Here is a 55,098-nt window from a genome sequence, read left to right on the forward strand (position 1 = left end):
CGTATTGCTGCCGCCAAGACTGACGTGGCGAGCGGTCCCGGTCGCTGTGTCTCACGTCGGCGTTGCCAAAGAGTCATCGGCAGCTCTCTCTTCGCGCCCTCGACAGGTGATTTCAGCGCGCCTCGAGCCTCTGTTCTCCCGGTTTATAACCAATGGGCCACTCATCCAGCTTCGACCACCGCCGAGTTGAAGCAAGCAAACACTGGGAGAAAGGGCGTGGTGGTGATCATCAGTCGAACCAAGTGGACAAAGATCAAGGCTTCGATCCTCGCCGCCCAGTGATGCTCAGGTATCCTTGCGCAACCGGACGCCTGCGCCGCCCCCGTTCTCTGCGATGAACTCGACCCCGGCGGCTTCGAGGGCGACGCGGATCTTGGCCACGTTGTCGGGATTCATGTCATAACGCCCGGTCTCGAAATTCGAGATCGTGTTGCGATGAACGCCGGAGGCTTTTGCAAGATCGGCAAGAGACCAATTTAACGCTCCCCGCGCCATTCGCACTTGTGCGGATTTCACAACTATCTATCCTTGTGCTATTGTCACATGTGGCAATATCACAATTGGAGATCGAGACAATGACGAACATTCCCGACCATGTCCGCCGAAATCACGAAAGAACCTCCGAGAGACTGGATGAGGCGCGCGCAATGCTGCGCGCCGTCGAGCAGATGGCGGAGGCTGCAAGGCTGCCCCACTCGCCCGAGACTGAAAGTATGTTTGTTCTGATTGCGGCCACGCAAGACAAGTTGTTCGAGGCTGACGAAGCTCACGTTATCGAATGGGTGGGGCACGGCGGCAAGACAAGCGAGATGATGCTCGAGGGAACCGCTGCCGAACGCGATGAGGCCGCGGACGTCCAGCACTGAGCAACTATCCGGACTCATGCAAGACAGCTGCACCATAGCCAGCATGTTTGAAGGGCTGGACGCCCTCCACCACGCCGCAGCCAGGCGGGAGGATTGCCTGTTTGCCAAGCGCGCCGAACCCGAGTGACGCCTTCAACGATCGACAAGGACCGGGCGGGATCCGCCCGGTCTTTTCTGCAATTGTGAAACCCGGTGACAAATTCGGTGACAAGGGCAAAAGAAAGCGCAAGGCTTAGCTTTGCGCTATCCACAGCCTCTTGTTTTCATTTTATTAAGTGGTGAGCCGTGCAGGATTCGAACCTGCGACCCACTGATTAAAAGTCAGTTGCTCTACCAACTGAGCTAACGGCCCACTCAAGCGCGGTGTCTAGAAAGAGGTGCGCGGGGGGTCAACCCCGAAAACGCGGCCCGTGCGCGGTCGGTGCTGGAAATCCGCTCGCCGCACGCGTATATGCGCGCGCATGGACGATGCGCGCGATACCGGGCTGCCCTTCATGAAGATGCACGGGCTGGGAAACGACTTCGTCGTGCTCGACGCGCGCGCGCGCGCCATCGCCCTGTCGCCCGCGCTGGTCGCCGCGATCGCCGACCGGCGGCGCGGCATCGGCTTCGATCAGCTCGCGGTGATCGAGGCGGGCGAGGCCGGCGCCGACGCGCATCTCACCTTCTACAATGCCGACGGCTCGTCCTCCGCCGCCTGCGGCAACGCCACCCGCTGCATCGCGCGTCACCTGATGGACGAGACCGGCAAGACGGCGCTGACCCTGACCACCGCGCGCGGCAACCTGAGCGCGGTGGACGCAGGCGACGGCCTCACCTCGGTCAACATGGGGCAGCCGCAGTTTGACTGGCAGAGCATCCCGCTCGCCGAGGCAATGGAGACGCTGGAGCTGCCCATCGAGGGCGGACCTACGGCAACCGGCATGGGCAACCCGCACTGCACCTTTTTCGTCGAGGATGCAGAGGCCGTGCCGCTGGACCGGTTCGGCCCGCGCTATGAGCATCATCCCCTCTACCCCGAGCGCACCAATGTGCAGGTGGCGAGCCTCGTCGCCCCCGACCATATCCGCGTGCGGGTCTGGGAGCGGGGCGTGGGGCTTACGCTGGCCTCCGGCTCGTCGTCCTGCGCCGTTGCGGTGGCGGCGGCGCGGCGCGGCCTGACGGGGCGCAAGGTGCGCATCACACTGGACGGCGGCAGCCTCAAGATCGACTGGCGCGAGGATGGCGTCTGGATGACCGGCGAGACGATGCATGTCGCCTCCGGCGTGCTGACACCCGCATTCCTCGCGGGGCGGTCATGAGCGCGCCGCGCTTTGCCACCCTTGGCTGCCGCCTCAACGCCTACGAGACCGAGGCGATGAAAGACCTCGCCGGGCAGGTGGGGCTGGAAAATGCCGTCGTCGTCAATACCTGCGCCGTGACGTCCGAGGCCGTGCGCAAGGCGCGGCAGGAAATCCGCCGCCTGCGCCGCGAGAACCCGGGCGCGCGTCTCATCGTGACCGGCTGTGCCGCACAGACCGAGCCCGAGACCTTCGCGGCGATGGAAGAGGTCGATGCCGTCATCGGCAATACCGAGAAAATGCAGCCCGATACCTGGGGCCGCCTCGCCGCCGATTTCATCGGGGATAGCGAGCGTGTGCAGGTCAACGACATCATGTCGGTGACCGAGACCGCGGGCCACCTGATCGACGGTTTCGGCACCCGTTCCCGCGCCTATGTGCAGGTGCAGAACGGCTGCGATCACCGCTGCACCTTCTGCATTATCCCCTATGGCCGGGGCAATTCGCGCTCTGTGCCCGCGGGCGTCGTCGTCGATCAGATCAAGCGGCTGGTTGGCGCTGGCTATAACGAGGTGGTGCTGACCGGCGTGGACCTGACAAGCTGGGGCGCGGACCTGCCGGGGCAGCCCAAGCTCGGCGATCTGGTGATGCGCATCCTGAAGCTGGTGCCCGACCTGCCACGCCTGCGCATCTCCTCGATTGATTCCATAGAGGTGGACGACAACCTCATGCAGGCCATCGCCGCCGAGCCGCGCCTGATGCCGCATCTGCACCTGAGCCTGCAACATGGCGACGATCTGATCCTCAAGCGGATGAAGCGGCGGCACCTGCGCGACGACGCGATCCGCTTTGCCGAAGAGGCGCGCCGCCTGCGCCCCGACATGACCTTCGGCGCCGATATCATCGCCGGTTTCCCGACCGAGACCGAGGCGGCCTTCGAGAATTCCCTGCGGCTGGTCGAGGAGTGTCACCTCACCTGGCTGCACGTGTTCCCCTATTCGCCCCGCCCCGGCACCCCCGCCGCGCGGATGCCGCAGGTGGACGGGCGGGCGATCAAGGACCGTGCGGCGCGGCTGCGCGCGGCAGGCGCCGCGCGGGTCGCAGCGCATCTGGCGGCACAGCAGGGGTGTCGCCACGCGGTGCTGATGGAAAACCCCCGCATGGGCCGGACCGAGCAATTCACCGAGGTTGCCTTTGACAGCGACCGCCCCGAGGGCGCGATCGTCGCCGCCACCGTGACCGGCCATACCGGCACGCAGCTCACCGCCACCTGAAAGCCACGTCGCGATGCACCCCAACCCCGCCTTTCGCAAGGCCGACACGGCCCTGAACATCGGCTTTGCCCGCGATCAGGGCTTCGGCCTCCTGGCCGTGACCACCGACGATGCGCCGCTCGTCAGCCACATCCCGTTTCTGCTTTCGGAGGACGGCACGCGGGCCGAGTTCCATCTCGTGCGCTCGAACCCGATCGCGCGGCTTATCGCGACACCCCATCGTGCCCGGCTCGCGGTGCAGGGGCCACACTCCTATGTCTCGCCCGATTGGTATGGCGTGGACGATCAGGTGCCCACGTGGAACTATGTCGCCGTGCATCTTGTGGGCGACATCACCTTGCAGCCGCAGGAGCGGATGCGCGACCTGCTCGACCGGCAATCGGCACAGTTCGAGGCGCGGCTCGCGCCCAAGCCGGAATGGCGGGCGGACAAGATGACACCAGAGGTGCTTGACCGGATGATGCGCCAGATCGTGCCCTGCGAGATGCGAATCGACGAGATCGCAGGCACCTGGAAGCTGGGCCAGAACAAGCCCGGTGACGTGCGCCTGCGCGCCGCCGACCCGCTGGAGGCGGCGGGGCTGGGACAGGAGGTGGCAACGCTCGCCCGGCTGATGCGCGCGCCCCCGTCGTAAGGCGGCCACCCGGTTCAACGCGACGCGTCAGCCGATGCCCGAAGAGTCCTGCGCCCCGCCCTGGAGGCGCCCTTCCAGCGACGCCGCCAGCAGCGTACGCGCATACTCGGTACGCGGCTCGGTAAAGAGCGCCTCGGCTGTGCCCGCCTCGACCACGTCGCCCTCCTTCATCACCAGCACCCGGTGGCTCATCGCGCGCACCACCGCGAGATCGTGACTGATGAACAGGTAGGCCAGCCCGTATTTCACCTGAAGATCGCGCAGCAGGTCCACGATCTGCACCTGCACCGTCATGTCGAGCGCACTGGTCGGTTCGTCCAACACCACCAGTTTCGGCCGCAGGATCATGGCCCGCGCGATCGCGATCCTTTGGCGCTGCCCGCCAGAAAACTCGTGCGGGTAGCGGTCCATCGCCACCGGGTCGAGCCCCACCTCGGCCATTACCTCGGCCACCAGATCCCGCTGTGGCCGTCCGCCGGGGTTGCCGTGCACGCCCAGCCCCTCGGCGATGATCTGCGCGCAGCTCATCCGAGGGCTGAGGCTGCCGAACGGGTCCTGGAACACGATCTGCATCTCGGCCCGGCGTTTGCGCAATTGCTTCGTGGACCAGCGATGCACGTCCTCGCCGGCAAAGCGGATGCCGCCTTCGGAGGCAATGAGTCGCATGATCGCCAGCGCGAGCGTGGTCTTGCCCGACCCCGATTCGCCCACGATCCCCAGCGTCTCGCCCGCGCGCACGCTCAGCGTCGCGTCGTTGACGGCCTTCACATGGCCCACCGTCCGTTTGAGAAAGCCCTTCTGGATCGGGAACCAGACGCGCAAGGCATCGGTTTCGGCCACCACCTGCGCCCCCTCGGGCACCGGCGCGGGCACGCCCACCGCCTGCGCGCCCAACAGCTTGCGGGTATAGGGATGCTGCGGCGCGTCGAACACCTCGGTGAGCGTCCCCGCCTCGACGATCTCGCCATCCTTCATCACGCAGACCCGGTCGGCGATGCGCCGCACGATACCGAGGTCATGGGTGATGAACAAAAGACCCATCCCCTCGTCGCGCTTGAGATTCGCCAGAAGCTCGAGAATCTGCGCCTGGATAGTCACGTCGAGCGCCGTGGTGGGTTCATCCGCGATCAGGATATCGGGCTTGTTGGCAAGCGCCATTGCGATCATCACGCGCTGCCGCTGCCCGCCCGACAATTGATGCGGATAGGCCCCCAGACGGCTCGCCGCCTCGCGGATACCGACCCGCTCCAGCAGATCCACGATGCGCTCCCGCGCCGCCTCGCCGGTCAGCCCCTGGTGCAGCTCCAGGCTCTCGCGCAACTGTTTCTCCAGCGTGTGCAGGGGGTTGAGGCTGGTCATCGGCTCCTGGAAGATGAAGCTGATATCGTTGCCGCGCACCTGCCGCAGGCGCCGCTCATCCGCGCCGATCATCTCCTGGTCATCATAGGTAACGCTGCCCGTCACCTCCGCCGATGAGCCCAAGAGCGACACCGTGGACAGCGCGGTGACCGACTTGCCCGAGCCGCTCTCGCCCACGATCGCAACCGTCTCGCCCCGGTCCACCGAGAACGACACACCCCGCACGGCGGGCACCACCTGCCCGTCCTGCCGGAACCCGACGCTCAGATCGCGAACCTCCAGCACGCTCATTGAAAGGTCTTTCTCGGATCGAACGCGTCGCGCACGCCCTCGAAGATGAAAACGAGCAGCGACAGCATTATTGCAAAGGCAAAGAACGCGGTGAACGCAAGCCACGGCGCCTGCAGGTTCTGCTTGGCCTGAAGCGTCAATTCACCAAGCGAGGGCGAGGACGAGGGCAGCCCGAAGCCGAGGAAATCAAGCCCTGCCAAGAGCGAGATCGTCCCGGTGATGACGAAGGGCAGCATCGTCAGTGTCGCCACCATCGCGTTGGGCAGCATGTGGCGGAACATGATGGTGATGTTGCCCACCCCCAGCGCCTTGGCCGCGCGCACGTATTCGAGGTTGCGCGCGCGCAGGAACTCGGCGCGCACCACGCCCACCAGCGCCATCCAGCCGAACAGCACGGTGATGACCACCAATAGCCAGAAACTTCGCGGCAGGATCGCGAACAGGATGATGATGACGTATAGCTGCGGCGTGGAGGCCCATATCTCGATGATGCGCTGAAAGAACAGATCGGTCTTGCCCCCGAAAAAGCCCTGCACCGCACCGGCGAAGATGCCGATGATCGAGGACAGGAACGTCACGATCAGCGTGAACATCACCGACAGCCTGAAGCCATAGAGCACCCGCGCCAGCACGTCGCGCTTGGTGTCGTCGGTGCCCAGCCAGTTCTGCTCGTTGGGCGGCAGCGGCGCCGCGCCGTCGCGATCCACGATCGTATCGTAGCTATAGGGGATGGGCGGCCAGATCGACCAGCCCTTCACGATCTCCTCGCCCGCGACAACGCCGTCCTGCGCGTCCGCCATCACCGCCTCCGGGTCGTCGAAACAAGCGTCGAGCCCTCCGCTCGCGATCAGGCATTGCACCTCCGGGTCACGATAGATCGCCTCGGTCCGAAAATCGCCGCCGAATGCCGTCTCGGGATAGAAACGAAAGATCGGCATGTAATACTCGCCGCGATACTGCACGAGGATCGGTTTGTCATTGGCCACGAACTCGGCACAGAGCGTGATCGCGAAGATCACCGAAAAGATCAACAGCGACCAGAACGCACGCCGGTTGCGCCGAAAATTCCGCCAGCGGCGCTGATTGAGGGGCGAAAGGCGGATCACCGTGCCCCTCCTTCATCTTGCCGGAAATATTCCGGGGGAGTCGCGCCGCAGGCGCGGTGGGGGCAGCGCCCCCATGATGCGCCACCCATCCTCAGCCCTCCCGCTTCTCGAAGTCGATGCGCGGGTCGACCAGCACATACATCAGGTCGCTCAGCAGGCCCACCAGAAGCCCGATGAGACCAAACAGGAAAAGCGTGCCGAACATCACCGGGTAGTCGCGCCCCACTGCCGCCTCGAACCCGAGCCGCCCCAGCCCGTCGAGGCTGAAAATCGTCTCGATCAGCACTGACCCGCCAAAGAAAACGCCAATGAACACGGCCGGGAACCCCGCGATCACGATCAGCATGGCGTTGCGGAACACGTGGCCATAGAGTACGCGTTTCTCGCTCAGCCCCTTGGCCCGTGCGGTCATGACGTAGTGTTTCTTGATCTCGTCGAGAAAGCTGTTCTTGGTCAGCAGCGTCAGCGTGGCAAAGGCCGAAATGGTCGAGGCAAGAACCGGTAGGAAGATGTGCCACAGGTAATCGACGATCTTGCCGAAGATACTCAGCTGTTCGAAATTGTCCGAGGTCAGGCCCCTGAGCGGGAAGAGTTGGAAATAGCTGCCCCCGGCAAACAACACCAGCAGCATGATCGCGAACAGGAAGGCCGGGATCGCGTAGGCCACGATGATGACACCCGAGGTCCAGGTGTCGAACCGCGACCCGTCGCGCACCGCCTTGGCCACGCCCAGCGGGATCGACACGATATAGGCGATCAGGGTGGACCATAGCCCCAGAGAGATCGACACCGGCATCTTCTCCAGCACGAGGTCGAGCACCTCCACCTTGCGAAAATAGCTCTCGCCGAAATCGAAACGCATGTAGTTCCACATCATGTTGAAGAACCGCTCCAGCGGCGGCTTGTCGAGGCCGAACTGCTCCTCGAGCTCCGCGATCAACTCGGGCGGCAGGCCGCGCGCGCCCAGATACTGGTCGTTGCCCCCGCCCGACAGGTCCTGCCCGGTATCGCTCCCTGACCCGGCGAAGCTCTCGAAAACGTCGCCCTGCCCCTGCATCTGCGCGATCATCTGCTCGACCGGGCCGCCGGGGACGAACTGCACCAGCGCGAAATTGATCACCATGATGCCGAAAAGCGTCGGCACGATCAGCAACAGCCGCCGCAGGATATAGGCCCCCATCTCAGACGGCCCCCATGGCAACAACCGGCATCAAAGCGCGCCCGCGGCCCGCAGCGCCGCGGCCTTTTCCTCGTCATACCACCAGAAATCGAGCACCCCGGTGGCGTAATCCGGCAACGGGTCGGGATGGGCATACTGATCCCAGTAGGCGACCCAGTTCTTGTCGAGATACCATGTCGGGATCATGAAGAACTCGTAGCGCAAGGCCCGGTCGAGCGCCATCAGCGCCACGTCCTGCTCTTCCTTTGAGGTCGACTCGAGCGCCTCGTCGATCAGCGCATCCACCAGCGGGCTGGCCAGCCCTGCCGGGTTGAACAGGCTGAATTCCGCCTCGCGCGAGCCATAACGCTGATGCAGGCCGGTACCTGCCTCAAGGAAGGGGATATAGCTGTCAAAGACGATGTCATAGTCGCGGTCGCGCTCGCGGGCGGTGTATTGCGCGGCGTCGATCTTGTCGAAGCGCGCACCGACCCCCATGAGTTGCAGGTTCGAAACGAAGCTTTCGACCACCGCCGACATGGTGGCCGAACCCGAGGCGGAAATCGGGATCTCGATGCTGAGCAGCTCGCCCTTGGCATTGCGCCGCTTGCCATCGTCGCCCACCGGCCAACCCGCCTCGTCCAGGAGCCGCATCGCGCGGCGCAGGTTGCGCCGGTCGTTGAGCCGGTCGGGATCGGAGGAATGCGCCCGCACCGCCGGTTCCGTCAGCATCTCGCCGGGCACCAGATCGCCCAGCGACTCCAGCAATTGCCGTTCGGCCCCCTCCGGCACGCCCTCGGCCTGCAAATGCGTATCCTGCACAAAGGAATGCCGCTGCTTGAACAGGCCATATTGCAGCGACTGGTTGGTCCATTCGAAATTGAAGCCCAGCGCGATGGCGCGGCGCACGCGCTTGTCCTTGAGCACCTCTCGCCCGAGGTTGAACACGAACCCCGCAGGCGTCGGCGGCAGCCCGTCGGGCAATTCGGCCTTGACGACATGGCCCTTCCTGACGGCCGGAAAATCGTAACCGGTGGCCCATGTCTTGGAATTTCCCTCGGGGCGGAAAGTGTAGATGCCCGCCTTGAACGCCTCGAAGGCGGCGTTGTCGTCGGCGAAATACTCGATACGGATACGGTCGAAATTGTGACGGCCCTTGTTGATCGGCAGGTGCCAGCCCCAGTAATCGGGATTGCGCGCATAGACGATGTTGCGGTTTACCTCATAGCTCTCGACCTGGTAGGGGCCCGAGCCCGGCGCGGCCTCGAGCCGCGGCTCGTCCAGGCGCGCGCCCGTCTCATCGTACCAGGCGCGCGGAAAGACCGGCGTGCCGCCCACCTGGTCGATCAGCGAGCGGCGCGAAATGTCCTCGGCGAACTCGAATCGCACCGTGTGATCGTCGAGCGCCTCGGCCCCCGGCACCCGCCGCCGCACCGCTTCGGCGTAAGAGCGCAGACCCTGGTCGAGGAACAGGTTGTGCGAGAACACCACGTCATGCGCCGTGACCGGCGTGCCATCGGCAAAGCGCGCCTCGGGACGCATGTGAAAGATCACCCATGTCTTGCCGCGGTCGTATTCGAGGCTCTCGGCCAGCAGGCCATAGCCCTCGTTGTAACGATCCCCCGGCAGCGGTTCGCCGGTGGCCTCCGAACCGCCCAGCAGGCTTTCGTAGACCATCCACGACAGCCGCCCGGCGCGACCCTTGCGTGAATACGGGTTCATCGAATCGAACGTGCCAGGGGCGTAGAGCGAAATCTCGCCTCCCTTGGGCGCGTCGGGGTTCACATAGTCGAAATGCGGGTAATCGGCTGGATATTTCAGATTGCCGAAGAAGGAATAGCCATGCGCGCGGATGATCTCTTCCTCGGTCGCGTGCGCCCGCCCTGGGCCGGTCAAATGCAGGGCACTCCCGGCCATCAACGCCCCGAGCCCCTTCAGGGCAAGGCGGCGACTGATCGGCGCGCCTGCGCGCGGCGGCATGATGTTCATGGTGTCCTCCTGTCGGTCCGCGCCGTTTTCCGCGCGTTTCAACGGCAAGCTAGGGGCCAGCCGCGCCGTGTTCAAGCGCAGAAGGGGCGCGCACATGCAAAGGGCCGCCGCCCTGCCGGGCAGCGACCCCCATTCCAAGCGCCTTGCCTCAGTTCGAGGCGCTCTGCAGATATCCGATCACGTTGGCGCGGTCCTGTTCGTCCTTGAGGCCCGGATAGCCCATCCGGTTACCCGGTGCGAACTCGCGCGGGTTCTCCAGCCATGCGCTCAGCTTTTCCACGGTCCAGTCGCCCTCGAGCCCCTTGAGCGTGTCGGAATAGCTAAACCCTTCGACGTTGGCGATATCTCGGTTCACGACATCGAAGAGATGCGGGCCGACCTTGTTCTTGCCGTCCTCGACCGCGTGACAGGCGGCGCAGCGGCGAAAGACCTTCTCACCTGCGGCAACATCCGCGGAGGCGACCATCGCGGCAAAGCCGCTTTCGCCACCGGTTTCCTCGGCGCCGGCTTCTTCGGCAGCGGCTTCTTCCGCAGGTGCCTCCTCAGCAGCGGCCTCCTCGGCGGGCGCTTCTTCCGCAGGTGCCTCCTCGGCGGCGGTCTCCTCGACAGGCGCTTCTTCCGCAGGTGCCTCTTCGGCAGCGGCCTCCTCGGCGGGCGCTTCTTCCGCAGGGGCCTCCTCGGCGGCGGCCTCTTCCGAGGCTTCGATCGCAATATCGTCGCTACCATCGACCCCGTCGAGATACGCGATCACGTTGGCGCGATCTTCGGGCTTGCCCAGACCGGCAAAGCCCATGCTCGTCCCGGGCGCGTAGCCCGCCGGATTCTCAAGAAAGGCAAACAGGTTCTCCGCGGTCCAGACATCCGCCGCCTCGCTCAGTGCGCCCGAATAGCCGAACCCGCCAACGCTCCCCACATCGCGACTGACCACATCATAGAGATGCGGGCCGACACCGTTGGCGCCATCCTCGACCTGGTGGCAGGCCTTGCACTTGTTGAAAACGCGCTCGCCCTTGCCGGCATCGGCCTCCGCGAACAGCGCCGCGAGATCGGGGCCCTCGTCCGCTGGCTCTTCGCTGGCACCCTCGTCGCCGGTATCGATGACGTAGCCCTGCGCGTGATCCTCGCCGTGGCCGCCCCCCATCGAATAAATGCTCTCGGCTGCCCAGCCTCCCAGCAAGAAGACCAGAAGGGAGCCGCAAATCGCACCCGTGGCCTTTGTAAGTGTCATCGTGTCGAACATTGGCTCGCTTCCGTTAGATCTGTCGCTTGCGCGGGTATCTATCCGCTTCCCCTACCGCTTCGCAAGGTATAGTTTCCGCGACCAAACGCCCGACAGGGGCTTCAGGAGGGACAGGTTTTCACGATGACCGACCGCATTTCCTTTCAGGGGGAGCCTGGTGCGTATTCGCATCAGGCCTGCCATGAGACCTATCCCGACATGGAGGTGCTGCCCTGCCGCACCTTCGAGGACACGATCGCGGCGGTGCGCGAGGGCACAGCACGCCTGGCGATGGTCCCGGTGGAAAATTCCACATTCGGGCGCGTGGCCGATATCCATCACCTGTTGCCCGAGTCGGGGCTGCATATCGTCGGCGAGGCCTTCGTGCGGGTGCACATCAACCTGCTCGCGCTGCCCGGCGTGCGGCTCGACCAGATCGAGAGCGCGATGAGCCATACCGTGCTTCTCGGCCAGTGCCGAGGCTTTCTCGAACGCCACGGCATCCGCCGCGTCACCGGCGCCGACACCGCCGGATCGGCCCGGCAGGTCGCCGAGGAGGGCCGCCCGGAACTGGCAGCGCTGGCCAGCGAACTGGCGGGCCGGATTTACGGGCTCGACGTGATCGCCCAGCACATCGAGGATCAGGACACCAACACCACGCGCTTTCTGGTGATGGCGCGCGAACCCGATTTCTCGCCACGCGGCGAGGACGGGATGATGACGACCTTCGTCTTTCAGGTGCGCAACCTTCCCGCCGCGCTCTACAAGGCGCTTGGCGGATTCGCCACCAATGGCGTAAACATGACCAAGCTGGAAAGCTACATGATCAACGGGTCGTTCACGGCGACACAGTTCTACGCCGATATCGAGGGGCACCCGGACGATCCCGCCGTGGCCCGCGCGCTGGATGAGCTGGATTATTTCACCTCCGACATCACCATCCTCGGCGTTTATCCCGCCGATCCGCGGCGGTACGAAGACAGGTAACCCGCAGGTCAGACCCCGTCTGTTCGCACCAAGTCCCCTTCGGTCATGTCACCGGACAGCGAGCTTCAGACAATCCGCATTGGGATGAATGGGGCGATTGACGCGCGGATGTTTGCATCCGGGCTCTGGCTGAGAGCACGCTGCGACCATTTCCACAGCTTTATCCAGTTGTCGTCAAAGGCCCGACGCTTCAACTCCTCATAAGCAACGGAGCAATGCATGATCTCATTGGTTGAAATCCGTTCGGCAAGAGCACGCCGTTCGCAAGCAAGGTATGTCTGTTTGAGCTCGTCGACGGAGATTGGCTGCCCGGCTTGCACATGAACATCACATGCCATGGATGCGAGCACCGCAACTGACGCAGCACAGGTTCGAAATACTTCGGCAGACATGGCGCTTCTCCCTTGATCAAAGCAAGAGAAAGGTACCCAGCACCACGCCGCGCCACATGATGCGCTTGTCCCGAACGGTGCAGTTTCGGAAGAGGTTTTTTCGTTGAACCCGGGACATGTGTCCCGACAGCCCCGGTCAGCGATTGATCTCGCTGGGTCCTAACCCGGCACGGATCGCCCGGACGATCGCCTTGGCGCGCGACGAAACACCGAGCTTCGACAGGATGCCCGACACATGGTTGCGCACAGTTTTTTCGCTAATATCGAGCGTCGCACCGATCTCCCGGTTATCGAGCCCCTCGGCAATCGCGCGGAGGACTTGCTGCTCGCGCAGACTCAGGATCGCTGCCAATTCGTCGCTTTCGCGCAAGCCGGGCAGGAAAGACTCAAGCGCATCGACCAATTCGGCCCATGCCTTTTCTTTCGGAAGCATGAAGTGATTGCGGCTCTCCAAGGCCATAAACCTCGCTCCCGGTATTTCCCGGGCGAGAATCCGACCTTCCTCCAAAGGCACCACGGCATCATCCCTGACATGAGCAACCAGCGTCGGGCTCTGGATCTTTCGCGCATCGTCAAGCACGTCTATGTCGAACATGATCTTGGTCAGGGCGACAGCATTTCTTGCCGATGACGACTGTCGTTGTAACTTGCACCACGTCCGCAAATGCTCAAGTGTGCCATCCGGCTGGAACTGAGTAGCAAAGGAGCGCATGAACGCGCTATCTTCATCCGCCCATCCCAACTCCAGCATTTCCAGCATGACCTTGGCCTTTGCGGGTTCCAATGGCACATCATCGCGACGGTTTCGGCCGCGTGCATAAGTGCCGTACAAGACCAGACGCTCAACCCGATCCGATCGGGATGCGGCATACCGGATTGCAATGGCGCCACCTTGACAAATGCCGATCAACGAAACGCGATCGACCTCTGCCGCATCCAGCACAGCATCTACATCGCGAACCCAGCTGTCGAGCGAGAGATCCCCGATATCCCGGTCCGACAATCCACACCCACGCGGATCGTAACGGATCAGACGATTACGATCCCACAAAAGCTCGAGCCACGGACGCCACGCGGTACTCTGCCACTGGTAGTCGAGATTTGACAGCCAACTGGGCATTAGCAAGACGGGCGCACCCTGCCCCGTCACGGAATAGGCAATGCGCGTTTCATCGAAACTCCTGCAAAATCTTATGCGTGATTGCCTGATGCGTGTTCTCCATTTTGATGGCTGCTTTGCGTATCTGTAACACATCCTTGAAGATATCGATGCATCCGCCGCCAATTGCTTGGCCTGATCAACGTCAGACAGGCCATCGCATGTGTCGCCAATGTCGTTAAACTTACAAGATTGAAAGCCGGACGGTCAGCGGCAATTTCAACGTCGTGCAATTCTACACCGATATCGAGGGGCACCCGGACGATCCGGCGGTGGCGCGCGCGCTGGATGAGCTGGGTTATTTCACCTCCGACATCACCATCCTCGGCGTCTATCCCGCCGATCCGCGGCGGCACGACGGCGTCTGATTCCAGACGCACGAAACCCGGCACCGGGCCGGGTTTCGCAACTCTTGAGGGATGGCGTCACACCAGGTGCGACGCCCGGCAGCGGACAAAGTAGATGGTGCCGCCCAGAATCGCCCCGATCACCCAGGCATAGCCCGAAAGCTGGCCAAGCGCGGGCACCCAGACCGTCGCCACCGAAAACACCGCCGCGATGGCAAAGGCGACGAGCGCATTGCGGTTCCAGCCGCCGGTGTAGTGATAGGTGCCGCCTTCCATATTATAGAGGTCGTCGCGCTTCAGCGCCTCCTTGCGCAGCAGGTAGTAATCCACGATCATGATGCCGTAGATCGGGGCCAGCGTCGCGCCGAGCGTATTGACGAAACCGCTGATGCCGAACTCGCTGATAAAACTGGTCCAGAACCCGCCGATCACGAGGGCAAAAACCGACGTGATGAGACCCGCCTTGCGAAACCCGATCTTCGACGGCGCAAGGCTTGCGATGCCGTTCACCGCCGGGATGAAATTGGCCACCAGGTTGATACCCACCGTCGCCGCGAAGAAGGTGATCGCGGCGATGACGCCCAGCAGCACGCTGTCGGTGCGCCCGACGATCTCGGTCGGGTTGATGATCTTTTCGCCATAGACAACCGCGGCACCCGCCGTGGTCAGAAGCGCCAGCGCCGAGAACAGGATCATGTTGAACGGCAGCCCCACGAGGTTGCCCACCACCATCGCGCGCTTGTCACGGGCATAGCGCGAGAAGTCGCTGAAGTTGATCATCACGGCCGCGAAATAGGCCACCATAGTGCCGATGATCGCGATGAAGCCGTTGAATTCCGTGGCCCAGGTCGCCTCTGGATTGGCAAAGATCGTCTGCGCCTGCGACAGAAGCTGGCCGTCGGATTTCACCCACAGCACCGCCAGAAGGCCCATCATCACCAGGTAGACGAAAGGCCCGGCAATGTTGAGAAAGGTCTCGACCCAGTTCATTCCGCGCCAGAAAATGACAATGTGAAACGCCCAGACCAGCACGAACGAGAGCCAGTCGATGCCCGTCAGGCCCAGCACCTCGGCCCCACCGGTGACGCCCGTCACGGACCGTATCAGCAGCGCCAGCGCGGTCGAGGCGAAATAGACCTGCACGCCGTACCAAAACACCGCCACCGTGGAGCGCAGCACCGCTGGCAGCATGGCCCCCGCCGTACCCATGCTCGCCCGCGCGAAGACCGGATAGGGAATACCGTATTTCTCGCCCGCGGCGCCCGAGAGGTTGACGAGGAACATCACGAAAAGCCCCGCGCAGATGAGCGCGGCAAAGGCGGTCCAGCCGCTCACCCCGTAGGAGATGAACAGCGACGCCACCAGCGAATAGCCAAATAGCGATTGGATATCGTTCGCCCAGACGTTGAAGATGGCGAACCAGCTCCAGGTTTTGTCCTCTGGCGCCACGGGATCGAGCGTGTCGTCGGCCCCCTGTGCCACCTGTCCGTCGAGTGTCATGGTCTGCATGTCTGAACTCCCTGATAAGGCCGCGCGCGGCGATGTGGATGGTTGTGTCCTTTGGACTCCCGCCGTGATCGCACCTGTTATATTGCATCTGAAATGTTAGATGTTATGTTAGCAATTGATAATATGTGAATCGCGAAAGGACTTTCAAAAATTGCAAGACAATGACGTCGCCACCTTCGAGTCCTCGCCGCGCGGGACCGCGGCAGAGGGCCTGACCGAGCGGGCCCACCAGGCCCTGCTCGCGCGGTTGCGTGATGGGCGACTGTCGAGTGGCAGCTTCCTGTCCATGCCGATGCTGGTCGAAGAGCTCGGCCTGCCGATGGCCGCCACGCGCGAGGCCGTCAAGCGTGCCGAGGTGAGCGGACTGCTCACCATCCTGCCCAAGCGCGGGATCACGGTGATGGATGCCGGGCCCGAGACGACGCGCGAATGCCTGGAGTTGCGCGCCATGTTCGATTGCGAGGGCGCGCGGCGCATCATCGAGACCGGCGCCCCCTTCCCTCTCGCCGCGCTGCGCACGGCGCATGAGCACCTGCACGACGAGGCGGCGGCAGCGATGACCGCCGATCTGCCGGGGCGCGCGATCCGTACCGACCTGTCACTGCACGACGCGCTGGCCGCCGGGCTCGGCTCTGCCCTCGCCCGCAGGCTCTATGCCGAGAACCGCGACCGGATCGCGGTGATCCAGAACACGCGGCCCTTTCTCGCCGACCGGGTCGCCTCTGCCATGCGCGAGCATCTCGCGATCCTCGACGCGATCGACGCCGCCGACACGGCCCGCGCGGCGCACGAAATCCGCGAGCACCTGCGCCACACGCTGCGCTGGTGGGGTATCTATCCCGAGTAATCCGGCAGATCAGGCGGTGCGCTTGTGGCGATTCTCGACATCCATCGCGTATTCCGCGAGCCGCAGGTTGAACCGCTTGGACAGGTTGCCCTTCGCCAGCTTCATGGACTGGATCATCAGTCGACCCGCCAGGTTGCGCGGCGTAATGCCCAGATCAACGCTGAGCCGCGTGCGGGCGCGCGACAAAGAAACGAGTTCGACCCGCATCAGCGCTTCAACTGTGGCCGCCTCGGCCCCGAGAACGATCCCGTTTGGCGGATCGAGTTCGCATAGTCGCAGAGAAAGGTCGCGCATCCGTCCTCGCAGCTTGAACCGCGACTGCCAGGTCATGCCGACGCCCGGCTCCGCCATCGTATCGGTGCGCTGCACGTCCGCGCCGCGACGCATGGCCCCGCGCTCGAACCGCTTGAAATCCGTGATCTCGGCAAACACCTGATCGATCGGTGCCTCGATGTCTTCCCTGCCTTTGAACTGCATTCTCACCCTGCCCTTGACGCGCCTGCCGTTACCGCGCCGCGTGACAGTCTCGCTTCAATCGAGCCTGTCGGCAAGCCAGTTCTTGAGCAGGAAATGCGCCACCGCGCCCTCGCGGGCGGGCAACACCTGCGGGTGCTCCCCGGCAAAGGCGGCCAGTATTTCCTCGCGGCTCATCCAGCGCGCGTCCGCGATCTCGTAGGGGTCGATGGCAATCTCGCGGCTCAGGGCCTCTCCGCGACAGCCCAGCATCAGCGAGGCCGGGAATGGCCACGGCTGGCTGGCAAGATAGTCCACCCGGCCCACGCGCACGCCCGCCTCCTCCCAGACCTCGCGGCGCACCGCGGCCTCGACCGTCTCGCCGGGCTCGATAAACCCCGCAAGCAGCGAATACATCCCCTCCGGCCAGCCGGGCGAACGCCCCATCAGCACGGCATTACCAAGGGTCACCAGCATGATCGCCACCGGGTCGGTGCGCGGAAAATGTTGCGCGCCGCAATCATCGCAGGCCCGCTGCCAGCCCGCCCGGATCATTCGACTCTTCGCACCGCAACGGGCGCAATGGCGATGGCTTTCGTGCCAGCCGAAGATCGCCTTGGCGGTGGCCGCGATCTCGGCGTCGCGCGGCGAGAGCCGGGACATCACGCGGCGCAATTCGGCAAACACCGAGCCTTCGGGCAGGTCGGGATGCGCCTGCTCGGTGGCGTCGAGAAAACTGTCGAGCTGTTCGGGATCGAGGCCCGGCGGCACCCATGCCGAGATGTCGAAGGCAAAGAGCGGCTCACCGCCGTCGTCGCGCCCGATCAGGATCGGCGGCACCTTGTAGCGCGCCAGCACCGGGTGGTCGCAGCGCAGCAGCGCCAGCCCATCGCGCCCCTCGCCCGCCAGCAGCGGCTTGCCGCGCCACAGCACCGCAGCCTGCGCATGGCCAGCCGCCAGCGCCGCGTCGAGCGTGGCGCTGTCCCCGCGCAGATCATCCGCCCGATCAAACCCCGAGCCGCCGAATGTCACATCTTCCGCGCACCGCATCCCTGCCTCCTTCGCCCCTACCCCTTACTGTCACCGGCAAGGGCCGGTGGGCAAGCAGGGAGATCACGCCCACACACGAATCCGAGAAGATCAACGAATTCAATCTTTGCGGTATTGTGCAGCCATTTACACACCATAAGATAAAACAAGCATCATCCGTGCTATGCAGAGACTCGGCACACCCGTTTATTCTTCCAACGAGAAGTTCGCATTGTTCCAACCGCTCACAGCCCCCGACCCACAAATCCAGGGTCACCCCGAGACCACGCTGCGGATTCTCGCCACCTCGGACGTACACGGCCACCTCCTGCCATACGATTATTTCAATGGCAAAACGGATGCCGGACAAGGCCTCGCTCGGCTGGCGACACTCGTCCATCGGGCGCGGGCCGAGATGGGCGAGGACAATTGCCTGTTGCTCGACAACGGCGATTTCCTGCAAGGCACGGCGCTCACCGACCTGACCGCCCGGCCCGGACATGGCTGGCGCGGGCGCCACCCCGTGATCCGCGCCATGAACCACTTGCACTATGACGCCGCGACGCTCGGCAATCACGAATTCAACTTCGGCATCGACTGGCTCGAAACCACCCTGACGCAGGCCCGGTTTCCGGTGATCTGCGCCAATGCCGTGCGCGCCCTCGGGGCCACGCCGCGCGACGACACCCCGTTCCTGCCACCCTTCACCATCCTGCACCGCACCCTGCAAGACCGTGACGGGATCGCGCGCAACCTGCGCATCGGGGTGATCGGCCTCACCCCGCCGCAGGCCACCACTTGGGATCACGGCCATCTCGCGGGGCGGCTGGCGCTGCGCGACATGGTCGAGACCGCCCGCGCCTGGCTCCCCGCGATCCGGCGCGCCGGGGCCGACGTGGTGATCGCGCTCGCCCATACCGGGATCGACGCAGGGCCAGACCGACCGATGATGGAGAACGCGGCGCGCGCGCTGGCGCGCCTGCCCGGCCTCGACGCGCTTATCACCGGGCACAGCCACCGCCGTTTTCCCGACCCCGACCACCGGGAAACGCCCGGCGCGGATATCGGGGCCGGCACGCTGCACGGCACGCCTTGCGTCAAACCCGGCTTTGCCGCCTCGCATCTCGGGATGATCGACCTGCACCTCGCGCACACCCGCGATGGCTGGCACGTCACCGGGCACCGCACCACACTGCACGCCGCCAGCACGATCACGCCTTGCCCTCAACTCGAGCGAAGCCTGGCGCGCGCCCACGCCCATACGCTGCGGTTGACTCGCCGCCCGCTCGGTGAAAGCCGCGCGCCGCTGCACAGTTATCTCGCGCTTGCGCGCGACGATCCCGGCCTCGCGCTTGTCAACGCCGCGCAGCGCGCCGCCCTCGTCGCCGCGCTCAAGGGCACCGCCCATGCCGGGCTGCCGGTGCTGTCGGCCTCGGCTCCGTTCAAAACCGGCGGACGCGGCGGCCCGGGCCACTATACCGATATTCCCGCAGGGCCCTTGCGCCTTCGCCATCTCGCCGATCTCTACGGATTTCCCAACACGCTTTGCGGCCTGTGTGTCACCGGGGCCATGCTGCGCGACTGGCTCGAACGCGCGGCGATCTGCTTCAACCGGATCTCGCCGGGGGTGGCAGATCAGCCGCTCCGGAATGCGAATGTCCCAGGCCATGTATTCGACGTGATCGACGGGCTTGGCTACACCATAGACCTCGCCGCACCGGCACGTTACGACCTCTCTGGCACGCTCATCGCCCCCGATGCGCGGCGCATCCGCGACCTGACCCATGACGGTCGCCCGGTGCGCGACGCGGATCGCTTCGTCATCGCCACCAATTCCTACCGCGCATGGGGCGGCGGCCCATTCGAGGCAATGGCCGGGCACGCGCTCGTTCACAGCGCCGAGCGTCCCATCCGCGAGATCCTCGCCGACCATGTCGCCGCGACCGGCGTTGTCGCGCCCGCGCCACGGAAAACGTGGCGCTTCGCCCCCATGCCGCCGGATACCTCGGTCCTGTTCGTCACCGGCCCGGGGCTGCGCGCCTATCCTTCCGATATCGCCGCCCTCGGTGCCGAGGAGACCGGAGTGGATGACAGGGGATTCCTGAACCTGCGCCTGCCGCTCGACAGCACGCACACCCTTGCGAATCCGCGCGCGCACGCCTATATCCGGGATCGAGAGGTTGGCGCGGGCAGGCACCTCGCCAACCCGGTCAGATCCGGAAGGAAGCAGCCGTAACGAGCCTCGCTTGGGTCGTTGTCAGCCTCTCACCCTTTTCCCTCAGCACCAGCCTTGGCCCAGGCCAACTGCGCCTCGGTCTCGACCGCGCAGGGCCGCACCGCGCGCAGCCGGGCCAAGGCCGCCCCCGGCGTCTCGCCCGCGTCCACCATGAGCCGCAGCACCGCCATGCCCGAGCGCCCGCACCCGCCCCGGCAATGCACCAGCACCCGGCCGCCCCCGGCCAGCGCCGCCAACGCGTCGGCCCGCGCCCGCGCCCAATTCCCTGCCTGTGCTGCGTCCGGCACACCGAAATCCGCAACCGGCACGCCGATCCAGCGCGCGCCCGATGCCTGTACATCGAACGCCAGTCCGCCCGCCCCCGCGGCAACCATCTCGGCCTCGGTTGTCAGCGAGATCACCAGCGCCGGGCGCCAGTCCCGCAGATGCGCCATATCGGCGCCATAGGCCCCGCCCGCACCCGGCACCGGCGCCAGCGCCAGCGTGCCGCCGCCCACGTGCAAGGCATGGATGACAAAGTCACTCATGGCACTCTCCCCCTCACCCGAGTTTCTGCAACCGACGACGAAAAGCAAGGTGGACGCGTCCCCGGCCGGGCCTTACCCTGAGCCCGTCATCCGAATCCGGCAGGTGCCCCGCATGTCCCGATCCCCCGATACCGGCTACCAGGTCCTCGCGCGGAAATACCGCCCCGAGACCTTTGCCGACCTCGTCGGGCAGGATGCGATGGTGCGCACGCTGAAAAACGCGTTTCAGGCCGACCGCATCGCGCAGGCCTTCATCATGACCGGCATCCGCGGCACCGGCAAGACGACCACGGCGCGCATCATTGCCAAGGGAATGAACTGCATCGGCGTGGATGGCAACGGCAGCCCGACGACCGACCCGTGCGGGCAATGCGAGCATTGCACCGCGATCATGGAGGGCCGCCATGTCGACGTGCTCGAGATGGACGCGGCCAGCCGTACCGGCGTGGGCGACATCCGCGACATCATCGAGAGCGTGCATTACCGCGCCGCCTCGGCCCGCTACAAGATCTACATCATCGACGAGGTGCACATGCTTAGCACCTCGGCCTTCAATGCGCTCCTCAAGACGCTCGAGGAGCCGCCAGCGCATGTGAAATTCATTTTCGCCACCACCGAGATACGCAAGGTGCCGGTCACCGTGCTGTCGCGCTGCCAGCGTTTCGATCTGCGCCGGATCGAGCCCGAGGCGATGATCGGCCTGTTGCACCGGATCGCCGACACCGAAGATGCGCAGATCACCGACGAGGCGCTCGCCCTCATCACCCGCGCCGCAGAAGGCTCGGCCCGCGATGCCACCTCGCTGCTCGATCAGGCGATCAGCCACGGCGCGGGCGAAACGACCGCCGATCAGGTCCGCGCCATGCTGGGGCTGGCCGATCGGGGCCGGGTGCTCGACCTGTTCGACATGATCCTGCGCGGCGACGCGGCGGGCGCGCTGTCGGAGCTCGGCGCGCAATATGCCGAAGGGGCCGACCCGCTCGCCGTTATGCGCGACCTGTCAGAGATCACGCACTGGATTTCCGTGGTCAAGATCACACCGGACGCCGCCGACGACCCCACCATCGGCCCTGACGAGCGCGCCCGCGGGCAGGAGATGGCGGCAAAGCTGCCGATGCGCGTTCTCACCCGCATGTGGCAGATGCTCTTGAAGGCGCTCGACGAGGTGGCCGAGGCCCCGAACGCGATGATGGCGGCCGAGATGGCCGTGATCCGGCTCACCCACGTGGCCGACCTGCCCACGCCCGAGGACCTCGTGCGCCGCCTGTCGGACGGCCCGCCCCCAGCCCCGGGCGGTGGCGGCGGTGCACGCCCGCAGGCGCAGGGGCAGGGCGAACCGTCGCAGGGCACCCCCCTGCCCCACCCCACCCATGCCGCACCGCAAGGCCCGCGCGCGCACGGCGGCGGGCAGGTGACGGCGCGTGCGCCAGCGACGCAGGAGGCGCTTGCCGGATACCCCAGCTTCGAGCATGTGCTCGAGCTCATCCGCGCCCATCGCGACGCGAAGCTGCTGATCGAGGTCGAGGGCTGCCTGCGCCTCGCCGCCTATCGTCCAGGGCGGATCGAATTCACCCCCACCCCGGACGCACCCGCCGATCTCGCGCAGCGGCTTGGCAGCGCGCTGCAACGCTGGACCGGCGCACGCTGGGCGGTGAGCCTCACGAATTCCGCCACCACCCCCACCCTGCGCGAGGCCCGCGAGGCCGAGGAGAACGCGCTCCGGCAGGAGGCGCGCGACCACCCGCTGGTCAAGGCGGTGTTCGCGGCCTTCCCCGGCGCGAGCATCACCGGCATCCGCACCGCCGAGGAAATCACCACCGAGGCCGGCGCCGAGGCATTGCCAGAGGTCGAGGACGAATGGGACCCGTTCGAAGAGGATTGACCTGACTGCTTGTCCGTGGCCTTTCGCGCACCGATATGGTTCAAGACGACGTCAATTACTCCGGCCCGCCCGCACGCGGGCCCCGATCCAGAGGAGATCACATCATGTTCAAGGGTTTGGGCCAGATGGGCGACATGGCCAAGATGATGAAGGCCGCGCAGGAAATGCAGGAGAAGATGGCCGCGCTGCAGGAAGAGATGCACAACATCATGGTCGAGGGCGAAAGCGGCGCGGGCCTCGTCAAGGCGACATGCACGGCCAAGGGCGAGCTGAAATCCCTCGACATCGACCCCTCGATCTTCAACGCCGACGACAAGGAAGTGGTCGAGGACCTGATCCTCGCCGCGATCAAGGATGCGCAATCCAAGGCCAGCGAGCGGGCACAAGAGGAGATGGGCAAGATCACCGAGGGCATGGGCCTGCCCAAGGACATGAAGCTGCCGTTCTGACACGCGATCTTCATCTTTCCAGCAATACTCTCGCGCGACAGGCACCCGCCATCGAAACGGATCCGACGATTGAGCAGCACCCGAGACATAGACGCCCTCATCGACATGATGGCTCGCCTGCCCGGCCTCGGGCCGCGCTCGGCGCGGCGCGCGGTGCTGCACATGATCCGCAAGCGCACACTGTTGCTCACCCCGCTGGCAGACCTCATGCAGACCGTCGCCGCCACTGCGCGCGAATGTGCGCGCTGTGGCAATATCGGCACCACCGAGATCTGCGACATCTGTGCCTCGCCGAAACGCGCGCAAGGTCAGATCTGTGTGGTCGAGGATGTGGCCGACCTGTGGGCGATGGAACGCGGGCAGGCGTTTCGCGGGCGCTATCATGTGCTGGGCGGCACACTCTCCGCACTCGATCAGGTAGGGCCCGAGGCCTTGCGCATCCCGCAACTCGTGGCGCGCGTAGCCGAGGAGGAGGTGACCGAGGTAATCCTCGCGCTCAACGCCACCATGGATGGGCAAACCACCGCCCATTACATCGCCGATCAGCTTGACGGCACAGTGACGCTCACATCGCTCGCACAGGGTGTTCCCATCGGCGGCGAACTGGATTATCTCGACGACGGAACGATCGGCGCGGCGTTCGCCGCGCGCAAGTCGATCTAGACACCATCACCGCGGCATCCGCTGCCGCCTGCTATCCGATAGGCCGCCATGACCCCGCTGGCTCTCGCTACCAGTTATCTGCTGTTTCTCAATCTCGTGACCTTCGGGCTGTTCTGGTGGGACAAGCAATGCGCCATTCACCGGCGCTGGCGCGTGCCCGAGAGCACGCTACTGACGCTGTGTCTCGTGGGCGGCGCGTTCGGGGCCAAGACCGGGCAGGGCGTGTTCCGGCACAAGACCCGCAAAGAGCCGTTCCGCACCTCGCTCAACGCCATCATCGTGCTGCATATCGGCATGGTGTCGGCGCTGGTCCTGCCGGATTTCCGCGCCTCGGTCGTGGCCGTGCTGAGGGATGCCTCGAGCGCGCTATTCGGCTGAGCAACGCCCGCCCGCGCCGACCGTCAGGCGCGCTCGACCAGCACCGACCCCACCGAATAGCCCGCCCCGAACGAACAGATCAGCCCCTTGTCGCCAGGGTTGAGATCGTCGGAATACTGCGAGAATGCGATGATCGAGCCGGCCGAGGACGTGTTGGCATAATCCTGCAGGATGTTGGGCTGCTCGGTCGGGTCGGGTACACGCCCCATCACCTTGCGACCGATGAAATCGTTCATCGTCTTGTTGGCCTGGTGCAGCCATAGCCGCCGCAGATCGCCCGACGCCACCCCCACCGCGTCGAGATGCTCCGCGATATGCGCCGAGACGAGCGGCAGCACCTCCTTGAAGACCTTGCGCCCCTCCTGAACGAAAAGCATGTCGCGCCGGTCCTCCATGTGGCCGGGCCGGGTGCGTCGCAGAAAGCCGTTGTTGTTGCGGATATTGTTGGAGAATTTCGTCGCGCAGCGGGTCGAGAGGATGCGGAAATGCGGCGCGCGCGCCTCCTCTGCCGCCTCGATCACCAGCGCCGTGCACACGTCGCCAAAGATGAAATGACAGTCCCGGTCGCGCCATTCCAGATGCCCCGAACAGATCTCGGGGCTGACCACGATCGCGCGCCGCGCGCTGCCCGCGCGGATCATGTCCGCCGCCGCCTGGATACCGAAGGTCGCCGAGGAGCACGCCACGTTCATGTCGAAGGCAAAGCCGCCCGCGCCGAGCGCCTCCTGTATCTCGATGGCGATAGCCGGATAGGGCCGCTCGTGGTTCGACGCGGCACAGATCACCAGGTCGATCTCGCCCGCCTCGCGCCCCGCCTGCGCCAGCGCCGTCCCGCAAGCCTCCAGCGCGATCTCGGTCATGATCCCCGGCTCGTCATCGCTGCGCGCCCGCAGGATCGGGTGCATCACTTCCGGGTCAAGCACGCCAGCCTTGTCCATGACATGCCGACGCTCGATCCCAGAGGCATTGAGAATGAACTCGGGCGAAGACGGCGCCTTGGCCTCCACCTCCCCGGCTGCGATCGCATCGGCGTGGGCCGCATTGAACGCCTCGGCATGGGCATTGTAGGCCACCACCAGTTCCTCGTTGCTGATGACCTGCGGCGGCGTGAACACGCCCGATCCCGTGATCGCGGGCTGCACCATGAACCTCTCCCCCAGGGTTTCCCGCCAGATCAACGCAGCCGCGCGCCAAGGTCAAGCGCGACGTCGCGCAAGACCACCCGGATTCACCTTTCCCGAAATACTCAATTCACCGGGTTGGGCGGGTCTTCTCCGGCAAAATAGGCGCGCAGGTTCTCCACTGCCATCAGCCCCATCGCCTCGCGCACCTCCAATGCGGCGGTGCCCAGATGCGGCAGCAGCGTCACGTTCTCCATCTTGCGCAGCACCTCGGGCACCTCGGGCTCGCGCTCGTAGACATCGAGCCCCGCGCCCGAAATGCGCCGCTCGCGCAGCGCGTCGATCAGCGCCGCCTCGTCCACCACGTCGCCGCGCGCGATGTTGATTAGATGCGCCGTGGGCTTCATCGCCGCCAGCACCTCCGGCCCGATGATGCTCCGCGTCTCGTCTCCACCCGGCACGGCGGCCACGAGGAAATCGGCTTCTGAGGCCAGCGCCTCGATACTCTCCACCTGCCGCGACGGGATATCCACCGCCTTGGCCGAGCGGTTGTAATAGAGCACCTCCATGCCGAAACCGTGATGGCAGCGCCGTGCAATGACTTGCCCGATGCGCCCCATGCCGACGATGCCCACCCTCTTGCCCGTCACATGGGTGCCCAGCATCTGCGTCGGGTTCCAGCCGGTCCAGCGGCCCGCGCGCAGCATCCGCTCGCCCTCGCCCGCGCGGCGCGCGCTCATCAGGATCAGCATCATCGCGATATCGGCGGTGGCATCGGTCACGGCGCCCGGCGTGTTGGTGACGGCGATCCCCGCGGCGCGGGCGGCGGCCACGTCGATATGGTTAAGCCCACCCCGAAATTGGCGAGGATCCGGCAGCGGCTTCCCTCCGCGTCCTCGAACACCTCCGCCGAGAACATGTCACCCAGCGTCGGCAGGATCCCGTCATAGAGCGCCAGCGCGCCACGCATCTGCCCGGGCTTGAGGGGCGTGTTTTCCTCGCGAATCTCGACATCGAAATGCGTCTCTGCCTCGGCCACCACCCGCGCGGGCATGGGACGTGTAATGAGAATCCGTTTCAATGCAGCCTCCCGCCTTCGGGCACGTCCTTGTCCGGCGCGATCAGCACCACCTCGCCCTCGGCATCGCTCAGCCCAAGCACCAGCACCTCCGAGACGAACTTGCCGATCTGCCGCGGCGGGAAATTGACCACCGCCAGCACCTGCCGCCCAACGAGCGCGTCGGGCGTGTAATGCGCCGTGATCTGCGCGCTTGATTTCTTCTCGCCGATCTCCGCGCCGAAATCGACCCAGAGCTTGATCGCGGGCTTGCGCGCCTCCGGATAGGGCTCGGCGCGGGTGACGCGGCCCACCCGGATATCCACCTTGAGAAAATCGTCGAAACTGATCTCAGCCATCACGTAGCTCACGCGAGCGGTCGGCAGCGGCGGCGACCGTGCGCGCCATCAGCGGCGGCAGGCCGGTGGCCTCGTCCATCAGCACTTCCAGCCCCGCCTGCGTGGTGCCATTGGGGCTTGTCACGTTCTTGCGCAGCTCTGCGGGCGTCTCGTCGGCGGCCTCAGCCAGCGCACCGGCGCCTGCGACGGTGGCCTGTGCCAGTTGCATCGCCAGCGCAGGGGCCAGCCCCTGCGCCTCGCCCGCCCGCGCCATGCACTCGATCATGTGAAACACGTAGGCCGGTCCCGAGCCCGACAGCCCGGTGACCGCGTCCATCTGATCCTCGCTCTCCAGCCGCACCACCTGTCCCACCGCCCTGAGCAGCGCCTCGGTCGCGTCCAGATGCGCGGGCGTGGCGTGGGCGTTACCGATGATGGCGGTGATGCCGCGCCCGACGGCGGCGGGCGTGTTGGGCATGGCGCGCACGATTGGCGTGGTCCCGCCCAGCATCTCCTCGCAGGTGGCGATGGTGGTGCCGGCGGCCACCGACACGAACAGCGTCGCGCCATTGCCATAGCCCTTCAGCGTCGGCAACGCGTCGGCCATCATCTGCGGCTTGACCGCGATCAGCACGATCGCCGGGTCGGGTGGCAATTCGGCGTTGACGTTCACGCCCGCCGCGCCCAGCCACTCCGCCGGGTGCGGATCGACAACGTGCACCGCGCCCGGCGTCAGCCCGCCATCGAGCCAGCCCTTCAGCATCGCGCCGCCCATCTTGCCGCAGCCAAGAAGTACGAGGCCCCGCTCGCCGATCTCTTCCTTCGTCATGAACCCCTCCCGCGCCGTCTCGTTGCGGGCCGAGGTTTACGCGCGACCGTAGGCCTCTGCAATGGCGACCTGCATCGCGTCGCGCGGGCTGTTGTCACCCCAGACGGCAAGCTGGAAAGCCGGGTAATAGCGCTCGGCGCTCATCACCGCCGCGCCCAGCAGCGTGTCGATCTGCTCTGCCGTCGCCCCCGGCGCGCCCGCCATGACCAATCCATAGCGCCACACCATGAGCTTCTGCTCGTCCCACCAGGTGAACGCGCCTGACCAGCACTGATCGTTGACGAGGTTGAGCATCTCGTAGAGCACCGGCAGGCGTTCTTCGGGGGGCTCCATCTCGAAGGTACAGACCATCCGCAGCGTCTCATCATGGCCCGACCATGCGAGCGTGATGGAATAGGTGCGCCACTGCCCCTCGATCGCCATGGCGATTTGATCGTCACCAATGCGGTCGAATTCCCAGTCGTGATGTTCCGCGATGTGCTCGACTAGGTCGATGGGATGAAGATCCGCGCTCAGATCATGCTCGGAAAGTGCCATGGCGCCGCCTCATATGCTGTAGCGCGGGGGTGGCCTTGCACCCCAAACGCTAGGTGCCTGCTCTACGGGCGGAGGTGCATCCACCCGCCCATACAAGATATGGTGCGGGCTTATTCATGGGCTGTAAAGCAATTTGTTGGGGATATCCGCAATAAGTTGTTGAGAAAGGGCGGGAGGCCTCAAGATGCAGAACACCGCCGCCGCCCTTGCCCGACGCCCCGATAGGCCCTAAAGCGCGGACCATGACCGATGCCACCGACGATATCCATCCGCTCTTTCACGGGGCTCCCGCCAGCACCGAATTCCGCAAGCTGCGCAAGCGCATCGTGCGCGAGGTGCGCGAGGCGGTGGAGCAATACGGCATGGTGGAGAAAGGTGCCCGATGGCTTGTCTGCCTCTCGGGCGGCAAGGACAGCTACACCCTGCTCGCCGTGCTGCACGAGCTGCAATGGCGGGGCCTGCTGCCGGTCGACCTGCTCGCCTGCAATCTCGATCAGGGGCAGCCCGGATTTCCCGCCACGGTCCTGCCCGAGTTCCTCAAAGCACGCGGCGTGCCCCACCGGATCGAGGATCAGGACACCTATTCCATCGTCATGGACAAGGTGCCGCAGGGGCGCACCTATTGCGCGTTATGCTCCCGTCTGCGCAGGGGAAATCTCTACCGCATCGCCCGCGAAGAGGGCTGCTCGGCGGTGGTGCTCGGGCATCACCGCGACGACATCCTCGAGACCTTCTTCATGAACCTCTTCCATGGCGGGCGGCTCGCCACCATGCCGCCCAAGCTCGTCAACGAAGAGGGCGACCTGTTTCTCTACCGCCCCCTCGCCCACGTGGCCGAGGCCGATTGCGAGCGGTTCGCGCGAGCGATGGACTACCCGATCATTCCCTGCGACCTGTGCGGGTCGCAGGACGGGCTTCAGCGCCAGCAGGTCAAGCGCCTGCTCGACGAGTGGGAGGCCAACCATCCGGGTCGGCGGCAAAAGATGTTCCGCGCGCTGATGAATGCCCGCCCCTCGCACCTGCTCGACCCGGCGCTGTTCGATTTCGCCGGGCTGACCCGCGACCCCCTAAAATCCGAGGCAAAAGAACCGGCGATGCCAACCCTCCGTTAACCGCGCGCGCCTAGGCTGCGCCCCTGTTGACGGAGATTGCCATGCACCAGGCTCGATACGCCCTGCGAAGCGCGCTCGCCGCCATGCGCGGGCCGCAAGTCGCGATCCTCGCGCTGGCGCTGGGGCTGGCCTTCGCGTGGTTCGGCCCCGCCTCGCTGGCGCTCGGCCTGCCCTTCGCCCTGGTACTGTTCCCGCGCAAGACCGCCACCCACGGCAGCGGGCGGCGCCGTCGTGTCACGCCCGGTCAGATGGCGGAAATGGCTGCGGCCCTCGATCGCCGCCTGCGCAACGCCCGGCGCACGCGCCACCCGGTGCTGTGCGTCACGCTCGAGATTGCGGGCTTCGACGGGGTACGGGACACGTTGGGTGAACGGCTGGTGACGACGTGCCTCGACCACCTCTCCCATCGACTTCGGCGCGAGGATGCACTGTTCGACCTGGGCTCCGGGCGGTTCGGCGTGATCCCCGGCGGCGCGCGGGGGATGGACACCGCGGCGGCCCAACGCCTCGCCGCCCGGCTACAGGCTCATGCCGCGGCGTGCCTTTCCGGCTTCCGACGGGATGAGGGGCTCGCCGTCGCGTCCGGCTTCTGCCTGGAGCCACAGCCGGGCACACGCAGCGGGCGGGCGATGATCGCCGATAGCCTCGCCGCCACCGCACCGCCATCCGTCCATGAAGGCGGCTGACCGCCGGTACAAGGGACGGGCGCGCGGGGTCGCTCACGCGTGCGGCGCCGCTACCGCCGCATATCCCGACCGATACCGCCCGGGTCACCACCCGATCCCGGAATCCGCTTGACCTTTGGGGCCTCACTCTGTTGAACGCCCCAAGGCAAATAAATGACGGACGGGTCCCGGCGATGGACGATCAGAACAAGAATCTCATTTTCGCGACGGCGCTAAGCTTTCTCGTGATCCTCGTCTGGTTCGTGATGTTCCCGCCGCCGGAACCCGCGCCCACCGATCCCAACGCCCCCACCGCCGAGGCGCAGGCCGACGGCCCGCTCGCCCCCGCCCCGAGCGCCGATCCCGCCGCCGGCGACGGCGCGACGGCCGCGACTGGGACCGGTGCCGCCGCAGAGGCCGCCGCCGACGTGCCGCGCGTCGCCATCGACACACCGAGCCTCGTCGGCTCGATCTCGCTCAAGGGCGGGCGCCTCGACGAGTTGTCGCTCAAGGACTACCGCGAGACGATCGACCCCGAATCTCCGATCGTCCGCCTTCTCACACCGCTGGGCAGCGTGACCCCCTATTACGCGCTTCACGGCTGGGCCCCAGGCGCCGGGCTGGCGCCAGATCAGGTGCCAGGGCCGAACACGCTCTGGCAGGTCGAGAGCGGCGGCACGCTCAGCCCCGGCGCGCCAATCGCCCTGGCGTGGGACAATGGCGCGGGCCTCACCTTCCGCCGCGAGATATCCGTGGACGAGGACTACATGTTCTCGGTGCGCCAAACGGTCGAGAACCGGGGCAACAACGAGGTCAGCCTCGCCCCCTATGGTATCATCGCCCGCCACGGCCAGCCCGCCGACATGAAGAATTTCTTCATCCTGCACGAGGGCCTTATCGGCATGGCCGACGGCACGCTGGCCGAGATCGACTACGACGATGTCGAGGAATATCCCTTGAACCCCCGCGAGGGCGCACCCGCCGAGGTCACGCAGGTCACCGAAGGCGGCTGGCTGGGATTCACCGATCATTACTGGATGACCACGCTCATCCCCGCGCCCGGCACGCCTTTCAAGGCCGTCACCAAGTACGATCCGCAGCGCGGCATCTACCAGACCGAAACCGTGCAGCAGACCCGGAGCCTCGCCCCCGGCGAGACGGTCACCGCCGACAGCCGCCTTTTCGCGGGGGCAAAGGAATGGGCCACCATCCGCCGCTACCAGGACGAGGACGGCGTCAACGGCTTTCTCGACTCGATCGACTGGGGCTGGTTCTTCTTCCTGACCAAGCCGATCTTCGCGGCGCTGCACTGGTTCAACCTGATGATCGGCAACATGGGCTGGGCGATCATCGCGCTCACCCTCGCGATCAAGGCGCTGGTGCTGCCGCTGGCCTACAAATCCTACGTCTCTATGGCCAAGATGAAGGAACTCCAGCCCGAGATGGAGAAGATCAAGGAGATCGCTGGCGACGACCGCCAGAAACTCCAGCAGGAGATGATGGCGCTCTACAAGAAGGAAAAGGTCAACCCGGCGGCGGGCTGCCTGCCCATCCTGCTGCAGATCCCGATCTTCTTCTCGCTCTACAAGGTGATCTTCGTCACGCTTGAATTGCGCCACGCGCCGTGGATCGGCTGGATCCGCGATCTCTCCGCGCCCGATCCCTCGTCGCTCTACAATCTCTGGGGCCTGCTGCCCTGGGCCGCGCCCGAGTCCGGCTCGGTTCTCGCGCTCATCTTCATCGGGGTCCTCCCGCTCTGCCTCGGCGTGTCGATGTGGCTGCAACAGAAGCTGAACCCGACCCCGACCGACCCCACGCAAAAGATGATCTTTGCCTGGATGCCCTGGGTGTTCATGTTCATGCTGGGCAGCTTCGCCTCGGGTCTGGTGATCTACTGGATCGCCAACAACATGATCACCTTCACCCAGCAATACGCGATCATGCGCAGCCACGGGCACAAGCCGGACGTGTTCGGCAATATCAAAGCGAGCTTCAAGCGCGCCAACAAGCCCGCCCCGGACACGGGCAAGAAGAAGTGATGGCGCGGGTCAGTGCCCTCTGGCGCCACCCGGTCAAGGGTCACGGGCGCGAGGCGCTGCGCCGCGTGACGCTGAGCCGCGGGCAGGCGATGCCGTGGGACCGGCGCTGGGCCGTCGCGCACGAGCTGGCGCGCCTCACCGAAGGCGAATGGGCACCCTGCACGAATTTCTCCATCGGGGCCAAGGCGCCCGCATTGATGGCGATCGACGCGCAGGTGGACGAGGCGGCAGGCCGCGTGACCCTCACCCACCCTGACCGCCCCGACCTGACCTTCGATCCCGACCGCGACGCACAGGCGTTTCTCGACTGGGTCGCGCCGCTCATGCCCTTGAGCCGCGCCCGCTCGGTGCGGCTCTTCCGGCTCGACGGGCGCGGGCTGACGGATACGGATTACCCCTCGGTGAGCCTCTTGAACCTTGCCTCCAATGCCGACCTGGCCGCGCAGATGGGCGCCGAGGTGTCGCCGCTGCGGTGGCGCTGCAACATCCATGTCGATGGCATGGAGCCGTGGGCAGAATTCGATCTCGTCGGCCGGACGCTGCGCATCGGCGAGGCAGAGTTGCGCGTGCGCGAGCCGATCCGGCGCTGCATGGCAACCACGGCCAATCCCGGGACCGGGGCGCGCGATCTCGACACGCTCGGGGCGCTCAACAGCACGCGCGGAGCGCAGGATTTCGGTATCTATACCGAGGTGACCCGCAGCGGCACGCTTGCCGTGGGTGACCGGATCGAGGTGCTGTGATGCAACGCCTGCCCTTCCCGGAGGCCGAGCCGCCCGACACAGAGCACGCCGAGGCCGGGCGCAAGCTCTTCGCCGGAGAGGTGGATTTCCTCAAGGGCGTCGTCGCGATGTCCGGCCTGCCACCCGCCGACCGCGCCGAGGTCTGCTTCGCGGGCCGCTCCAACGTGGGCAAGTCCTCGCTCATCAACGCGCTCACCGGGCGCAAGGCACTGGCGCGCGCCTCCAACACGCCCGGGCGCACGCAGGAGATCAATTACTTCACCCTCGGCGACAGCCACTACCTCGTCGACCTGCCCGGCTATGGCTACGCCAATGCGCCGCTCGACGTGGTGCGCAAATGGCAAGCGCTGCTAAAGACATACCTCTCGGGCCGCGCCAGCCTGCGTCGCGCCTTCGTGCTGGTCGATGCCCGCCACGGGGTCAAGCCGGTGGACGAAGAGATCATGGCCCTGCTCGACCGCGCCGCGGTGCCTTTCCAATGCGTGCTGACCAAGACCGACAAGATCGCCGCAGGCACCCGGGAAAAGGTGCTCGCGCAGGTCCGCGAGCGCCTCGCCCCGCACCCGGCGGCCTACCCCGAGCTGATCCTCACCTCCTCGGAAAAGGGCGAGGGGCTCGCCACCCTGCGCTCCACCATCGCGGCGCTTGGCGCGCAGCAGTGAGGGGGCTGTTCTCGGCCTTGAGCGGTCGTTGCCGTGAGCCGCGCCATCAACAGGCCGCGGGCTGGCGATCCGACGGTTTCTTAGGGCGCTTTATGCCTGCCGAATCCGAAAAACCTGTAATCGGTGCGCGAGCTTAGACAAGTTGCCAGTCCGGGGGGCGGGTCATGCTGAAAGCATGCCTCCGGCATGACCGATGGCACGGCGGGCTTCGCCCTCGATTCCGCGCCAGGGGCAAGAACCGAAGGGCTGGAACAAGCCCAAACTCTCCCCCCTCAGACGTGCTGCGCCCCGTTGATCTCGATCTCCGTGCCCGAGATATAGGCCGACGGCGACGTGCACAGGAAATAGACCGTGTCTGCCACCTCTCGCGGCTCGCCAAGCCGGCGCATCGGGATCGTGTCGGCCAGCTCCTCGGTGCCCGGCGACAGGATGTCGGTGCGGATTTCGCCTGGCGCGATGGCGTTCACGCGCACGCCGAGAGGCCCGAAATCATGCGCCATCTCGCGCGTGAGCGCGGCCAGCGCCGCCTTCGAGGTGGCATAGGCCGCGCCGGCAAAGGGATGCACCCGCCCGCCCGCGATGGAGGTGACATTGACCACCGCCCCCTTGGCTGCCGCCAACTCGTCGCGCAGGCTGCGCGCCAGCACGATCGGGGCGAAAAAATTGACGTGAAACACATGCCCCCATGTCCGCAGGTCGGTGTCGAAGGTATCGAGCCGCTCACCCTCCGGCCCCTTGGGCGAAATACCGGCGTTGTTGACCAGCGCATCAAGACGGCCACCCAGCATTCTGCGGATCACCTCTACCTTCTCGATCACGTCGTTGGGGTTCGCGAGGTCGATCTGGATATGGTTCGCCGCGCCGCCACCCCAAGGGCATTCCTGCGGAAACGGGTGGCGCGAACAGGTGATCACCCGCCAGCCCTCGGTATTGAACCGGCGCACAGTGGCATGGCCGATTCCCCGGCTCGCGCCGGTCAGTAGCAAAGTGCGCGTCATGGTCATGGCGATCTCTCCGGCGTGGACCTTTCCACCCTAGCCCGACTGCGGCCGGGATCAACGGCTCTTGGCACGCCACGGCGCAGCGGCTAACAAGTGCGGGCGCGTGACCCCGGAGACAGGAATGAAGGCCCGAGACATGAACCGCGACTGGATCGCCACCGCCCGCACCCTTTCCGAGGCGCTGCCCTACCTGCAGCGCTATACCGGTGCCATCGTGGTCATCAAGCTCGGTGGCCACGCCATGGGCAGCCCGCAGGCGATGGCCGAATTCGCCCGCGACGTGGTGCTGATGCGGCAGGTGGGGGTCAACCCGGTGATCGTCCACGGCGGTGGACCGATGATCAACGAGATGCTCGCCCGGCTCGATATCCGCTCGGATTTCGTGGGTGGCAAGCGAGTCACCGATGCCGCCACGATGGAAGTGGTGGAAATGGTGCTCTCGGGCACCGTCAACAAGCGCATCGTGCAGGCCATCGGCGGCCAGGGCGGGCGCGCGGCGGGGCTTTCGGGCAAGGATGCCGGGCTCATCGCCTGCACCCCGGCCAGCGCCGATCTCGGCCTCGTGGGCGAACCCTCGGAGATCGACCCGGCGATCCTGCACACACTCTTCGACGCGGGCGTGATCCCGGTCATCGCGCCGCTTGGCGGCGGGCCGGATGGCGAGACCTACAACATCAACGGCGACACCGCCGCCGGGGCCATCGCTGCGGCACTGCGCGCCGATCGGCTGCTGTTGCTCACCGACACCGACGGCGTGCTCGACGCCGAGGGCCACGTCGTGACCGAGCTCACGCCCGAACAGATCCGCGCGCTCACCCGCGAAGGCGTGATCGCGGGCGGCATGATCCCCAAGACCGAAACCGCGCTCGCCGCCATCGCTGGCGGTGTGCGCGCAGTGGTCATCCTGGACGGGCGTGCCCCCAACGCCACCCTGCTGGAGCTGTTCACCGAGCACGGCGCCGGATCGCTTATCCGCAACGGTGCGGCCCCCTCGACGAAGCGGCCCCCGGCCTAGCTCTCCGGCATGACACCCCGGCCCGCGCTCTCCTCTATTGCCACCAAGGCCCGAGGCAACCACCTCGCCCCGCTTGGCGCGCTGCACCTCGAACCGGACGAGGTGCCGGGATTCACCAGCCTCGTGTTGCTCGGCCCCGCCGGGCCGGACTTCTGGCCGCATGTCACCGCCGCGCCCGAATTCGCCGATGGCGCGCCCGACCCGCTCGACCGCTGGTCACTTCGGGTGATCGGCGCGCTGGCCAGCGATCTCGGCGCGCGCGCGGTCTTTCCCTTCGACGGCCCGCCCTGGCCATCCTTCACCGGCTGGGCGCGGCGCAGCGGGCGGGCCTGGTCCTCGCCGGTTGGGCTCTTGGTGCACGACACCACGGGCCTGATGCTGTCCTATCGCGGCGCGCTCGCCCTGCCCCACCGGATCGACCTGCCTGCCCCCGCCGCGCGCCCCTGTGACACCTGCGATGGCCAGCCCTGCCGCACCGCCTGCCCGGTGAGCGCGCTGTCGCCCGATGGCTACGACGTACCCGCCTGCAAGACCGATCTCGACCGGCCCGGCAACGACTGCATGGCGCGCGGCTGCGCCGTGCGCCGCGCCTGCCCGCTCAGCCAGGGCGCAGGCCGGACCGAGGCACAATCCGCCTTCCACATGGGATACTTCCGATGAAACGCCTGGTCCTCATGCGCCACGCCAAGTCCGATTGGGGCGACCCGGCGCTGCCCGACCACGCCCGCCCCCTCAACGAACGCGGTCGCCGCTCGGCCACCGCGCTCGGCGACTGGCTGCGCGCAATGGGCGTTTTGCCGGATCAGATCCTGTGTTCCTCGTCCGAACGCACGCAGGAGACCTGCGCGCGCCTGAACCTGCCGCTCGCCCCCGAGCTTCACGACGCGCTCTACCTCGCCGAGGCACCGGACATGCTTCGGGTGCTGCGCGGGGCCACTGGTTCGCAGGTGCTGATGCTCGGCCACAACCCGGGCATCGCCGAGTTCGCCGCCCGTCTCGTCGCCGCACCGCCAGACCACGACCGCTTCCATGACTACCCCACCGGGGCGACGCTGGTCGCACGCTTCGACATCGACGACTGGGCCGATGTCGCCCCCGGCACCGGCACGGCGCTGCACTTCGTCATCCCGCGAGACCTGATCTGAGCGCGATGCAGACACCGCGCTTCATCGGCTCGGACATCTACCGCGGCTCGAGCTACGGGCCGCGCCACCCGCTCTCGATCCCGCGCGTGCCGACGGTGACCGACCTCTGCCGCGCCATGGGCTGGCTCCCGGACACCCAGTATGTCACCAGCCCCCGCGCGAAGGCGGAGGCCCTGACCGCGTGGCACAGCCCAGCCTATATCGCGGCACTGCAACGCGCCGAGACCGAGGGGCACGTCACCGCCGAAACCCGCGCTCGCCACCACCTCGGCACGCTGTCGAACCCGGTCTTTCCAGAGATGTTCCGTCGTCCCGCGACGGCGGCGGGCGGCTCGCTCCTCGCGGCCGACCTGCTCGGCAAAGGTGGCGCAGTCTACAATCCCGGCGGCGGCACCCATCACGGCATGGCGGACCGGGCGGCGGGATTCTGCTACCTCAACGACCCGGTTCTGGCGCTGAAGGCGTTCCTCGCCCAGGGCCTCACCCGCATCGCCTATGTCGATATTGACGCCCATCACTGCGACGGGGTCGCGGCGGCGTTTCACGGCGAGAGCCGCGTGCTCATGATCTCCACCCACGAGGCCGGGCGCTGGCCCTTCACCGGCGCCCTCGACGACCGCGCAGGCGGTCACGCCATCAACCTGCCGCTGCCGCGCGACACCAATGACAGTGGCTTCGCCATGGCGCTGCACGAGGTGATCCTGCCCAGCCTGCAGGCGATGCGGCCGCAGGCCATCGTCCTGCAATGCGGGGCCGACGCGGTGGCCGAGGATCCGCTCTCGCGCCTCGCGCTCTCCAATAACGCCCACTGGGCCACCGTCGCGGCCCTCCGCACGCTCGGCCCCCGCCTGCTGGTCCTCGGCGGCGGCGGCTACAACCCGTGGACCGTAGGCCGCCTCTGGGCGGGTGTCTGGGCCATCCTGAACGGGTATGACATCCCCGACCGCCTGCCCGAACGCGCCCGCAGCATCCTCGCCGCGCTCACGTGGTCGCGCCGCCCGGCGCTGCCGCCCGATACCCTGGTGGATACGCTGCGCGATCGTCCACGCGAAGGCGTGATCGCCGACGACCTGCGTGCCGCGATTGCCACCCTGCGCGAACGCCGCGCCGCGTGGGTCTGACAGCGCAGGGGCGGCCCCTCGGACCGCCCCTTCATCTTGCCAAAAATATTCCGGGGGAGTCGCGCATCGCGCGACGGGGGCAGCGCCCCCAAGACCATCAGTGCCCCAGAATCTGGCTCAGGAACAGCTTGGTGCGCTCGCTCTTGGGGTTGTTGAAGAACTCCTCGGGCTCGTTCTGCTCCACGATCTGGCCCTGGTCCATAAAGATCACCCGGTTCGCCACCTTGCGGGCAAATCCCATCTCGTGGGTCACGCAGAGCATGGTCATGCCTTCCTCGGCCAGCTCGATCATGGTGTCGAGCACCTCCGAGATCATCTCGGGATCGAGCGCCGAGGTGGGCTCGTCAAAGAGCATGATCCGCGGCTTCATGCACAGCGACCGGGCAATCGCCACCCGCTGCTGTTGTCCCCCCGAGAGCTGGCCGGGATACTTGTCCGCCTGTTCGGGGATCTTGACCTTGGTGAGGAAATGCATCGCGATTTCCTCGGCCTCGCGCTTGGGCGTCTTGCGCACCCAGATCGGGGCCAGCGTGCAGTTCTCGAGGATCGTCAGGTGCGGGAACAGGTTGAAATGCTGGAACACCATCCCGACCTCCGAGCGGATCCGGTCGATGTTCTTGATATCGTTCGACAGCACCGTGCCATCGACGGTGATCGACCCCTTCTGATGCTCCTCCAGCGCGTTGATGCAGCGGATGAGCGTCGATTTCCCCGATCCCGAGGGCCCCGCGATCACGATCCGCTCGCCCTGATAGACTGTCAGGTCGATATCGCGCAGCACGTGGAACGCACCAAACCATTTGTTCATCTTGCTGATCTCGACGGCAACCTCGTCGGAGACCTTCATTTGTGCTTCTGCGGCCATGTCGATGACCCTCCTTACCGATGATCGGTCTGAAGCTGACGCTCCAGCCATTGCGAATATTGCGAGATGCCGTAGCAGGTGATGAAGAACAGCAGTGCGGCGAAGCCGAACAGCTCCCAATAGACGCCGTTCCATTCCGCCGAGGCGAGGATCGGGCCGCGGATCATGCCGACGATGTCGAACATCGAGATCACCGAGACCAGCGTGGTATCCTTGAACAGCCCCACGGCGACGTTGACGATGCCCGGGATCGAAATTTTCAGCGCCTGCGGCAGGATGATGAACTGCATCGACTGCGCGTAGTCGAGCCCGAGACTGTCAGCCGCCTCGTATTGCCCGCGCGGCAGCGCCGCGAGCCCGCCCCGAATCACCTCGGCGATATAGGCCGAGGCGAACATCGTGATCATGATGATGACCCGCAGGATGAGGTCGAAATTCGTGCCCGGCGGCAGGAAATATGCCAGCACCACGTTCGCCACGAACAAGAGCGTGATGAGCGGCACACCGCGTATGAACTCGATGAAGATCACGCAGATCCACTTGATGATCGGCATGTTGGATTGCCGCCCCAGCGCCAGCGCGATCCCGAAGGGCAGCGACAGCGACACGCAGACCACACCCAGCATCAGGTTGATCATGAAACCGCCCATGTCGCGCGACGCCACCGGCTCGAGCGCCATGAAACCGGCAGTGGACCCGGTCAAAAACCCGGCAGCCCACCAGAACACCATCGCCCCCGCGATCCCCGCAAGGACCGCAACACCGGCGCTGACGGTCAGGGTGCGCCGATAGACGAGAACGCCGAACAGCACGCCCAACAGCGCCATGATCGGAACCATGATCGACCCGCCCCAGATCAGCCAGTAGGCGATGAACGGGTAGAGCCCGGTAAAGATCAGCAGTATGCGCGGCAGGAACTTGATGAACAGCACCGGCGCGATCGCCGCGAACAGCAGCACGAAGGCCAGCGTCGGCCTCCAGTAGAGCTCGTCGGGATACTTGAACCCGAACAGAAGCTGGTTCCAGCGCTCGGTCAGCACCGCGAAACAGGCCCCCGTGCGCCCATCGAGCATCTCGCGGCAGGCCGTAAGGCTGGGGCTGTCCCAGATACCATTGAAAAACCACGGCGCCGCCGCGACCACGATACTGATGACGACATAAGCAGTAACCACCGTGAGCAGGCCGTTGGCCACCGAGGAAAACAGGTTCTCGCGCAGCCACTTGATGACCCCCGTCTCCGTCACCGGCGGCGGCGCCTCGGGGAGCATGTGCTCGCGGTGGAAGGCGACATTATCATGCGACATGGCTCACCGCTCCTTCAGCGCAATGGAGTTGTTGTACAGGTTCATCACCGCCGAGATTGCAAGGCTGATCGTCAGGTAGAAAAGCATCAGCAGCAGCACGCATTCGATCGCGCGCCCGGTCTGGTTCAGGGTGATGCCCCCCAGCGTGCCGGTCACGTCCATGTAGCCCACGGCGATGGCCAGCGACGAGTTCTTGGTGAGGTTGAGATATTGCGAAATCACCGGCGGGATGATGACGCGCAGCGCCTGCGGCAGGATCACGAGGTTCATGATCCGCCCCGGACGCAGGCCCAGCGAGGCCGCCGCCTCGGTCTGGCCGCGGTTCACCGCCAGGATCCCCGCACGCACGTTCTCCGCGATGAAGGCCCCCGTGTAGATCGCAAGAGCGAACCACAGCGCGATGAGCGACCCGCGGATTTGCATGCCGCCCTGAAAATTGAACGTTTCGAGCGCGGGATAGTCCAGAGAGATCGGTCGCCCCATGACGAAAAAGATGAGGATCGTGGGGACAAACAGAATCACCAGAGACGGCCACCCCATCGGCAGCAGCTTTCCGGTGTCGTAGAGCAGTTTGGTGGCGTAGCGACGGTAATAGATCGCGCCCGCAATCGAGGCGAGGAAGGTCAGCACCACCACCTGCGAGCCCGGCTCCCAGATTGGCAAAGGTGCATAGATCCCGCGATTGGTGAATGCGAAGGACCCGAAGAGCATGCTTGACTCCGAGTTGTCGCCCCGGAACGCGCTCGGCGACGGCAGAACCGCCGTCATGATGGTAAAGATGATGAGGATCCAGATCAGCACCGGCACGTTGCGGAACGCCTCGACATACCCGGCCATCAGCTTGCGCACGAGCCAGTTGGGCGAGAGCCGCAGAACACCGGCGATCACGCCGAAGATTGTCGCGGTCAGACACCCGAGAAAGGCCACGATCAGCGTGTTCAGAACGCCCACCACAGAGGCCCGCAGATGGCTTGATTGGCTGTCATACTCGATCGGACGCTGGTTGATGTCATAGCCAGACGGCTCTGCCAGGAACCCGAAGGCGATATTCTGGCCTTGCTCGGCCAGGTTCGTCACCAGGTTGGCGCCGAGATAGGCCATCAGCGCGACCAGCAGCATCAGCGCGATGAATTGAAACGTGTAGGAGCGATACCGCGTGTCGTAGATCAACTGCGACAGCCGGAACGACGCCTGTGGAGGGTCGGTCATCGTCGTCATCTGGGATTTCCCTGTTCTTCGACCCGGTTTTTTATCGGCGTTTTCGCCGTGGGCCGTTTCTTTGAGATCCGTCATGCGCGAAGGGCGCGGGATGACCCCGCGCCCTTCGTCAGTTCTTGTCTTACCGGAACGGCGGCGAGTAGAGGATGCCACCGTCGGTCCACTGCGCGTTCAGACCGCGCGCCAGACCGATCGGGGTATTCTCGCCGATGTTCTTCTCGAACAACTCGCCATAGTTGCCACCAACCGCGATTGCGCGCTTGGCCCAATCAGCGTCGAGGCCGATCATCTCGCCAAGGTTGCCCTCGGTGCCAAGCAGGCGGTTGATCTCGGGGCTGTTGGTCGGCGCAGATGCCATCTCGTCGACATTGGCGCTGGTGACACCCAGTTCCTCAGCCGAGATCAGGGCGTTGAGCGTCCAGCGCACGATATCACCCCACTCGTTATCGCCGTGGCGCACAAGCGGGCCAAGTGGCTCTTTCGAGACGATTTCCGGCAGGATCACGTGATCGCCGGGGTTCTCGAACGCGGCGCGGGTCGCGGCAAGGCCGGAAGCGTCGGTGGTGTAGGCATCGCATGCACCGGCCAGATACTGCTGCTGGCCTTCGGCATTGGTTTCAATCGGCACCGGCTCGTAGCTGATGTTGTTCTTGCGGAAGAAGTCCGCGAGGTTCAGCTCGGTGGTGGTGCCGGTCTGGATGCACACGGTCGCGCCGTCGAGTTCCTTGGCCGAGGTCACACCCAGCGCCTTGGGAACCATGAAGCCCTGACCATCATAGTAGTTGACGCCGACGAATTCGAACTTGAGATCGGTGTCGCGCGAGAAGGTCCAGGTGGTGTTGCGGGCCAGCATATCGACCTCGCCAGAGGCGAGCGCGGTGAACCGCGTCTTGCCGGTGGTCGGCACGAATTCGACAGAGGTCGGGTCGCCCAGAACGGCGGCGGCAACGGCGCGGCACACGGCCACGTCAAAGCCTTCCCAAACCCCGTTGGCGTCGGGCGCGGCAAAGCCGACGAGACCGGTGGTCACGCCGCAATTGAGCGTGCCGCGCGCCTTCACGTCGTCGAGCGTGGCCGCAGCCGCCGCACCGCCAACAAGGCCGGCCACGGTCAGAGCGCCCAGAAATACGGTTTTTTTCATGTTTACCTCTTCCTGATTGCCCGCTCTTTGAAGAGCGGTTCTTTAGACCCCGCGTTGTCACGAGGCCCGTATGACACTGGATAAGGGGTTCAAACCCCCGACAGTGACCGCGAGTTTGTGTGGATTCACCTCGCGCCGTCAAGACTTTGTTCCGCAAAACCCGGGGTCGGTGCCGCAGGGTTAACGCGCCATGCCGGTGAAATCACCGCGCCCAAAGGGGTCGCGAAAGATCGTGAAAGCGTTTGGCGTTGAAGAAGTCACATTCTTTCTTTCTCGCCACCGCTTCGGCCTCTTCGTCGCTACCCCATTGCTCTTGCTGCCAGGATTCGTCGATGCGCGACGCCCGCCAGAGCGCCTCCAGTGGAGCCTGATCGCGCAGCGCCGCAAGACCGATAACCAGCGAGCCGCTCAGGCAAACGAGATCGTGAAACGCCGTCAACGCCCATATGTCGAGCAGCCGAACCTCCGCGTGCAACCGCTCCAGCGCCGCCGCGTCCTGCGTCACGTGCATGACTCCACTGGTCGTGCGCAGCCGTACCGAAAAGGCCGATTCGGCCCAATCGAGCAGCGGATCCCAGGCCTCTGCCTGCCGCGCGACCAGCTCGGCGGGGCTCTCTGCCCGATAGCACAGCAGGTCGCTGCTGCCATACTCCGCCAGCATCGCGGCCACCTCGGCCTGCTCACGCGCCACCCGGTCGATGGCGGCATTGGCGGCGCGGGTCAGGGGCATGGTCGCGGGCACGATCTCGCCCTCCTGCGCGTCCCACTCGGCGGCAATCTCGCGTGCCAGCGCCTGCGTCGGCACCACCAGTTCGGCCTTGGCGGGCGTGCGCACCGCCCGCCCGTCGAGCCGCACGCCAAAGCCGCCCCCGGCCTCCACGACTTCCGCCGCATTCCAGAATCGTTTGGCTGCCCATTCGCTCATCGCCAAGCCCCCCAGTCATCCATAAGCGCCGCCGCAAGCTGGCCAAAGTCGTCCACCAGCCGCGCGGCGCCATCCAGTGCGTCGGCGCGGTGATAGCCCCATGTCACGCCGATTCCGGCGATCCCGGCGGCCCGCGCCATCTCCATGTCATAGCTCGTGTCGCCGATCATCACCGCGTCTTGCGGCGCGACACCCGTCTCGGCCAGCGCCGCGTGCAGCATCGCGGGATGCGGCTTGGAGGGGTGATGATCTGCCACCTGCCTGGTGACGAAATATCCCTCCAGCGCATGCCCCTCCACCAGCTTTGCCAGCCCGCGCGCCGATTTGCCGGTGGCCACGCCCAAGAGCAGCTCGGGCACCGCGCGCAGCGCGTCCAGGGTCTCGCGCGCTTGCGGGTAGAACGGTGAGGAGGTGGCCACCGCCTGCCCGGCCCGCAGTTTCATGTAGGCCGACTTGTAGCCCTCCACGATCTCGCGCCTCGCCGCGTCCGGAAGGTGCGGCGCGAGCCGCGCCACCGCCACGTCGAGCGACAGACCGACGATCCCGAGGATCGTCTCGCGCGCAGGCGCGGCCTCACCCACGGCGGCGAACCCTTCGTACATCGCGGCGAGGATATCGTTCTGGCTGTCCACCAGCGTGCCATCCACGTCGAAAATCACGAGGCGCAGCCGCCCGCTCATACGAGATCCTCGAACGGGTCCTCCGGCGCCTCGGAGGCCTGCCATTGAAACAGGTCCCATGTCCGCGCCATGTGCGCGGGCAGCGGCGCGGTCAGGTGCAAGATCGCCCGTGTCACCGGGTGCTCGATGGTCAGCGAACGGGCGTGCAGGTGCAGCTTGCGGCTCACTTCGCCGCCAAGTTGCGCGCCCCAGCCATCACCGAGATTCTCCTGCCCCGAGCCGCCATACTTGCCGTCGCCGATGATGGGATGCCCGATCTCGGCCATGTGGGCGCGCAACTGGTGGGTGCGCCCGGTAACGGGGGTGAGCGCCATCCACGACACGCGCCCGCCGGCGTTCTCGATCATCGCGTAATCGGTGGTGGCCGCCTTGGCGCCGGGCGTGCCGGCCACATCGCGCGGGTGCAGGCAATGCATCTTCTCGCCCTCGCCGCCCGCGCCATGCCCCGGTGCCTTGACGAGACCATAACGCACCGTGCCCACGCGCGGGCTCGGCGCGCCGGCCACCGCGGCCCAGTAGATTTTGCGCGTGGCGCGGTGCCGGAACGCCGCCGTCAGCCCCTTGGCGGCCTCGCGGCTTCGCGCCAGCAACAGCACGCCAGATGTGTCCTTGTCCAGCCGGTGGACGAGGCGCGGCTTGTCTTCCGCACCAAAGCGCAGCGCCTCGGCCAGCCCGTCCACGTGCCGCACCTGTCCGCTGCCGCCCTGCACCGGCAGGCCCGGCGGCTTGTTGAGCGCGATCACGTGATCGTCGCGGTAGATGACGCAGGCGCGGATCATCGCGGCATCGGCATCGCTGATGCGCGTCGCGTCCGGCGCGGGCCGCGTGCCGGGATCGGGGATGGGGGGAATGCGCACGCTCTGCCCCTCCTGCAGCCGGGTCGCGGACTTTACCCGTCCGCCCTCTACCCGGAGCTCGCCCTTGCGGCACATCTTTTCGATCTGGCCTTGCGTCAGGTGCGGAAACTGCCGCCGCAGCCAGCGGTCGAGCCGCTGATCGCCCTCGCCCGGGGCCACGCTGCGCGTCTGGACCCCGCTCATGTCACCACCGCCCGCATCGCCCAGGCCCCGAGCGCGACCGCCGCCAGCGACAGGACCACCGACAGCCCGACATAGGACAACGCCGCGCCCATCGCACCCCGCTCATAGAGCGTCAGCGCCTCCAGCGAGAAGGTCGAGAACGTGGTGAACCCGCCCAGGATGCCGGTGACAAGGAACGGGTTGAGATGGTCGAAACCGCGATGGAACGAGAGCACGACCAGCGCACCGATGAGGAACGAGCCCAGCACGTTGACCGTCAGCACCCCCAGAGGAAAGCCGGGGGACGCGACCCGCGCCATACCCAGGGTCACCCCGAGGCGCAGCACCGCGCCCAGCGCGCCGCCAGCGGCCACCTGGAGAATGGTCATCATCATGGCGCGGTGTCTCGCGCGGGGCCCCGGGGTTGTCAAGCGCGCTGCGCGCCGACCGCTCCATGGCACCGACGGAATACCGACGCGATACCGACAGAATACCGACACCGGAAAATGGCCTCCCCCCAAAACGACAAACCCCCGAAGCATCCGCCCGGGGGTCGTCTTTTTCGTGTCACGAGTGAGTCGCGGCGGACGCGCTCAGAGCAGACCTTCGCGCTGCGCTTTCTTGCGTGCCAGTTTCCGGGCACGGCGAATCGCTTCGGCCTTCTCGCGCGCCTTTTTCTCGGACGGTTTCTCGAAATGCTGCTTGAGCTTCATTTCGCGGAAAACGCCTTCGCGCTGCAATTTCTTCTTCAGGGCACGGAGCGCCTGATCGACATTGTTGTCGCGAACACTAACCTGCATGTGGTGTCACCACCTTCCCAAGTTGAAGTTGCAATAAGTTGCAGGAAATGGCCGTATAGCAAAGCGTCCCTGGCTTGTCTAGGGTGCCCGAAAGGGGGAATCCGATGCCCGATACCGATGTGAAAACCCGCCTTCTGGAGGCCGCCAAACCGCACGTACCCTTCGACGGGTGGAGCGAGACAACCCTGCGGCTGGCCGCCGCCGAGGCGGGGATTGACCGCGCGATGGTCGATGCCGTCTGCCCGCGCGGCGCGGTAGACCTCGCACTCGCCTTTCACGAGGCGGGCGATGCCGCGATGGTCGATGCATTGCAGGCCGCCGATCTCGGCGCGATGCGGTTTCGCGACCGGGTGGGTTTTGCCGTGCGCACCCGGCTCGATCTGGTCGAGGATCGCGAACTTGTGCGGCGCGGCATGACGCTTTTTGCCCTGCCCCAGCACGCCCCCGACGGCACCGGCGCCCTGTGGCGCACCGCCGATCGCATCTGGACGGCGCTGGGCGACACGTCGCGCGACATCAACTGGTATACCAAGCGCGCCACGCTCTCGGGCGTCTACGGCGCGACCGTGCTCTACTGGCTCGGAGACCAGAGCGAGGGACAGGCGCGGACATGGGAATTCCTCGACCGCCGCATCGACGACGTGATGCAGATCGAAAAGGTCAAGGCAAAGGCCCGCGAGAACCGGCTCGTCTCTGGCCTGATGGCCGGACCGCTTGGCTTCCTCGGGCGCTTCAAAGCCCCCGGGGACCGGCAACAAGCCGGGATGCCGGGCCGGTGGCGCACACCGAACTGAAGAAAGGCAAGACATGACAAAGACGATGACGGCGGTCGAAATCGCCGAACCGGGCGGCCCCGATGTGCTGCGCGCCACCACCCGCCCGGTGCCGGAGCCAGCGACGGACGAGGTTCTCATCCGGCTCAAATGGGCCGGCGTGAACCGGCCCGACGCTCTGCAACGCGCAGGGATGTACGCGCCGCCGCCCGGCGCGTCGGACCTGCCCGGGCTCGAGGGCGCGGGCGAGATCGTAGCCTGCGGCGCGGGCGTGAGCGACCTCGCCGTCGGCGACAAGGTCTGCGCGCTCTTGCCCGGCGGCGGCTATGCGCAATACGTGACCACCCCGGCGGCACATTGCCTGCCCGTCCCCGCAGGAATGGAGTTGCGCGAGGCCGCCTGCCTTCCCGAGACCTTCTTTACCGTCTGGTCCAACGTTTTCGGGCGCGGGGCACTCAAGGGCGGCGAGCGGTTCCTCGTGCATGGCGGCTCTTCGGGCATCGGCACCACCGCCATCCAACTGGCCCACGCCTTCGGCGCGCGGGTCTTTGCCACCGCCGGATCGGCCGAGAAATGCGCGGTCTGCGAACGCCTGGGAGCGGAGCGCGCGATCAATTACCGAGAGGAGGATTTCGTCGAGGTGCTGCGCGCGGAGGGCGGGGCCGACCTGATCCTCGACATGGTCGGCGGCGATTACCTGCCGCGCAACGTCAAGGCGCTGGCCGATGACGGGCGGCTGGTGCAGATCGCGTTCCTGCAAGGCCCCAAGGTGGAATTGAACTTCGCGCAGGTAATGATGCGCCGCCTGACGATCACCGGCAGCACTCTGCGCCCGCAGAGCGACCTCGCCAAGGCGCGCATCGCCGAAGGGCTGCGCACACATGTCTGGCCGTTGATCGAGGCGGGGCGCGTTGCGCCGGTGATGGATTCCGAGTTCCCGCTGGAAGAGGCGGCGGCCGCCCACGAAAGGATGGAATCGAGCGCGCATATCGGCAAGATCGTCCTCAGGGTGGACTGACTTGGACTTGGTCCCGCTGGCTATCCTCGCGCTCGCCGCGCTGAGCCTCGGCCTGAGCGCGGTGGCGATCCGGCGCGACAGGCCGCTGTGCTGGCGCTTCGCGGTGCCCGACCCGCTCCCCGAAACGGGCAATGGGCGGTTCTGCACCGTTCTCGACCATCGCCCCGAGACCGGGCAGGCGCATGCGCCCGCAATCGTGCCACGCGAAGATGGCGTTTCGGTGCTCTGGTTCCAAGGATCCGCCGAGGCGCAACCGGACGTGGATATCTGGGGCGTGGACTTGCGGCGGCAAGGTGACACGTGGCAGGCATCGGAGCCCGAGCCACACCTCACCCGCAAAGGCCTTGGACGTGCGCTGGCGCCGCATCAGCTTGTCGTGACGCTGGGCAACACGATGTCGCATGACGGCACCCCTGGGCACCTGCTGGCGACCGTGGTCTCGGTGGGGGGATGGGCGATGGCGGCCATCGCCGATGTCACGATGTCGCGCGACGGGCCGGTGACGGCAAGCAAGCTCGACCTGTCGCCGATCCTCAACCGGTCCTTTCTCGTGAAATCGCCGATGCTGGCCTATGAAGACGGAAGCTACGCCCTGCCCGCCTATTTCGAGATGGGGCCGACCTTCGGCGCACTGGTCCGCTTCGACGATGCGGGCCGCGTGCGTGACCGGCGTTGGATGCGCAGCCGACGCGCCAAGGTGATCCAGCCGATGATCGTGCCACTTGACGCGCAGCGCGCGCTGGCTTTCCTGCGCGATTTCGACCGCAGCGATGCCCTCTGGCTGAGCCGTACCGAAGATGGTGGGCAGGACTGGAGCGCGCCAGAACCCACAGGCCATTACAACCCGAGCGCTCCGGTGGCGGCGCTTTCGCTGGGCGACGGTCGACTCCTGATGGCCGCGAATGCCGATCCCGCCGCGCCCGATGCGCTGATCCTGTCGGTGTCGGACGACGAGGGCACGAGTTGGCGCGAGATTCACCGGCTTACGGGCCCGGGCGCGCTGCGCTACCCGATGCTGCGCCGGGTGGGCGGCGAGATCGTGCTGGTTCATTCCACCGGCGGCAAGCACGGTGTCGCGGCACATGTATTCGACGCGGCATGGGTGGCAGCGCGATGAGAGCGACGTTGGATCACATCGCGCTGGCGATCGTGTTGGGCTGGATGGGCTTCGCGCTGGCGGGTCTCGTGGCAGGGCCCGCGCTCGCGAGCATCGCCGGGGGCATGGTGTCGGCGCTGGTTCTGGTCCTGCAACGCAGCACCCCGGTGGCCGGGGCGATGGCGCTTCTGTCGCCCTTGGGCGTGATGCTGCCCGCACTTGCCCTGCGCGATGTGTCGGCGGCATGGGGGCTACCCGTACTGCCGTTCGGCACGGTAGAAATCTCCGTGTTCCTCGCCGCCTATGCCGCCTTTCTCGCCTCGGCGATGGGTCTGTTGCCGGTCGATCTCTACCGGCTTGGCTACGCCCCCCGGCCAGTGGCGGCGATGGTACTGATCGTGTGTGCCTACGGGCTCGTGGCGGGCTCACTATTCCTGCCTCTGGTGGCCGTCACCGGGCAGGTGCTGTGGGTTGCCGGGCTGGGCAGCAGCAACTGGTTCGATCACGTCCTCCATGCGATGCTGATGCCGGTGGCGGTGGTGGTGCTCCTGATGCAGGTCTTTTGACCGGTCGCGACGGCCGGATTTCGAGTCTTTTCAGCAAGAAGAAGCGTTATCGAACGGGATCAAGCAGCGCATCCCGCATCGCGCAGTCGCGGACCACGTCGCGACCGCAGGGCACCGGCTCCAGCGATTTCGTGAGACACAACCGCGCCTCCTGGATGCGGCCCGCGCGGCAGGTGATGGTGAGCATGTCGCGCTCCCAGCCCGGGTTCGCCTCCAGAAATGCCTCTTCCACGACGCGCGCGGGCAGTTTCACTGGACGATCGAGCGTGCGAAAGACCTCCGGGCGGTTGACCTGCGCATAGGCGCGCCGGGCCAGCGCAAAGTAATCCTCTGGCGACAGGCCCGAACAGGTCCCGTGCTTTTTCCACTGGTGCCACGCGAGACCGGGCGCGCCCATGATATCGGCCATGCCGGCGGTCATGCCACGCGAGGGCGGTCGGTGCGCGCTCTGGCAATGCGCGGGCCATCCCCGGTGATATTGCGGCCACAGCCCGTGAAGCACCCAGCCATGCTCTTGCGCACATTGCGCGGCCCCGCGTTCGCGACCCTCGAGCGCGCACCACGTGGGCGACCAGCTCAGCGACAGCACGTAGTAATCGAACACGCCCGCGCGGTCGGCCCGCGCCGGAAGTGCGGCCAGCAATAGCACCGCTGTCAGTCGCACGAGAGAGCGCATTCTTGCTCTTTCCTTTTCAGCCCGGGTTGAGTATATGGCACGGGATTTCCCCGACAATGGAAACTCGTCCCGGTCGTGCCGGGACCGCCCTCGCCGGGCGCCGAAAAAGACGTGAGTGAAGGAGACGTGGCATCATGTCCAAGCCAATCATGACCAAGGCCACCGCCGTCTGGCTGGTGGACAACACGACGATCAGCTTCAAGCAGATCGCGGATTTCTGCGGGTTGCACGAGTTGGAGGTGCAGGGCATCGCCGATGGCGACGTCGCCACCGGCGTCAAGGGATTCGACCCGATTGCCAACAACCAGCTGACCACCGAGGAAATCGCGCGGGCCGAGAAAGACCCTGCGCACAAGTTGCGGCTCAAGTTCAACGCCGCAGCACAGGGCGAGGAAAAACGCCGAGGACCACGCTACACGCCACTGTCGAAACGGCAGGATCGGCCCAACGCGATCCTGTGGCTGGTCAAGTTCCACCCCGAGCTTGCCGACAGCCAGATCGCGCGGCTTGTTGGCACCACCAAGCCCACGATCACCTCGATCCGCGAGCGCACGCATTGGAACATCGCCAACATGCAGCCCGTCGATCCGGTGGCACTCGGACTGTGCAAGCAGAGCGAGCTTGACGCCGCCGTGCAAAAGGCCGCCGAGAAAAAAGCGGCCGAGGGTGCGGCAATGAGCGATGACGAGCGTCGCAAGCTCCTGAGCACCGAGCAGAGTCTCGGCGGCGATACCGAGCCGCGCATCCCGACGGCGATCGAGGGGCTGGAAAGCTTTACCCTCTCCGGTGACCCGGACGCGGACGACAAGCAACGCGACAAGTTCGATGCCGACAGCTTGTTCAACCTGCCCTCCGATTCCGGGGACGAGGAGGACGAGGACGAGGACGCCAACAAAGACGAGGACAACCACCGCTGAGCGCTCAGTGCTGCCCGGCATCGACGCGCCGGGCGTGACAGGCGGCGGGGAGGACGGATCATGCGTATCGCCGTGATCGGGCGGGGTCTCATCGGTGCGGCAGCCGCGCGCCACCTCGCGCGCGCTGGGCAGGATGTTGTTCTCATTGGCCCGGACGAGCCGCCCCGGATGGCGGATCATCACGGCGTCTTCGGCAGCCATTACGACGAGGGCCGCATCACCCGCAGCCTCGATCCTGACCCGTTCTGGAGCCGGGTGAGCCACGCCTCGATCGCGCGCTATACCGAGATCGAGGCGCAAGCCGGTATCTCCTTCTACACCGAGCGTGGTGTGGTCATGGCAGGCCCCGAGGGCAGCCGCGCGATGGAGTGTATCGGCGCGGTTGCGGCGCGCGACGGAATCGAATGCGACCGTCTTGACGATGTGGAGCTTGCCAGACGCTTTCCCGATTTCCACTTTTCACCCGGCACCATGGGCTGGCACGAGCCACGCCGCGCCGGTTTCATCAGCCCCCGCCGCCTGGTTGCCGCGCAGACACGCGCGGCGGAACGCGCGGGTGCACAGGTGATCGCGGCGCGTGTGCTGGCATTCGACGAGGGAAACGACGGGATAACGATCCGTCACGAAGCCGGCCAAACCGAGGCGGCGCGCGTCCTTGTCGCGGCGGGAGCCTATACCGGCGCGCTGACCGGCGGGGCGGTGCCGCTGACGGTGATGGCGCGCACGGTGGCGTTCTTCGAGGTGAGCGAGGCCGAGGCGGCGCGACTGAGCGCGCTGCCACCGCTCATTTACCTCCACGCACATGGCGATGGCCCCTACCTGCTGCCGCCGATCCGCTATCCCGATGGCCGCTGGTATCTCAAGATGGGTGGCGATTCAGTAGATCGCCCGCTCGGTTCTCCCACCGAGATCGGCGACTGGTTCCGCTCGGGCGGCAACCCGGAGGTAGCGCGCGACCTCAATGAGCAGATCCGCGCGCGGATGCCCGGGCTGCAAGTCACGGCCACGCATCACGCCGCCTGTGTGACGAGTTTCACCCCCGAGGACCAGGCGCGCATCGCCATGTTATCCGACCGTGTCGGCGTGGCGACGGCTGGTTGCGGGCGCGGCGCCAAATGCTCGGACGAGCTTGGGCGTCTCGGGGCGGAAGCGATTCTCGGACATACCCTGCCCCGCCCGGCACAGGCGGATTGAACACGGGCGCATAGATTCTTTTGCCCGACCCGAGAAATGTCTTGCGTGGTCCGCTAGCCGGCCCTATCTGCCCCGAGATAGACGCCAACGCACGCGCCTCTGGCCGGTGGTCCTGCCGCCCGTGTTTACGTAGCGACGGTAACGTCTCCTTTTGGAACTGTAAGGGCTGAATGCCCGGGTCTTGATCGGAGATGACCATGAACGCCTACGTAACGCCCTTTGCGGGCCGCGACGCCATTGCTTCGCCCTCCCCCCTCGTCGATTTCATCCGCTCCAACACCTTCGACCGCCCGACGCTCGTGCTGTCGCGGGACGTCGTGGCACAGAATTACCGCGCGCTGAAATCCGGGCTGGGCCGCGCCGATATCCATTACGCGGTCAAGGCCAACCCGGCTCGCGAAGTGATCGAGACGCTGATCGCCGAGGGCGGACGCTTCGACGCCGCCTCGCGCGGCGAGATCGAGCTGTGCCTGGGCCTCGGAGCGAAACCCGAGCATATTTCCTTTGGCAACACGGTGAAGCGTGCCAGCGACATCGCCTTTGCCCATGCTGCGGGGATCACCCTCTTCGCCGCCGATGCCGAGATGGAGATCGACAAGATCGCCGAGCACGCGCCGGGCGCACAGGTCTATATCCGGCTGCTGGTCGGCGCGACCGGGGCCGACTGGCCGCTCAGCCGCAAGTTCGGCTGTGCGCCGGAGCGTGCCGTCGCCCTGATGGATCAGGCCGCCTCGTTGGGCCTTGAGCCGGTTGGGCTGTCCTTTCATGTCGGCAGCCAGACCCGCCGGGCGGAGATGTGGCGCGACACGCTCGACCAGGTGGACGCAGTCTGGACCGAGGCGCGTGCCGCGGGGCATGCGCTGTCGCTCATCAATATCGGCGGCGGGTTCCCGGCTTTTTACGGCGACGAGATCGCCTCGCCCGGGCGCTATGCTGCCGACGTCATGATGATGGTCGAGCAACGCTTTCCCGGGGCTGCCCGCGTCATGGCCGAACCGGGGCGCGGCATGGTGGCCGAGGCCGGCATGATCGCCGCCGAGGTACTACTGGTCAGCCGTAAATCCGACGCTGACCTGTGCCGCTGGGTCTATCTCGATATCGGTCGCTTTTCCGGGTTGGCCGAGACCGAGGGCGAGGCGATCCGCTACCCGTTCCTGACCGATCGCGATCACGAGGCGACCGGGCCCTGCATCCTTGCCGGGCCGTCCTGCGACAGCGCCGACGTCCTTTACGAAAAGCGTCCCGTGGCCCTGCCGGTCGGGCTGCGCGCCGGGGACCGGATCGTCATCCGTTCATGCGGGGCCTACACGTCGAGCTATTCCTCGGTGGGCTTCAACGGGTTCCCGCCGCTGGATGTGATGGTGATCTGACGACCGCCATGCGCCGGAAACTTAAAAGTTTCCGGTCCGGAATTTTTTGAAAATTCCGGCTCCGTCTCGCCCCGAAACCTGTGTTTCGGGGCGATTTGGATTTTATGCGAACACGCGGGTCAGCGCCGCGTCGGTGGCCGTGATGATCTGGTCGATGTCATCCTTGGTTGCGATGAGCGCAGGCGAATAGCACAACGTGTTGTTGAAGCCCGGCAACGAGCGGTTGGTCGCGCCAATCACCACGCCACCCGCCATGCAGTCGGCGACCACGGCCTGCACCATCTTTTCGGCCGCCGGCTCCTTGGTCGCACGATCCGCCACCAGTTCCGCGCCGAGAAACAGCCCCTTGCCACGCACATCGCCGATCACCGCGTGCTTGTCCTGAAGTGCGCGCAGCTGGTCGAGCATGTAGTCGCCCATTGCATTGGTGTTCTCCAGCAGGCCCTCTTCCTCGATGATCGCCATGTTCTCGAGCGCCGCGGCAGGCCCCGCCGTGCAGCCGCCGAAGGTGGAGATATCGCGGAAATAGTTCATCGGGTCGGTGGCGTCGTCCTGAAAGAGATCAAAGACCCGCTCATTGGTCACGCAACAGGCAATGGCAGCGTAGCCGGAGGCCACCCCCTTGGCCATGGTCACGAAATCGGGCTCGACCCCGTAATGCTGATAGCCGAACCATGTGCCGGTGCGTCCAACGCCGCACACCACCTCGTCGATATGCAGGAGGATGTCGTACTTGCGGCAGATCTCCTGAACGCGGGGCCAGTAGCCCTCGGGCGGCACGATGACACCGCCGCCCGCCGTCACCGGCTCGAGGCAGAGCGCGCCCACCGTATCGGGGCCTTCACGCAGGATCACCTCCTCGATCGCGTTGGCGGCAGCCGCGCCATAGGCTTCGCCCGCCAGATCCCATTGCGCGCGGTACTCGAGACAATGCGGCACCCGCACGAAACCGGGTGTGTAGGGGCCGTATTGCGCGTTGCGCTCGTCCTGACCGCCCGCCGACAGACAGGCAATGGTGGTGCCATGATAGTCGCGGTCGCGGTAGAGGATCTTGTGCTTATTGCCACCATACCGCTTGTGCGCGATCTGACGGACCATCTTGAAGGCCTTCTCGTTCGCCTCAGAGCCCGAGTTGGTGTAGTAGACCCGGCTCATCCCCGGCATTTTCGAGATCAGCTTTTCCGAGAACATCGCGCCGGGGATCGACCCGGCGGAGCCTGCGAAATAGGGCAGTTGAATGAGCTGGTCCCGCACCGCATTGGCAATCCGCTCGCGCCCGTAGCCCACGTTGACCGTCCAGACCCCGCCCGAGACCGCATCGATATGCTCGCGGCCCTTCTGGTCCCAGACGCGCATGCCGCGCCCCTCGACGATGATGCGCGGATCGGCCTTTGGATCGGGGCCGGTCCACGGTGCGTGCTGGATCAGGTGATGCCAGACATGGGCGCGGTCGGCCTCGACCACGTGGCTGATATCGTTGTCGCGAAGTTTTCCATCCATGTCGTCACTCCTTCATCAATCGCGCACAGCCGCACGCCGGATGCGGGGCTGGGCATCAGCGGTCTATCTCAAGACCCGATGTCGCCTCAATCGCAAGCGTTCGAATAGGTCCAAAAATAGGCATTCGATATGTCCAAAATATCCGGCGGCAAATCAATATTCTCGCCAAAATGCTGAAAAACAGCCCAAATTTCCGCATGACACCACCGTGCGCCCCTCTATCCACCTAATCGAAAATCTCTTTTCCAACTTACTGAAATCTCCGTAGGCTCGGGAATATGGCGTTGATCGGCGAACAGCTATCGGGTTGACTTTGCGCTGCGGCGAGCACGTCAGCCGCGACCGACGCCTGAACGACAAGCGGCACAGACCGCGAAGACCAACTGGCAGAAAAGCGGGGACAAGCCCCGCACAACATGACCAACGGGAGATAGACAGACATGACACTCAGGGCGAAACTCCTCTCCGCCGTGACCGGCGCTACACTGATGGGCGGCGCGGCCGGCGCACAGGAACTCAATGTGGCGTATTTCCTCGAATGGCCGATGCCGTTCCAGTATGCCAAGGAAACCGGCATGTACGAAGAAGCACTCGGCATGGAAGTCAACTGGCGCGC

The 55,098-nt window shown here is 65.8% G+C and carries 56 protein-coding genes, 1 tRNA gene, 1 other RNA gene and 3 pseudogenes (1 of these 61 only partly in view); 31 read left to right on the plus strand and 30 right to left on the minus strand.

All coding sequences use genetic code 11. The features are described from left to right. Window positions 1-282, plus strand: a 282-nt coding sequence (locus CRJ03_RS20180) for a hypothetical protein (RefSeq protein WP_206018348.1), incomplete at its 5' end; no start/stop codon positions are given. Between the two features lie 3 nt (window positions 283-285). Here CRJ03_RS20180 and CRJ03_RS18405 read toward each other — a convergent pair. Beyond that, a complete protein-coding gene (locus tag CRJ03_RS18405) occupies window positions 286-516 on the minus strand; it encodes a helix-turn-helix transcriptional regulator (RefSeq protein WP_240611518.1) in 231 nt (76 codons plus the stop codon). Between the two features lie 59 nt (window positions 517-575). Here CRJ03_RS18405 and CRJ03_RS18410 point away from each other — a divergent pair, with 59 nt between their 5' ends. Then, window positions 576-866 (plus strand): hypothetical protein, encoded by a 291-nt coding sequence (locus CRJ03_RS18410; protein ID WP_165375207.1) that lies wholly within the window; start codon window positions 576-578, stop codon window positions 864-866. A 276-nt stretch (window positions 867-1,142) separates the two neighbouring features. On the opposite strand, the gene CRJ03_RS18415 is transcribed toward CRJ03_RS18410, so the two are convergent. Next, window positions 1,143-1,218 (minus strand) — tRNA-Lys (locus tag CRJ03_RS18415). Between the two features lie 109 nt (window positions 1,219-1,327). Here CRJ03_RS18415 and dapF point away from each other — a divergent pair. Genes dapF through CRJ03_RS18430 form a run of 3 tightly spaced genes read left to right on the plus strand, consistent with a single transcriptional unit; the run spans window position 1,328 to window position 4,054 of the window. Then, complete coding sequence (gene dapF, locus CRJ03_RS18420; protein WP_104020330.1) at window positions 1,328-2,167, plus strand: diaminopimelate epimerase; 840 nt, start codon at window positions 1,328-1,330, stop codon at window positions 2,165-2,167. Further along, on the plus strand, window positions 2,164-3,420 hold the full coding sequence (mtaB, locus tag CRJ03_RS18425; RefSeq protein ID WP_104020331.1) for a tRNA (N(6)-L-threonylcarbamoyladenosine(37)-C(2))-methylthiotransferase MtaB: 1,257 nt from the start codon (window positions 2,164-2,166) through the stop codon (window positions 3,418-3,420). Before dapF ends, mtaB begins: the two co-directional genes overlap by 4 nt. A 13-nt stretch (window positions 3,421-3,433) precedes the next feature. Next, window positions 3,434-4,054: an FMN-binding negative transcriptional regulator gene (locus CRJ03_RS18430; protein WP_104020332.1), complete on the plus strand. Its 621-nt coding sequence runs from the start codon at window positions 3,434-3,436 to the stop codon at window positions 4,052-4,054. 27 nt (window positions 4,055-4,081) lie between these two features. Here CRJ03_RS18430 and CRJ03_RS18435 read toward each other — a convergent pair whose 3' ends face one another. The 5 genes from CRJ03_RS18435 to CRJ03_RS18455 all read right to left on the minus strand — a co-directional run bounded on the left by CRJ03_RS18435 (window position 4,082) and on the right by CRJ03_RS18455 (window position 11,198). Beyond that, window positions 4,082-5,704, minus strand: a complete 1,623-nt coding sequence (locus CRJ03_RS18435) for an ABC transporter ATP-binding protein (protein ID WP_104020333.1) — start codon at window positions 5,702-5,704, stop codon at window positions 4,082-4,084. Beyond that, complete coding sequence (locus CRJ03_RS18440) at window positions 5,701-6,807, minus strand: ABC transporter permease (RefSeq protein ID WP_165375362.1); 1,107 nt, start codon at window positions 6,805-6,807, stop codon at window positions 5,701-5,703. Before CRJ03_RS18440 ends, CRJ03_RS18435 begins: the two co-directional genes overlap by 4 nt. Before the next feature lie 94 nt (window positions 6,808-6,901). Further along, window positions 6,902-7,990 carry a microcin C ABC transporter permease YejB gene (locus CRJ03_RS18445; RefSeq protein ID WP_104020335.1) on the minus strand — a complete coding sequence of 363 codons (1,089 nt, stop codon included), beginning with the start codon at window positions 7,988-7,990 and terminating at the stop codon, window positions 6,902-6,904. A gap of 30 nt (window positions 7,991-8,020) precedes the next feature. Beyond that, window positions 8,021-9,958 carry an extracellular solute-binding protein gene (locus tag CRJ03_RS18450; RefSeq protein WP_439126648.1) on the minus strand — a complete coding sequence of 646 codons (1,938 nt, stop codon included), beginning with the start codon at window positions 9,956-9,958 and terminating at the stop codon, window positions 8,021-8,023. 148 nt (window positions 9,959-10,106) lie between these two features. Beyond that, window positions 10,107-11,198 (minus strand): c-type cytochrome, encoded by a 1,092-nt coding sequence (locus tag CRJ03_RS18455; protein WP_104020336.1) that lies wholly within the window; start codon window positions 11,196-11,198, stop codon window positions 10,107-10,109. 123 nt (window positions 11,199-11,321) lie between these two features. Between CRJ03_RS18455 and CRJ03_RS18460 the strand changes: the two genes are divergently transcribed. Then, on the plus strand, window positions 11,322-12,164 hold the full coding sequence (locus tag CRJ03_RS18460; RefSeq protein WP_104020337.1) for a prephenate dehydratase: 843 nt from the start codon (window positions 11,322-11,324) through the stop codon (window positions 12,162-12,164). A gap of 65 nt (window positions 12,165-12,229) precedes the next feature. Here the strand turns inward: CRJ03_RS18460 and CRJ03_RS19760 are convergent, their stop codons facing one another. Together CRJ03_RS19760 and CRJ03_RS18465 are read right to left on the minus strand one after the other, a co-directional pair. Further along, window positions 12,230-12,556, minus strand: coding sequence for a hypothetical protein (locus tag CRJ03_RS19760; RefSeq protein WP_129590314.1), 327 nt, complete (start codon window positions 12,554-12,556; stop codon window positions 12,230-12,232). A 136-nt stretch (window positions 12,557-12,692) separates the two neighbouring features. Continuing rightward, window positions 12,693-13,676: an alpha/beta fold hydrolase gene (locus CRJ03_RS18465; RefSeq protein ID WP_165375358.1), complete on the minus strand. Its 984-nt coding sequence runs from the start codon at window positions 13,674-13,676 to the stop codon at window positions 12,693-12,695. Between the two features lie 227 nt (window positions 13,677-13,903). On the opposite strand from CRJ03_RS18465, the pseudogene CRJ03_RS18470 reads away from it, so the two are divergent. Next, window positions 13,904-14,083: pseudogene (locus tag CRJ03_RS18470) on the plus strand (prephenate dehydratase); the annotation flags it as partial. 57 nt (window positions 14,084-14,140) lie between these two features. On the opposite strand, the gene CRJ03_RS18475 reads toward CRJ03_RS18470, so the two are convergent. Then, on the minus strand, window positions 14,141-15,562 hold the full coding sequence (locus CRJ03_RS18475) for an NCS1 family nucleobase:cation symporter-1 (RefSeq protein WP_104020410.1): 1,422 nt from the start codon (window positions 15,560-15,562) through the stop codon (window positions 14,141-14,143). Window positions 15,563-15,722: 160 nt separating this feature from the next. On the opposite strand from CRJ03_RS18475, the gene CRJ03_RS18480 reads away from it, so the two are divergent. Beyond that, the gene (locus CRJ03_RS18480) at window positions 15,723-16,418 is read left to right on the plus strand and encodes a GntR family transcriptional regulator (RefSeq protein WP_240611719.1); all 696 of its coding nucleotides are present in this window, start codon (window positions 15,723-15,725) and stop codon (window positions 16,416-16,418) included. 9 nt (window positions 16,419-16,427) lie between these two features. Here the strand turns inward: CRJ03_RS18480 and CRJ03_RS18485 are convergent, their stop codons facing one another. Continuing rightward, complete coding sequence (locus tag CRJ03_RS18485) at window positions 16,428-16,895, minus strand: SRPBCC family protein (protein ID WP_104020339.1); 468 nt, start codon at window positions 16,893-16,895, stop codon at window positions 16,428-16,430. Between the two features lie 54 nt (window positions 16,896-16,949). Next, a complete protein-coding gene (nudC, locus tag CRJ03_RS18490; RefSeq protein ID WP_104020340.1) occupies window positions 16,950-17,921 on the minus strand; it encodes an NAD(+) diphosphatase in 972 nt (323 codons plus the stop codon). A 163-nt stretch (window positions 17,922-18,084) separates the two neighbouring features. On the opposite strand from nudC, the pseudogene CRJ03_RS20625 reads away from it, so the two are divergent. Next, window positions 18,085-19,962 (plus strand): annotated as a pseudogene (locus CRJ03_RS20625) (bifunctional 2',3'-cyclic-nucleotide 2'-phosphodiesterase/3'-nucleotidase); the annotation flags it as partial. Window positions 19,963-20,073: 111 nt separating this feature from the next. After that, an RNA gene (gene ffs, locus CRJ03_RS18500) (signal recognition particle sRNA small type) lies at window positions 20,074-20,171 on the plus strand. Here ffs and CRJ03_RS18505 read toward each other — a convergent pair. Beyond that, window positions 20,166-20,663: a protein-tyrosine phosphatase family protein gene (locus CRJ03_RS18505; RefSeq protein WP_104020341.1), complete on the minus strand. Its 498-nt coding sequence runs from the start codon at window positions 20,661-20,663 to the stop codon at window positions 20,166-20,168. The two genes, ffs and CRJ03_RS18505, sit on opposite strands and share 6 nt — an antisense overlap. 112 nt (window positions 20,664-20,775) lie before the next feature. Here CRJ03_RS18505 and CRJ03_RS18510 point away from each other — a divergent pair, with 112 nt between their 5' ends. The 4 genes from CRJ03_RS18510 to CRJ03_RS18525 all read left to right on the plus strand — a co-directional run bounded on the left by CRJ03_RS18510 (window position 20,776) and on the right by CRJ03_RS18525 (window position 24,035). Further along, entirely contained in the window at window positions 20,776-22,545 is a 1,770-nt protein-coding gene (locus CRJ03_RS18510; protein WP_104020342.1) for a DNA polymerase III subunit gamma/tau, read from the plus strand. A 104-nt stretch (window positions 22,546-22,649) separates the two neighbouring features. After that, window positions 22,650-22,994 (plus strand): YbaB/EbfC family nucleoid-associated protein, encoded by a 345-nt coding sequence (locus CRJ03_RS18515; protein WP_104020343.1) that lies wholly within the window; start codon window positions 22,650-22,652, stop codon window positions 22,992-22,994. 69 nt (window positions 22,995-23,063) lie between these two features. Then, window positions 23,064-23,657, plus strand: a complete 594-nt coding sequence (gene recR / locus CRJ03_RS18520) for a recombination mediator RecR (RefSeq protein WP_104020344.1) — start codon at window positions 23,064-23,066, stop codon at window positions 23,655-23,657. Window positions 23,658-23,705: 48 nt separating this feature from the next. Beyond that, the gene (locus CRJ03_RS18525; RefSeq protein WP_104020345.1) at window positions 23,706-24,035 is read left to right on the plus strand and encodes a DUF1294 domain-containing protein; all 330 of its coding nucleotides are present in this window, start codon (window positions 23,706-23,708) and stop codon (window positions 24,033-24,035) included. A 23-nt stretch (window positions 24,036-24,058) separates the two neighbouring features. Here the strand turns inward: CRJ03_RS18525 and CRJ03_RS18530 are convergent, their stop codons facing one another. The 5 genes and pseudogenes from CRJ03_RS18530 to CRJ03_RS18550 form a co-directional block, all read right to left on the minus strand. Beyond that, window positions 24,059-25,180: a beta-ketoacyl-ACP synthase III gene (locus tag CRJ03_RS18530; protein ID WP_104020346.1), complete on the minus strand. Its 1,122-nt coding sequence runs from the start codon at window positions 25,178-25,180 to the stop codon at window positions 24,059-24,061. A 101-nt stretch (window positions 25,181-25,281) separates the two neighbouring features. Then, window positions 25,282-26,210 (minus strand): annotated as a pseudogene (locus CRJ03_RS18535) (2-hydroxyacid dehydrogenase). Between the two features lie 23 nt (window positions 26,211-26,233). Continuing rightward, window positions 26,234-26,572 (minus strand): tRNA-binding protein, encoded by a 339-nt coding sequence (locus CRJ03_RS18540; protein ID WP_104020347.1) that lies wholly within the window; start codon window positions 26,570-26,572, stop codon window positions 26,234-26,236. Then, window positions 26,565-27,380, minus strand: a complete 816-nt coding sequence (gene proC / locus CRJ03_RS18545; protein WP_104020348.1) for a pyrroline-5-carboxylate reductase — start codon at window positions 27,378-27,380, stop codon at window positions 26,565-26,567. Before proC ends, CRJ03_RS18540 begins: the two co-directional genes overlap by 8 nt. Window positions 27,381-27,416: 36 nt before the next feature. Further along, window positions 27,417-27,917 carry a type III secretion system chaperone family protein gene (locus CRJ03_RS18550; protein ID WP_104020349.1) on the minus strand — a complete coding sequence of 167 codons (501 nt, stop codon included), beginning with the start codon at window positions 27,915-27,917 and terminating at the stop codon, window positions 27,417-27,419. A gap of 242 nt (window positions 27,918-28,159) precedes the next feature. Between CRJ03_RS18550 and ttcA the strand changes: the two genes are divergently transcribed. The 5 genes from ttcA (at window position 28,160) to yihA (ending at window position 33,138) form a co-directional block, all read left to right on the plus strand. Continuing rightward, the gene (gene ttcA / locus CRJ03_RS18555) at window positions 28,160-29,029 is read left to right on the plus strand and encodes a tRNA 2-thiocytidine(32) synthetase TtcA (protein WP_104020350.1); all 870 of its coding nucleotides are present in this window, start codon (window positions 28,160-28,162) and stop codon (window positions 29,027-29,029) included. Between the two features lie 41 nt (window positions 29,030-29,070). Continuing rightward, complete coding sequence (locus tag CRJ03_RS18560) at window positions 29,071-29,715, plus strand: diguanylate cyclase domain-containing protein (RefSeq protein ID WP_104020351.1); 645 nt, start codon at window positions 29,071-29,073, stop codon at window positions 29,713-29,715. 173 nt (window positions 29,716-29,888) lie between these two features. Continuing rightward, entirely contained in the window at window positions 29,889-31,733 is a 1,845-nt protein-coding gene (gene yidC, locus CRJ03_RS18565; RefSeq protein ID WP_104020352.1) for a membrane protein insertase YidC, read from the plus strand. Next, window positions 31,733-32,476: an MOSC domain-containing protein gene (locus tag CRJ03_RS18570; RefSeq protein ID WP_104020353.1), complete on the plus strand. Its 744-nt coding sequence runs from the start codon at window positions 31,733-31,735 to the stop codon at window positions 32,474-32,476. Before yidC ends, CRJ03_RS18570 begins: the two co-directional genes overlap by 1 nt. Then, window positions 32,476-33,138, plus strand: coding sequence for a ribosome biogenesis GTP-binding protein YihA/YsxC (gene yihA / locus CRJ03_RS18575; protein WP_104020354.1), 663 nt, complete (start codon window positions 32,476-32,478; stop codon window positions 33,136-33,138). Before CRJ03_RS18570 ends, yihA begins: the two co-directional genes overlap by 1 nt. A 272-nt stretch (window positions 33,139-33,410) precedes the next feature. Here the strand turns inward: yihA and CRJ03_RS18580 are convergent, their stop codons facing one another. Beyond that, window positions 33,411-34,142: an SDR family oxidoreductase gene (locus CRJ03_RS18580; RefSeq protein ID WP_104020355.1), complete on the minus strand. Its 732-nt coding sequence runs from the start codon at window positions 34,140-34,142 to the stop codon at window positions 33,411-33,413. Window positions 34,143-34,260: 118 nt separating this feature from the next. On the opposite strand from CRJ03_RS18580, the gene argB reads away from it, so the two are divergent. From argB to CRJ03_RS18600, 4 genes are read left to right on the plus strand one after another with little or no spacing between them, the layout of a single operon-like run. Further along, window positions 34,261-35,154, plus strand: a complete 894-nt coding sequence (gene argB, locus CRJ03_RS18585) for an acetylglutamate kinase (RefSeq protein ID WP_104020356.1) — start codon at window positions 34,261-34,263, stop codon at window positions 35,152-35,154. Window positions 35,155-35,163: 9 nt separating this feature from the next. After that, entirely contained in the window at window positions 35,164-35,814 is a 651-nt protein-coding gene (locus CRJ03_RS18590; RefSeq protein WP_104020357.1) for a ferredoxin, read from the plus strand. Beyond that, window positions 35,811-36,299, plus strand: coding sequence for a SixA phosphatase family protein (locus CRJ03_RS18595; protein ID WP_104020358.1), 489 nt, complete (start codon window positions 35,811-35,813; stop codon window positions 36,297-36,299). The genes CRJ03_RS18590 and CRJ03_RS18595 overlap by 4 nt, the downstream gene beginning before the upstream one ends. Before the next feature lie 5 nt (window positions 36,300-36,304). Beyond that, complete coding sequence (locus tag CRJ03_RS18600) at window positions 36,305-37,420, plus strand: acetoin utilization protein AcuC (protein WP_104020359.1); 1,116 nt, start codon at window positions 36,305-36,307, stop codon at window positions 37,418-37,420. Between the two features lie 97 nt (window positions 37,421-37,517). Here the strand turns inward: CRJ03_RS18600 and CRJ03_RS18605 are convergent, their stop codons facing one another. The 9 genes from CRJ03_RS18605 to rpsU form a co-directional block, all read right to left on the minus strand. Continuing rightward, window positions 37,518-38,285: an amino acid ABC transporter ATP-binding protein gene (locus CRJ03_RS18605; protein WP_104020360.1), complete on the minus strand. Its 768-nt coding sequence runs from the start codon at window positions 38,283-38,285 to the stop codon at window positions 37,518-37,520. 14 nt (window positions 38,286-38,299) lie between these two features. Continuing rightward, a complete protein-coding gene (locus CRJ03_RS18610) occupies window positions 38,300-39,589 on the minus strand; it encodes an amino acid ABC transporter permease (RefSeq protein ID WP_104020361.1) in 1,290 nt (429 codons plus the stop codon). 3 nt (window positions 39,590-39,592) lie between these two features. After that, window positions 39,593-40,807, minus strand: a complete 1,215-nt coding sequence (locus CRJ03_RS18615) for an amino acid ABC transporter permease (protein WP_104020362.1) — start codon at window positions 40,805-40,807, stop codon at window positions 39,593-39,595. A gap of 121 nt (window positions 40,808-40,928) precedes the next feature. Beyond that, entirely contained in the window at window positions 40,929-41,948 is a 1,020-nt protein-coding gene (locus tag CRJ03_RS18620; RefSeq protein WP_104020363.1) for an amino acid ABC transporter substrate-binding protein, read from the minus strand. Window positions 41,949-42,150: 202 nt separating this feature from the next. Beyond that, window positions 42,151-42,873 (minus strand): ATP12 family chaperone protein, encoded by a 723-nt coding sequence (locus CRJ03_RS18625; RefSeq protein WP_104020364.1) that lies wholly within the window; start codon window positions 42,871-42,873, stop codon window positions 42,151-42,153. Further along, a complete protein-coding gene (locus tag CRJ03_RS18630) occupies window positions 42,870-43,553 on the minus strand; it encodes an HAD-IA family hydrolase (RefSeq protein WP_104020365.1) in 684 nt (227 codons plus the stop codon). The genes CRJ03_RS18625 and CRJ03_RS18630 overlap by 4 nt, the downstream gene beginning before the upstream one ends. Then, entirely contained in the window at window positions 43,550-44,593 is a 1,044-nt protein-coding gene (locus CRJ03_RS18635; RefSeq protein ID WP_104020366.1) for an RluA family pseudouridine synthase, read from the minus strand. The genes CRJ03_RS18630 and CRJ03_RS18635 overlap by 4 nt, the downstream gene beginning before the upstream one ends. Beyond that, window positions 44,590-44,967 (minus strand): fluoride efflux transporter CrcB, encoded by a 378-nt coding sequence (crcB, locus tag CRJ03_RS18640; protein ID WP_104020367.1) that lies wholly within the window; start codon window positions 44,965-44,967, stop codon window positions 44,590-44,592. The genes CRJ03_RS18635 and crcB overlap by 4 nt, the downstream gene beginning before the upstream one ends. A gap of 198 nt (window positions 44,968-45,165) precedes the next feature. Then, window positions 45,166-45,372: a 30S ribosomal protein S21 gene (rpsU, locus tag CRJ03_RS18645; protein ID WP_005614280.1), complete on the minus strand. Its 207-nt coding sequence runs from the start codon at window positions 45,370-45,372 to the stop codon at window positions 45,166-45,168. A gap of 104 nt (window positions 45,373-45,476) precedes the next feature. Between rpsU and CRJ03_RS18650 the strand changes: the two genes are divergently transcribed. The 4 genes from CRJ03_RS18650 to CRJ03_RS18665 are packed head-to-tail and all read left to right on the plus strand — an operon-like array spanning window position 45,477 to window position 48,825. Beyond that, on the plus strand, window positions 45,477-46,166 hold the full coding sequence (locus tag CRJ03_RS18650) for a COQ9 family protein (protein ID WP_104020368.1): 690 nt from the start codon (window positions 45,477-45,479) through the stop codon (window positions 46,164-46,166). Window positions 46,167-46,179: 13 nt separating this feature from the next. Continuing rightward, the gene (locus CRJ03_RS18655; protein ID WP_104020369.1) at window positions 46,180-47,163 is read left to right on the plus strand and encodes an NAD(P)H-quinone oxidoreductase; all 984 of its coding nucleotides are present in this window, start codon (window positions 46,180-46,182) and stop codon (window positions 47,161-47,163) included. 1 nt (window position 47,164) lies between these two features. Further along, window positions 47,165-48,280, plus strand: coding sequence for an exo-alpha-sialidase (locus CRJ03_RS18660; RefSeq protein WP_165375360.1), 1,116 nt, complete (start codon window positions 47,165-47,167; stop codon window positions 48,278-48,280). Beyond that, window positions 48,277-48,825 carry a hypothetical protein gene (locus CRJ03_RS18665; protein WP_129590315.1) on the plus strand — a complete coding sequence of 183 codons (549 nt, stop codon included), beginning with the start codon at window positions 48,277-48,279 and terminating at the stop codon, window positions 48,823-48,825. Before CRJ03_RS18660 ends, CRJ03_RS18665 begins: the two co-directional genes overlap by 4 nt. 46 nt (window positions 48,826-48,871) lie before the next feature. Here the strand turns inward: CRJ03_RS18665 and CRJ03_RS18670 are convergent, their stop codons facing one another. Further along, window positions 48,872-49,501 (minus strand): ribonuclease T2 family protein, encoded by a 630-nt coding sequence (locus tag CRJ03_RS18670; RefSeq protein ID WP_104020372.1) that lies wholly within the window; start codon window positions 49,499-49,501, stop codon window positions 48,872-48,874. A gap of 134 nt (window positions 49,502-49,635) precedes the next feature. Between CRJ03_RS18670 and CRJ03_RS18675 the strand changes: the two genes are divergently transcribed. From CRJ03_RS18675 to CRJ03_RS18685, 3 genes are all read left to right on the plus strand, one after another. Continuing rightward, window positions 49,636-50,418 carry a DUF1013 domain-containing protein gene (locus tag CRJ03_RS18675; RefSeq protein ID WP_104020373.1) on the plus strand — a complete coding sequence of 261 codons (783 nt, stop codon included), beginning with the start codon at window positions 49,636-49,638 and terminating at the stop codon, window positions 50,416-50,418. A gap of 60 nt (window positions 50,419-50,478) precedes the next feature. Continuing rightward, entirely contained in the window at window positions 50,479-51,612 is a 1,134-nt protein-coding gene (locus tag CRJ03_RS18680) for an FAD-dependent oxidoreductase (protein WP_104020374.1), read from the plus strand. Between the two features lie 191 nt (window positions 51,613-51,803). After that, window positions 51,804-52,982, plus strand: coding sequence for a type III PLP-dependent enzyme (locus CRJ03_RS18685; protein ID WP_439126649.1), 1,179 nt, complete (start codon window positions 51,804-51,806; stop codon window positions 52,980-52,982). A 102-nt stretch (window positions 52,983-53,084) separates the two neighbouring features. Here CRJ03_RS18685 and CRJ03_RS18690 read toward each other — a convergent pair whose 3' ends face one another. Further along, a complete protein-coding gene (locus CRJ03_RS18690; protein WP_104020375.1) occupies window positions 53,085-54,482 on the minus strand; it encodes an aminotransferase family protein in 1,398 nt (465 codons plus the stop codon). 440 nt (window positions 54,483-54,922) lie between these two features. On the opposite strand from CRJ03_RS18690, the gene CRJ03_RS18695 reads away from it, so the two are divergent. Beyond that, on the plus strand, window positions 54,923-55,098 hold the beginning of the coding sequence (locus CRJ03_RS18695; RefSeq protein ID WP_104020376.1) for a taurine ABC transporter substrate-binding protein. It continues 820 nt past the right edge of the window; 176 of the gene's 996 nt are visible here — the first part of the coding sequence; its start codon is at window positions 54,923-54,925; the stop codon falls past the right edge of the window.

It is taken from the genome of Roseovarius nitratireducens (assembly GCF_002925845.1).
GTDB classification, from domain to species: Bacteria; Pseudomonadota; Alphaproteobacteria; order Rhodobacterales; family Rhodobacteraceae; genus Roseovarius; species Roseovarius nitratireducens.

Coding starts and splice junctions, on each gene's coding strand:
- CRJ03_RS18435 (WP_104020333.1), bottom strand. CDS start 5,704: ATGAGCGTGCTGGAGGTTCGCGATCTGAGCGTCGGGTTCCGGCAGGAC.
- CRJ03_RS18465 (WP_165375358.1), bottom strand. CDS start 13,676: ATGCCCAGTTGGCTGTCAAATCTCGACTACCAGTGGCAGAGTACCGCG.
- CRJ03_RS18570 (WP_104020353.1), top strand. CDS start 31,733: ATGGCGCGGGTCAGTGCCCTCTGGCGCCACCCGGTCAAGGGTCACGGG.
- yihA (WP_104020354.1), top strand. CDS start 32,476: ATGCAACGCCTGCCCTTCCCGGAGGCCGAGCCGCCCGACACAGAGCAC.
- CRJ03_RS18530 (WP_104020346.1), bottom strand. CDS start 25,180: ATGGTGCAGCCCGCGATCACGGGATCGGGCGTGTTCACGCCGCCGCAG.
- CRJ03_RS18610 (WP_104020361.1), bottom strand. CDS start 39,589: ATGTCGCATGATAATGTCGCCTTCCACCGCGAGCACATGCTCCCCGAG.
- CRJ03_RS18450 (WP_439126648.1), bottom strand. CDS start 9,958: ATGAACATCATGCCGCCGCGCGCAGGCGCGCCGATCAGTCGCCGCCTT.
- CRJ03_RS18445 (WP_104020335.1), bottom strand. CDS start 7,990: ATGGGGGCCTATATCCTGCGGCGGCTGTTGCTGATCGTGCCGACGCTT.
- CRJ03_RS18620 (WP_104020363.1), bottom strand. CDS start 41,948: ATGAAAAAAACCGTATTTCTGGGCGCTCTGACCGTGGCCGGCCTTGTT.
- CRJ03_RS18605 (WP_104020360.1), bottom strand. CDS start 38,285: ATGGCCGCAGAAGCACAAATGAAGGTCTCCGACGAGGTTGCCGTCGAG.
- CRJ03_RS18580 (WP_104020355.1), bottom strand. CDS start 34,142: ATGACCATGACGCGCACTTTGCTACTGACCGGCGCGAGCCGGGGAATC.
- CRJ03_RS18675 (WP_104020373.1), top strand. CDS start 49,636: ATGTCCAAGCCAATCATGACCAAGGCCACCGCCGTCTGGCTGGTGGAC.
- CRJ03_RS18670 (WP_104020372.1), bottom strand. CDS start 49,501: ATGCGCTCTCTCGTGCGACTGACAGCGGTGCTATTGCTGGCCGCACTT.
- ttcA (WP_104020350.1), top strand. CDS start 28,160: ATGACCGATGCCACCGACGATATCCATCCGCTCTTTCACGGGGCTCCC.
- CRJ03_RS18615 (WP_104020362.1), bottom strand. CDS start 40,807: ATGACGACGATGACCGACCCTCCACAGGCGTCGTTCCGGCTGTCGCAG.
- CRJ03_RS18680 (WP_104020374.1), top strand. CDS start 50,479: ATGCGTATCGCCGTGATCGGGCGGGGTCTCATCGGTGCGGCAGCCGCG.
- CRJ03_RS18485 (WP_104020339.1), bottom strand. CDS start 16,895: ATGCAGTTCAAAGGCAGGGAAGACATCGAGGCACCGATCGATCAGGTG.
- CRJ03_RS18410 (WP_165375207.1), top strand. CDS start 576: ATGACGAACATTCCCGACCATGTCCGCCGAAATCACGAAAGAACCTCC.
- yidC (WP_104020352.1), top strand. CDS start 29,889: ATGGACGATCAGAACAAGAATCTCATTTTCGCGACGGCGCTAAGCTTT.
- proC (WP_104020348.1), bottom strand. CDS start 27,380: ATGACGAAGGAAGAGATCGGCGAGCGGGGCCTCGTACTTCTTGGCTGC.
- CRJ03_RS18685 (WP_439126649.1), top strand. CDS start 51,804: ATGACCATGAACGCCTACGTAACGCCCTTTGCGGGCCGCGACGCCATT.
- CRJ03_RS18600 (WP_104020359.1), top strand. CDS start 36,305: ATGCAGACACCGCGCTTCATCGGCTCGGACATCTACCGCGGCTCGAGC.
- CRJ03_RS18635 (WP_104020366.1), bottom strand. CDS start 44,593: ATGAGCGGGGTCCAGACGCGCAGCGTGGCCCCGGGCGAGGGCGATCAG.
- CRJ03_RS18690 (WP_104020375.1), bottom strand. CDS start 54,482: ATGGATGGAAAACTTCGCGACAACGATATCAGCCACGTGGTCGAGGCC.
- crcB (WP_104020367.1), bottom strand. CDS start 44,967: ATGATGATGACCATTCTCCAGGTGGCCGCTGGCGGCGCGCTGGGCGCG.
- CRJ03_RS18525 (WP_104020345.1), top strand. CDS start 23,706: ATGACCCCGCTGGCTCTCGCTACCAGTTATCTGCTGTTTCTCAATCTC.
- CRJ03_RS18560 (WP_104020351.1), top strand. CDS start 29,071: ATGCACCAGGCTCGATACGCCCTGCGAAGCGCGCTCGCCGCCATGCGC.
- dapF (WP_104020330.1), top strand. CDS start 1,328: ATGGACGATGCGCGCGATACCGGGCTGCCCTTCATGAAGATGCACGGG.
- argB (WP_104020356.1), top strand. CDS start 34,261: ATGAAGGCCCGAGACATGAACCGCGACTGGATCGCCACCGCCCGCACC.
- mtaB (WP_104020331.1), top strand. CDS start 2,164: ATGAGCGCGCCGCGCTTTGCCACCCTTGGCTGCCGCCTCAACGCCTAC.
- CRJ03_RS18475 (WP_104020410.1), bottom strand. CDS start 15,562: ATGACACTCGACGGACAGGTGGCACAGGGGGCCGACGACACGCTCGAT.
- CRJ03_RS18430 (WP_104020332.1), top strand. CDS start 3,434: ATGCACCCCAACCCCGCCTTTCGCAAGGCCGACACGGCCCTGAACATC.
- CRJ03_RS18540 (WP_104020347.1), bottom strand. CDS start 26,572: ATGGCTGAGATCAGTTTCGACGATTTTCTCAAGGTGGATATCCGGGTG.
- CRJ03_RS18455 (WP_104020336.1), bottom strand. CDS start 11,198: ATGTTCGACACGATGACACTTACAAAGGCCACGGGTGCGATTTGCGGC.
- CRJ03_RS18655 (WP_104020369.1), top strand. CDS start 46,180: ATGACAAAGACGATGACGGCGGTCGAAATCGCCGAACCGGGCGGCCCC.
- CRJ03_RS18515 (WP_104020343.1), top strand. CDS start 22,650: ATGTTCAAGGGTTTGGGCCAGATGGGCGACATGGCCAAGATGATGAAG.
- CRJ03_RS19760 (WP_129590314.1), bottom strand. CDS start 12,556: ATGTCTGCCGAAGTATTTCGAACCTGTGCTGCGTCAGTTGCGGTGCTC.
- CRJ03_RS18595 (WP_104020358.1), top strand. CDS start 35,811: ATGAAACGCCTGGTCCTCATGCGCCACGCCAAGTCCGATTGGGGCGAC.
- CRJ03_RS18505 (WP_104020341.1), bottom strand. CDS start 20,663: ATGAGTGACTTTGTCATCCATGCCTTGCACGTGGGCGGCGGCACGCTG.
- rpsU (WP_005614280.1), bottom strand. CDS start 45,372: ATGCAGGTTAGTGTTCGCGACAACAATGTCGATCAGGCGCTCCGTGCC.
- CRJ03_RS18650 (WP_104020368.1), top strand. CDS start 45,477: ATGCCCGATACCGATGTGAAAACCCGCCTTCTGGAGGCCGCCAAACCG.
- CRJ03_RS18625 (WP_104020364.1), bottom strand. CDS start 42,873: ATGAGCGAATGGGCAGCCAAACGATTCTGGAATGCGGCGGAAGTCGTG.
- nudC (WP_104020340.1), bottom strand. CDS start 17,921: ATGCGGTGCGCGGAAGATGTGACATTCGGCGGCTCGGGGTTTGATCGG.
- CRJ03_RS18590 (WP_104020357.1), top strand. CDS start 35,164: ATGACACCCCGGCCCGCGCTCTCCTCTATTGCCACCAAGGCCCGAGGC.
- CRJ03_RS18665 (WP_129590315.1), top strand. CDS start 48,277: ATGAGAGCGACGTTGGATCACATCGCGCTGGCGATCGTGTTGGGCTGG.
- CRJ03_RS18550 (WP_104020349.1), bottom strand. CDS start 27,917: ATGGCACTTTCCGAGCATGATCTGAGCGCGGATCTTCATCCCATCGAC.
- CRJ03_RS18460 (WP_104020337.1), top strand. CDS start 11,322: ATGACCGACCGCATTTCCTTTCAGGGGGAGCCTGGTGCGTATTCGCAT.
- CRJ03_RS18630 (WP_104020365.1), bottom strand. CDS start 43,553: ATGAGCGGGCGGCTGCGCCTCGTGATTTTCGACGTGGATGGCACGCTG.
- CRJ03_RS18510 (WP_104020342.1), top strand. CDS start 20,776: ATGTCCCGATCCCCCGATACCGGCTACCAGGTCCTCGCGCGGAAATAC.